General features: G+C 71.9%; 54 protein-coding genes, 1 pseudogene and 1 riboswitch (1 of these 56 cut by a window edge). Of the genes and pseudogenes, 43 read left to right on the top strand and 12 right to left on the bottom strand.

The window, feature by feature from the left end; all coding sequences use genetic code 11:
• Positions 1-493, top strand: the 3' portion of a protein-coding gene (locus H7A73_RS08145) for a LysR substrate-binding domain-containing protein (protein WP_017886578.1). Its footprint begins 365 nt before the window's first position; only the last 493 of its 858 coding nucleotides appear in the window; the start codon falls outside the window, past its left edge; its stop codon occupies positions 491-493.
• A 12-nt stretch (positions 494-505) separates the two neighbouring features.
• Here H7A73_RS08145 and H7A73_RS08140 read toward each other — a convergent pair whose 3' ends face one another.
• Positions 506-1,846, bottom strand: a complete 1,341-nt coding sequence (locus H7A73_RS08140) for a hypothetical protein (RefSeq protein ID WP_182065531.1) — start codon at positions 1,844-1,846, stop codon at positions 506-508.
• Between the two features lie 97 nt (positions 1,847-1,943).
• Between H7A73_RS08140 and H7A73_RS08135 the strand changes: the two genes are divergently transcribed.
• Positions 1,944-2,912, top strand: coding sequence for an aldo/keto reductase (locus tag H7A73_RS08135; RefSeq protein ID WP_182065529.1), 969 nt, complete (start codon positions 1,944-1,946; stop codon positions 2,910-2,912).
• A gap of 37 nt (positions 2,913-2,949) precedes the next feature.
• Here the strand turns inward: H7A73_RS08135 and H7A73_RS08130 are convergent, their stop codons facing one another.
• Entirely contained in the window at positions 2,950-3,585 is a 636-nt protein-coding gene (locus H7A73_RS08130) for an NADPH-dependent F420 reductase (RefSeq protein ID WP_182065527.1), read from the bottom strand.
• 75 nt (positions 3,586-3,660) lie between these two features.
• Between H7A73_RS08130 and H7A73_RS08125 the strand changes: the two genes are divergently transcribed.
• From H7A73_RS08125 to H7A73_RS08110, 4 genes are all read left to right on the top strand, one after another.
• A complete protein-coding gene (locus H7A73_RS08125) occupies positions 3,661-3,957 on the top strand; it encodes a GNAT family N-acetyltransferase (protein WP_182065525.1) in 297 nt (98 codons plus the stop codon).
• Between the two features lie 21 nt (positions 3,958-3,978).
• Positions 3,979-4,440, top strand: a complete 462-nt coding sequence (locus H7A73_RS08120; protein ID WP_071247264.1) for a VOC family protein — start codon at positions 3,979-3,981, stop codon at positions 4,438-4,440.
• A gap of 83 nt (positions 4,441-4,523) precedes the next feature.
• Entirely contained in the window at positions 4,524-4,994 is a 471-nt protein-coding gene (locus H7A73_RS08115) for a MarR family winged helix-turn-helix transcriptional regulator (protein WP_182065523.1), read from the top strand.
• Positions 4,991-5,500: a metallophosphoesterase family protein gene (locus tag H7A73_RS08110; RefSeq protein ID WP_182065521.1), complete on the top strand. Its 510-nt coding sequence runs from the start codon at positions 4,991-4,993 to the stop codon at positions 5,498-5,500. The genes H7A73_RS08115 and H7A73_RS08110 overlap by 4 nt, the downstream gene beginning before the upstream one ends.
• On the opposite strand, the gene thiD is transcribed toward H7A73_RS08110, so the two are convergent.
• The 3 genes from thiD to thiM form a co-directional block, all read right to left on the bottom strand.
• Complete coding sequence (gene thiD, locus H7A73_RS08105) at positions 5,497-6,996, bottom strand: bifunctional hydroxymethylpyrimidine kinase/phosphomethylpyrimidine kinase (RefSeq protein WP_182065519.1); 1,500 nt, start codon at positions 6,994-6,996, stop codon at positions 5,497-5,499. The two genes, H7A73_RS08110 and thiD, sit on opposite strands and share 4 nt — an antisense overlap.
• Complete coding sequence (thiE, locus tag H7A73_RS08100; protein WP_182065517.1) at positions 6,993-7,739, bottom strand: thiamine phosphate synthase; 747 nt, start codon at positions 7,737-7,739, stop codon at positions 6,993-6,995. The genes thiD and thiE overlap by 4 nt, the downstream gene beginning before the upstream one ends.
• Entirely contained in the window at positions 7,736-8,599 is an 864-nt protein-coding gene (thiM, locus tag H7A73_RS08095; RefSeq protein WP_182065515.1) for a hydroxyethylthiazole kinase, read from the bottom strand. The genes thiE and thiM overlap by 4 nt, the downstream gene beginning before the upstream one ends.
• A riboswitch (TPP riboswitch) is annotated at positions 8,588-8,683 on the bottom strand. Its footprint overlaps the gene before it by 12 nt.
• 68 nt (positions 8,684-8,751) lie before the next feature.
• Here thiM and H7A73_RS08090 point away from each other — a divergent pair.
• The 4 genes from H7A73_RS08090 to H7A73_RS08075 all read left to right on the top strand — a co-directional run bounded on the left by H7A73_RS08090 (position 8,752) and on the right by H7A73_RS08075 (position 12,738).
• Positions 8,752-9,684: an NUDIX domain-containing protein gene (locus tag H7A73_RS08090; RefSeq protein ID WP_182065513.1), complete on the top strand. Its 933-nt coding sequence runs from the start codon at positions 8,752-8,754 to the stop codon at positions 9,682-9,684.
• Between the two features lie 118 nt (positions 9,685-9,802).
• Positions 9,803-10,549, top strand: coding sequence for a phosphotransferase enzyme family protein (locus H7A73_RS08085; protein ID WP_182065511.1), 747 nt, complete (start codon positions 9,803-9,805; stop codon positions 10,547-10,549).
• Entirely contained in the window at positions 10,546-11,637 is a 1,092-nt protein-coding gene (locus H7A73_RS08080) for a winged helix DNA-binding domain-containing protein (protein WP_182065509.1), read from the top strand. The genes H7A73_RS08085 and H7A73_RS08080 overlap by 4 nt, the downstream gene beginning before the upstream one ends.
• 162 nt (positions 11,638-11,799) lie before the next feature.
• Positions 11,800-12,738 (top strand): J domain-containing protein, encoded by a 939-nt coding sequence (locus H7A73_RS08075; RefSeq protein WP_182065507.1) that lies wholly within the window; start codon positions 11,800-11,802, stop codon positions 12,736-12,738.
• Between the two features lie 9 nt (positions 12,739-12,747).
• On the opposite strand, the gene H7A73_RS08070 is transcribed toward H7A73_RS08075, so the two are convergent.
• The gene (locus H7A73_RS08070; RefSeq protein ID WP_110860116.1) at positions 12,748-13,110 is read right to left on the bottom strand and encodes an RNA-binding S4 domain-containing protein; all 363 of its coding nucleotides are present in this window, start codon (positions 13,108-13,110) and stop codon (positions 12,748-12,750) included.
• Positions 13,111-13,143: 33 nt separating this feature from the next.
• Between H7A73_RS08070 and H7A73_RS08065 the strand changes: the two genes are divergently transcribed.
• Both H7A73_RS08065 and H7A73_RS08060 read left to right on the top strand, forming a co-directional pair.
• Positions 13,144-13,392 (top strand): hypothetical protein, encoded by a 249-nt coding sequence (locus tag H7A73_RS08065; protein WP_259362776.1) that lies wholly within the window; start codon positions 13,144-13,146, stop codon positions 13,390-13,392.
• A 162-nt stretch (positions 13,393-13,554) separates the two neighbouring features.
• A complete protein-coding gene (locus tag H7A73_RS08060) occupies positions 13,555-14,712 on the top strand; it encodes a hypothetical protein (RefSeq protein ID WP_182065505.1) in 1,158 nt (385 codons plus the stop codon).
• 19 nt (positions 14,713-14,731) lie between these two features.
• On the opposite strand, the gene H7A73_RS08055 is transcribed toward H7A73_RS08060, so the two are convergent.
• Positions 14,732-16,228, bottom strand: coding sequence for a S1C family serine protease (locus H7A73_RS08055; RefSeq protein ID WP_259362775.1), 1,497 nt, complete (start codon positions 16,226-16,228; stop codon positions 14,732-14,734).
• Between the two features lie 159 nt (positions 16,229-16,387).
• Here H7A73_RS08055 and H7A73_RS08050 point away from each other — a divergent pair, with 159 nt between their 5' ends.
• The 5 genes from H7A73_RS08050 to H7A73_RS08030 all read left to right on the top strand — a co-directional run bounded on the left by H7A73_RS08050 (position 16,388) and on the right by H7A73_RS08030 (position 20,514).
• Positions 16,388-17,422, top strand: a complete 1,035-nt coding sequence (locus tag H7A73_RS08050; protein ID WP_182065503.1) for a FecCD family ABC transporter permease — start codon at positions 16,388-16,390, stop codon at positions 17,420-17,422.
• Positions 17,419-18,450 carry a FecCD family ABC transporter permease gene (locus H7A73_RS08045; RefSeq protein ID WP_259362774.1) on the top strand — a complete coding sequence of 344 codons (1,032 nt, stop codon included), beginning with the start codon at positions 17,419-17,421 and terminating at the stop codon, positions 18,448-18,450. Before H7A73_RS08050 ends, H7A73_RS08045 begins: the two co-directional genes overlap by 4 nt.
• Before the next feature lie 135 nt (positions 18,451-18,585).
• A complete protein-coding gene (locus H7A73_RS08040; RefSeq protein ID WP_051596676.1) occupies positions 18,586-19,065 on the top strand; it encodes an FHA domain-containing protein in 480 nt (159 codons plus the stop codon).
• On the top strand, positions 19,065-19,769 hold the full coding sequence (locus H7A73_RS08035) for a MerR family transcriptional regulator (protein ID WP_182065501.1): 705 nt from the start codon (positions 19,065-19,067) through the stop codon (positions 19,767-19,769). The genes H7A73_RS08040 and H7A73_RS08035 overlap by 1 nt, the downstream gene beginning before the upstream one ends.
• A gap of 184 nt (positions 19,770-19,953) precedes the next feature.
• Positions 19,954-20,514 carry a MerR family transcriptional regulator gene (locus tag H7A73_RS08030; RefSeq protein WP_027465231.1) on the top strand — a complete coding sequence of 187 codons (561 nt, stop codon included), beginning with the start codon at positions 19,954-19,956 and terminating at the stop codon, positions 20,512-20,514.
• Between the two features lie 506 nt (positions 20,515-21,020).
• Here the strand turns inward: H7A73_RS08030 and H7A73_RS08025 are convergent.
• Positions 21,021-21,833: a ParA family protein gene (locus H7A73_RS08025; protein WP_027465232.1), complete on the bottom strand. Its 813-nt coding sequence runs from the start codon at positions 21,831-21,833 to the stop codon at positions 21,021-21,023.
• Between the two features lie 60 nt (positions 21,834-21,893).
• Between H7A73_RS08025 and H7A73_RS08020 the strand changes: the two genes are divergently transcribed.
• The 3 genes from H7A73_RS08020 to H7A73_RS18070 all read left to right on the top strand — a co-directional run bounded on the left by H7A73_RS08020 (position 21,894) and on the right by H7A73_RS18070 (position 26,083).
• Complete coding sequence (locus H7A73_RS08020; protein WP_182065499.1) at positions 21,894-25,304, top strand: pyruvate carboxylase; 3,411 nt, start codon at positions 21,894-21,896, stop codon at positions 25,302-25,304.
• 1 nt (position 25,305) lies between these two features.
• Positions 25,306-25,809 carry a peptide deformylase gene (locus H7A73_RS08015; protein WP_182065497.1) on the top strand — a complete coding sequence of 168 codons (504 nt, stop codon included), beginning with the start codon at positions 25,306-25,308 and terminating at the stop codon, positions 25,807-25,809.
• Positions 25,810-25,951: 142 nt separating this feature from the next.
• On the top strand, positions 25,952-26,083 hold the full coding sequence (locus H7A73_RS18070) for a hypothetical protein (protein WP_259362772.1): 132 nt from the start codon (positions 25,952-25,954) through the stop codon (positions 26,081-26,083).
• Positions 26,084-26,379: 296 nt separating this feature from the next.
• Here H7A73_RS18070 and H7A73_RS08010 read toward each other — a convergent pair whose 3' ends face one another.
• The gene (locus tag H7A73_RS08010) at positions 26,380-28,317 is read right to left on the bottom strand and encodes an AMP-dependent synthetase/ligase (RefSeq protein ID WP_182065495.1); all 1,938 of its coding nucleotides are present in this window, start codon (positions 28,315-28,317) and stop codon (positions 26,380-26,382) included.
• A gap of 121 nt (positions 28,318-28,438) precedes the next feature.
• Here H7A73_RS08010 and H7A73_RS08005 point away from each other — a divergent pair, with 121 nt between their 5' ends.
• The 3 genes from H7A73_RS08005 (at position 28,439) to H7A73_RS07995 (ending at position 31,662) form a co-directional block, all read left to right on the top strand.
• Positions 28,439-29,392 carry an ROK family glucokinase gene (locus H7A73_RS08005; protein ID WP_017886608.1) on the top strand — a complete coding sequence of 318 codons (954 nt, stop codon included), beginning with the start codon at positions 28,439-28,441 and terminating at the stop codon, positions 29,390-29,392.
• Positions 29,393-29,446: 54 nt separating this feature from the next.
• Positions 29,447-30,172, top strand: a complete 726-nt coding sequence (locus H7A73_RS08000) for a lysophospholipid acyltransferase family protein (protein WP_071405408.1) — start codon at positions 29,447-29,449, stop codon at positions 30,170-30,172.
• 104 nt (positions 30,173-30,276) lie between these two features.
• Entirely contained in the window at positions 30,277-31,662 is a 1,386-nt protein-coding gene (locus H7A73_RS07995; RefSeq protein ID WP_182065493.1) for a class II 3-deoxy-7-phosphoheptulonate synthase, read from the top strand.
• Positions 31,663-31,916: 254 nt separating this feature from the next.
• Here H7A73_RS07995 and pknB read toward each other — a convergent pair whose 3' ends face one another.
• Positions 31,917-33,992 (bottom strand): Stk1 family PASTA domain-containing Ser/Thr kinase, encoded by a 2,076-nt coding sequence (pknB, locus tag H7A73_RS07990; protein ID WP_182065491.1) that lies wholly within the window; start codon positions 33,990-33,992, stop codon positions 31,917-31,919.
• A gap of 82 nt (positions 33,993-34,074) precedes the next feature.
• Positions 34,075-35,361, bottom strand: coding sequence for a LysM peptidoglycan-binding domain-containing protein (locus H7A73_RS07985; protein WP_259362771.1), 1,287 nt, complete (start codon positions 35,359-35,361; stop codon positions 34,075-34,077).
• A gap of 172 nt (positions 35,362-35,533) precedes the next feature.
• Between H7A73_RS07985 and H7A73_RS07980 the strand changes: the two genes are divergently transcribed.
• A complete protein-coding gene (locus H7A73_RS07980; RefSeq protein ID WP_182065489.1) occupies positions 35,534-35,890 on the top strand; it encodes an Rv2175c family DNA-binding protein in 357 nt (118 codons plus the stop codon).
• Positions 35,891-35,960: 70 nt separating this feature from the next.
• Here H7A73_RS07980 and H7A73_RS07975 read toward each other — a convergent pair whose 3' ends face one another.
• The gene (locus H7A73_RS07975; protein ID WP_071405410.1) at positions 35,961-37,079 is read right to left on the bottom strand and encodes a polyprenyl synthetase family protein; all 1,119 of its coding nucleotides are present in this window, start codon (positions 37,077-37,079) and stop codon (positions 35,961-35,963) included.
• A gap of 96 nt (positions 37,080-37,175) precedes the next feature.
• On the opposite strand from H7A73_RS07975, the gene H7A73_RS07970 reads away from it, so the two are divergent.
• From H7A73_RS07970 to H7A73_RS18065, 19 genes and pseudogenes are all read left to right on the top strand, one after another.
• The gene (locus H7A73_RS07970; RefSeq protein WP_111091079.1) at positions 37,176-37,571 is read left to right on the top strand and encodes a DUF3040 domain-containing protein; all 396 of its coding nucleotides are present in this window, start codon (positions 37,176-37,178) and stop codon (positions 37,569-37,571) included.
• A 697-nt stretch (positions 37,572-38,268) separates the two neighbouring features.
• Positions 38,269-38,700, top strand: a complete 432-nt coding sequence (mraZ, locus tag H7A73_RS07965) for a division/cell wall cluster transcriptional repressor MraZ (protein WP_182065487.1) — start codon at positions 38,269-38,271, stop codon at positions 38,698-38,700.
• A gap of 106 nt (positions 38,701-38,806) precedes the next feature.
• Positions 38,807-39,772 carry a 16S rRNA (cytosine(1402)-N(4))-methyltransferase RsmH gene (rsmH, locus tag H7A73_RS07960; RefSeq protein ID WP_182065485.1) on the top strand — a complete coding sequence of 322 codons (966 nt, stop codon included), beginning with the start codon at positions 38,807-38,809 and terminating at the stop codon, positions 39,770-39,772.
• Position 39,773: 1 nt separating this feature from the next.
• On the top strand, positions 39,774-40,499 hold the full coding sequence (locus tag H7A73_RS07955) for a hypothetical protein (RefSeq protein WP_182065483.1): 726 nt from the start codon (positions 39,774-39,776) through the stop codon (positions 40,497-40,499).
• 49 nt (positions 40,500-40,548) lie between these two features.
• The gene (locus H7A73_RS07950; protein WP_182065481.1) at positions 40,549-42,318 is read left to right on the top strand and encodes a peptidoglycan D,D-transpeptidase FtsI family protein; all 1,770 of its coding nucleotides are present in this window, start codon (positions 40,549-40,551) and stop codon (positions 42,316-42,318) included.
• A gap of 14 nt (positions 42,319-42,332) precedes the next feature.
• Positions 42,333-43,979: a Mur ligase family protein gene (locus H7A73_RS07945; RefSeq protein WP_182065479.1), complete on the top strand. Its 1,647-nt coding sequence runs from the start codon at positions 42,333-42,335 to the stop codon at positions 43,977-43,979.
• Positions 43,976-45,484 (top strand): UDP-N-acetylmuramoyl-tripeptide--D-alanyl-D-alanine ligase, encoded by a 1,509-nt coding sequence (locus tag H7A73_RS07940; protein ID WP_182065477.1) that lies wholly within the window; start codon positions 43,976-43,978, stop codon positions 45,482-45,484. The genes H7A73_RS07945 and H7A73_RS07940 overlap by 4 nt, the downstream gene beginning before the upstream one ends.
• Positions 45,481-46,584 carry a phospho-N-acetylmuramoyl-pentapeptide-transferase gene (gene mraY, locus H7A73_RS07935; protein ID WP_182065475.1) on the top strand — a complete coding sequence of 368 codons (1,104 nt, stop codon included), beginning with the start codon at positions 45,481-45,483 and terminating at the stop codon, positions 46,582-46,584. Before H7A73_RS07940 ends, mraY begins: the two co-directional genes overlap by 4 nt.
• On the top strand, positions 46,577-48,124 hold the full coding sequence (murD, locus tag H7A73_RS07930) for a UDP-N-acetylmuramoyl-L-alanine--D-glutamate ligase (RefSeq protein WP_259362770.1): 1,548 nt from the start codon (positions 46,577-46,579) through the stop codon (positions 48,122-48,124). The genes mraY and murD overlap by 8 nt, the downstream gene beginning before the upstream one ends.
• Entirely contained in the window at positions 48,087-49,352 is a 1,266-nt protein-coding gene (gene ftsW / locus H7A73_RS07925) for a putative lipid II flippase FtsW (protein WP_182065473.1), read from the top strand. The genes murD and ftsW overlap by 38 nt, the downstream gene beginning before the upstream one ends.
• Positions 49,349-50,446, top strand: a complete 1,098-nt coding sequence (gene murG / locus H7A73_RS07920; protein ID WP_071405419.1) for an undecaprenyldiphospho-muramoylpentapeptide beta-N-acetylglucosaminyltransferase — start codon at positions 49,349-49,351, stop codon at positions 50,444-50,446. Before ftsW ends, murG begins: the two co-directional genes overlap by 4 nt.
• Entirely contained in the window at positions 50,443-51,864 is a 1,422-nt protein-coding gene (gene murC, locus H7A73_RS07915) for a UDP-N-acetylmuramate--L-alanine ligase (RefSeq protein WP_182065471.1), read from the top strand. The genes murG and murC overlap by 4 nt, the downstream gene beginning before the upstream one ends.
• Positions 51,861-53,147 (top strand): FtsQ-type POTRA domain-containing protein, encoded by a 1,287-nt coding sequence (locus H7A73_RS07910; protein ID WP_182065469.1) that lies wholly within the window; start codon positions 51,861-51,863, stop codon positions 53,145-53,147. The genes murC and H7A73_RS07910 overlap by 4 nt, the downstream gene beginning before the upstream one ends.
• 146 nt (positions 53,148-53,293) lie before the next feature.
• Entirely contained in the window at positions 53,294-54,454 is a 1,161-nt protein-coding gene (gene ftsZ, locus H7A73_RS07905) for a cell division protein FtsZ (RefSeq protein WP_182065467.1), read from the top strand.
• A gap of 7 nt (positions 54,455-54,461) precedes the next feature.
• Positions 54,462-55,184, top strand: coding sequence for a YggS family pyridoxal phosphate-dependent enzyme (locus H7A73_RS07900; protein WP_182065465.1), 723 nt, complete (start codon positions 54,462-54,464; stop codon positions 55,182-55,184).
• Positions 55,185-55,225: 41 nt separating this feature from the next.
• On the top strand, positions 55,226-55,810 hold the full coding sequence (locus H7A73_RS07895; protein ID WP_071405422.1) for a cell division protein SepF: 585 nt from the start codon (positions 55,226-55,228) through the stop codon (positions 55,808-55,810).
• 68 nt (positions 55,811-55,878) lie between these two features.
• Positions 55,879-56,175 (top strand): YggT family protein, encoded by a 297-nt coding sequence (locus H7A73_RS07890; RefSeq protein ID WP_110892747.1) that lies wholly within the window; start codon positions 55,879-55,881, stop codon positions 56,173-56,175.
• A 185-nt stretch (positions 56,176-56,360) separates the two neighbouring features.
• Entirely contained in the window at positions 56,361-57,041 is a 681-nt protein-coding gene (locus tag H7A73_RS07885; protein WP_182065463.1) for a DivIVA domain-containing protein, read from the top strand.
• 2 nt (positions 57,042-57,043) lie between these two features.
• A pseudogene (locus H7A73_RS18065) lies at positions 57,044-57,223 on the top strand (signal peptidase II); the annotation flags it as partial.

Raw genomic sequence — 57,223 nt, 5'->3', positions numbered from 1 at the left:
GCTCACGGTGAACCAGTCGTCGCCGCTGCTCCGCCGGGTGCACGCCGGCCAACTCGACCTGGTGTTCATCAAGCAGACGGCGGGGGAATCTGCCGAGGGCACCCGGGTCGCCACCGACCAGATGGTGTGGATGGCGCAGGACGGCATCGCCCTGGAACCCGGCGAACCCGTCCCGCTCATCGCGTACCAGGCGCCGAGCATCAGCCGGCAGATGGCGATCGACGCCCTCGAGGCCGCCGGCCGCACCTGGCGGATCACCTGCAACACCCGCGACGTCAACGGGGTGCTCGCCGCGGTTCGCGCGGGCATCGGCGTCGCGGTGTTCCCGCACTCGCTGATCCCGGCAGACCTGGTGAAGGTGTCGCAGCGGCTCGGGCTGCCGGACCTGCCGGCGGTGGACTACGTCCTCATCGCGAACCCGACGGTGCAGCGGGAGCCGATCGACGCCCTGACGAACGCGATCCTGTCCCGCGGGGTCGTCCGCGCCGTCTGAGCGCTCGCCGCGCTACGGGGCGAGCGTCGGGGTCGTTCCGGTGCCGGTGACGTCCGGTAGCGTCACGCCCGCGAGCGGCAACAGCGCCGCCGCGACCGCCCACAGCAGCACGACCGTGCCGACGCCACCGAGCACGGTACCGAGCAGCGCGACCGGCCGCTGCCACGTGGCCGTCCGGTCGCGCAGCGTCACGATCGAGAGCACCAGCGCGAGCAGCCCGAGCACCACGCCGACACCGTGCACGGTCGCGGGAGCGGAGAACCACCAGGCCGCCAGACCGAGCGTCGCGATCCCGGTGACGGCACCGAGCACCGCTCCGGCGGTCGCGCCGAGCGGACGGCGCGGCTCCGGCACGGCGGCTGCGGGCACGGGCTGGTCGAGCAGTTCGGTCGGGAGGCCCGCCTCGCCCCCGCCGACACCCTGCGGCACCGGGGTGGGTGCGACCACGGCCGTGGTCGCGTCGGCGTTCCGGGTCGCGACGGTGGGCGCTCCGGGGGTGGCGGCCGGCGCAGCGTGCAGCACGGCGTCGAACGACCGTGTCGGTGCGGGTGCGGGTGCGGGTGCGGGTGCGGGTGCGGGTGCGGCGGACCGCGCGGCCTGCTGGTGGGCGAAGCGTCGGGGTGTCCGGTAGCCGATCGGGCCGACGGGTTCGGGTTCGGTGCCCTCGACGACCACGTGTTCGAGGCCGGGCACCGAGAACCGGGGTTGTCCGGCGACGGGCACCGCGGGTGCGGCGGTCGGCGGCGCCGGGGTGGCCTCCGGCGACGGGGTGGTGAGCGGTGCGACGAGCGGCGTCGCGTCCGCCGAGGCTGGTGCGGCGGCGACCGGGGAGACCGGCACCACGAGCCCGGACGCAGGGACGACCGACGACGGCGGCACCGCGGGGGTCTCGAACGGCACGGTGTGCACGTTCGGTGACGTCGGGGCCGGGGGCAGCAGTTCCTGCTGCGGCGGGAAGTCCGGCACGGGGGCGTCGGCCTCGACCAGTGCGGCGATCGACGCGGGTTCGGACGTCGCTGCGTGCGCGTCGGGCGCATGTGCTGCGGGTGCCGCCGCGGCGGGTGCCTGCGCTGCGGTGGCCTGCGCTGCGGTTGTCTGCTCAGCGGTTGCCTGCGCTGCGGTTGTCTGCTCGACCGCGGTGTTCCCGGCCGGGGTGACCGTGGTCGGTGGGACCGGCGCCGCGTGGGCGGCGCGTGACGAGCCGGGGGTGGGGCGGGCCTCCCGTCCGGAGGCGTTCACGTGACCGGCAGCGGCCACTCGCTCGGGCGCGACCTCGTCGACGGGCGGAGCGGTCACCCAGGCCGGGACGGGCCGACGGGGCCGGTCCGATTCGGGCATGCGATGCGCTGCCACTGCGGCGCTCCTTCCGTCGACTGATCCATGCTCAGTTGTAGCGGCAACCGCTGGGAGGATCGCAGCCCCAGTTCGGGGTCGCCGGTACGTTCGGGTGATGACCGGAATCGAACACCGTCCCCTCGGCCCCTCGGGGCTCATCGTCTCCACCGTCGGCCTCGGCTGCAACAACTTCGGGCGGCGGGGAACCGCGTCCGAGTCGCAGGAGGGCACCGACGCCGTCGTCGCCGCGGCACTCGACGCCGGGGTGACGCTCTTCGACACCGCCGACATCTACGGCGGCGTGCCGGGCATGTCCGAGGAGATGCTCGGACGGTCGATCCGCGGTCGCCGTGACGAGATCGTCCTCGCCACGAAATTCGGCATGGACATGCAGGGTGCGAACGGGCCGGACTGGGGCGTCCGAGGGTCCCGCCGGTACGTGCGGCTCGCGGTCGAGTCGTCGCTCCGCCGCCTCGGGACGGACTGGATCGACCTGTACCAGATGCACCGGCCCGACGACGTGACGCCGATCGAGGAGACCCTGTCGGTCCTCGACGACCTGGTGCGCGAGGGCAAGATCCGGTACGTCGGGCACTCGAACTTCGCCGGCTGGCAGATCGCCGAGGCCGAGCTCACGGCGTCGATCGCCGGCACCACCGCGTTCGTGTCCGCGCAGAACGAGTACAGCCCGCTCGCCCGGGCTGCCGAGGCCGAGGTCCTGCCGGCCGTTCGGGCGTACGCGCTCGGGTTCCTGCCGTTCTTCCCGCTGTACAACGGGCTGCTCACCGGCAAGTACACGAAGGCGGGCGGCCCGGCCGACGGGCGGCTGACGACCTCGAAGCCGCAGGTGCTCGAGGACGCCCCGTGGGACGTGCTCGACGACTACCAGCGGTTCTGCGACCTCCGGGGCGTCACGATGCTGCAGGCGACGTTCGCGTGGCTCCTGGCGCAGCCGGGGCTGTCGAGCGTCATCGCGGGGGCGACGAAGCCGGAGCAGATCACGCAGAACGTCGAGGCCGGCACGACGTGGACGCCGACCGAGGACGACATCGCCGACATGACGACGATCTTCGACCGGGCCTGAGCACGCGGGGCCGGTTCGCGCCGGCTGGAGCCGTGGACTAGCGGGTCGCGGCGGCCAGGGCGTCGCGCAGCTCCGCAGCGGTCATCCGCGGGCCGTAGCCGGGGGTGTCCCGCTGGATGCGCCAGCCCTCGGCGAGCGGACCGGCGTCGACGACGTCGAAGCCGAACGCGTCGATGAGCTCGGTGACGGTCTGCTTGGCGGAGTCGTCATCGCCGGCGATGACGAGGGCACGTCGGTCCGGGGTGCCGGCGGGCGTCGCGTGGCCGGTCAGGTCGTCGGCGCCGATGTGGTTGAACGCCTTCACGACACGGGCGCCGGGCAGGTGGTCCTGCAGCATCTCGGCGGTGGTCGTGGACTGGTCGTCGAGGGCGGCGATGTGGCCGTCGCGCTCCCAGTAGTAGTTGTTCGTGTCGATGACGACCTTGCCGACGAGGGGCTCGACGGGGATCGTCTCGATCGCGGCGAGCGGCACCGTCACGACGACGATCTCGCCCGCTGCTGCTGCCTCGTCGCGGGTCGCTGCGCGTGCGTCGTCGCCGAGTTCCGTGACCAGGTCGGTGAGGGTCTCCGGGCCGCGGGAGTTCGCGATGACGACCCGGTGGCCGTTCCGTACCGCGAGTCGTGCGAGCTGGGATCCGATGTTGCCGGCGCCGATGATTCCGATGGTTGTCATGGTGTCCCAGCAACGCTGCTCGACGTCGTGCATTCCCGGGGGCACGAACGCCTCGCCGGGAGCATGATGGCGGGCATGGACCACGAGTTCCGCGACGAGACCGACCAGGACCGCTACGCGATGTACGTCGACGGTGAGCTCGTGAGCGTGCTCGACTACCGCGTCAACGGTGACGCTGTTGCGTTCCCGCACACCTACACGGTCCCGAAGCACCGAGGCCACGGCTACGCGGCGGAACTCGTCGAGTACGCCGTCGCCGACGTCGAGTCGTCGACCACGAAGCGCATCGTCCCGATGTGCTGGTTCGTCGGCAAGTGGTTCGACGAACACCCCGAGAAAGCCGACCTGCTCAGCCGCGGCGCCGCGGACTGAGCACCGAACGAAGGGGCTCTCGTGCCCACCATCACCCCGTTCCTCTGGTACGACGACCAGGCCGAACAAGCGGCCGAGTACTACGTCGGACTGTTCCCCGACAGCCGCGTCGACAGCGTGAGCCGGATGCCCGACGGCCGTGCCCTGGTCGTCGAGTTCACGCTGCTCGGTGCGCCGTACCGCGCGATGAACGGCGGTCCCGGGCACCCGCACACCGACGCGGTCTCGTTCCAGATCGACGTGGACACGCAGGACGAGCTCGACCGTCTGTGGGACGCCCTGCTCGCCGACGGCGGGAGCCCGATGGCGTGCGGCTGGTTGACCGACCGCTGGGGTCTGGCGTGGCAGGTGACCCCGTCGATGCTGGGCGAGTTGATGAGCGGATCGGGTGATCCGGAGGCCAACGCACGCGTGTTCGAGGCGATGATGCAGATGGTCAAGCTGGACATCCCCGCACTGCAGGCCGCGGCGGCCGGTCGCTGACCCCGGACCACACGGAGCCGCCGGTAGTGTGACCGGACCAGGAGACCGCCGGCAGGCGCCGGCACAGACAGGCTGGAGCCACCATGGACCACCCGAGTTCGAGGGTCCGCAACAGCGACATCAGCCGGGCGTACACCGAGCTCGCCCGCATCACCCGTCGGGCGAGCATCCGCGCCCGTGGCTCGGACCAGGTGTTGAGCGTCGTCGACCAGTCCCTCGTCGACTTCGTCGTCCAGCACCCGGGCTGCATGGCCATCGACATCGCCCGCTACCTGCGGTTGAACCGTTCGACGATCTCGCGGCAGCTGTCCGGGCTCCTCGCGACCGGACTGGTGCGGACGACCGACGGCGGCAGCGGCAACGCGAAGCCGCTCGAGGCGACCGACGCCGGCCGAGCGGCCCTGGAGCGGTCGGTGCAGCTGCACCGCGACGCGCTCGAGGAACGGCTCGCCGACTGGTCGGACGACGACATCGCGCTGCTCGCCGGGCTGCTGGAGCGCCTCGGCGCGTCGGACGAGGCGGGGCTCCCGATGCCGGCACCCACCGAGCCGTGACGACGTCGTTCGTCCTGCTGTCCGACACGCACCTGCCGAAGCGCGCGAAGGACCTGCCGCCCGGGCTGTGGGCCGACGTCGACGCGGCCGACCTCGTGGTGCACGCGGGGGACTGGGTCGACCTGGCCACCCTCGACGCCGTGCAGGCGCGGTCCCGCCGGTTCGAGGGCGTGCGGGGCAACAACGACGGTCCGGAGTTCGACGATCGGCTGCCGCTCGTCGCCCGGTTCGGTGTCGAGGACCTGCGCTTCGCCCTGGTGCACGAGACCGGTGCCGCGACGGGTCGGGAGCGGCGGACGGACGCCGAGTACCCGGACACCGACGTGCTCGTCTTCGGCCACTCGCACATCCCGTGGGACACCGTGGCGCCGTCGGGGATGCGCTTGCTGAACCCCGGTTCGCCGACCGACCGACGTCGCCAGCCCGACCACACGTGGATGCGCGGCACGGTCAGCGGCGCCGAGCTGTCCGTCGAACTCGTGCGGCTGCCCCCGGTCGCGCGCTAGCCCCGGTCGCGTGCCTCCGTCGGCATCCGGAAGAACGCGAGCTCCCACTCCGCCGACCGCCGGAACGCCCGCGCCATCCGCCCGCGCTCGTCGGGCGTCGCGGCACGGGCCAGTTCCTCGACGAGCCGGGTCGCCTCGGCACTCGACGCCGCGAACCCCGGGTCCCCGTACGCCGTGATCCAGTCCGAGAAGGCGTGCCCGTCCGGAGCGACCCCGAGCTGCGACCCGACCCAGGCGTAGACCCGGAAGCAGGGCAGCACCGCGGCGGCGAGCACCGCACGGGAGCCGGAGTCGGCGGCCTCCTGCAGGTGTGCGAGGTACCCGGAGCACGTGGGGTGCACGGGATCGTCGGCGTGCGAGCCGGCCAGCCGACGATGGTGCAGGTCGCGCGCCTCGTCGGCACACCCCTGCGCTGCCGCCGCCCAGAACGCAGCTGCAGCATCGCCAGGAGCAGCAGCACCGGCACCGGGGCCACCGACCCCGAGCGCCGCCAGGTGCCGCTCGTACGCCCGCAGGTAGTGGACGTCCTGCGCCAGGTACCCCGCGAACACCTCCGGTTCGAGCGTCCCGTCGCGGAGCCCCACCAGGAACGCGCAGCCGATCGTCTCGTCCAGCACCGACGCCGCATCCGCCCACCACACGTCCGTGTAGGACAGCCCGGGCAGGGCCGCCCGTGCCTGCGCGCCGTGGTCGACCGGGCCGTTGCCGGTCCCGACCGACAGCGCATCCGCTCCGCGCAGCGCCGCCGTCAGCCACTCCTTCGCCACCCCGACCGCGAGGTCCCAGTCGCCGAGCCGCGCGGCGAGCGTCGCGATCGCACTGGAGAGCGAGCACCCGGTGCCGTGGGTGTTCGTCGTCGCGACCCGGGGGCCGGCGAACACCCGCACGGTGCCGTCCGGTGCCACGAGCACGTCGTCGGAGGTCGGCCCCTCGTCGTGGCCGCCCTTCGCCAGCACCAGGACGTCCCACCGCGCCGCCACGGCACGCGCGGCATCCAGCGACGAGGCCGACGTCGATGCAGACGAACCGGAACCAGCCGCGCCCGACCCGGCCAGCTCCGCCAGCACCACGAGCTCGGCCCGGTTCGGTGTCACCAGGTCGGCGAGCGCGAACAGCGCCCCCATGGCCGACGCAGCGTCCTCGTCGAGCAGCCGGTCCCCGCTCGTCGCCACCATCACCGGGTCGACGACGACCACCGGCGGCCGGTGCTCCCGCAGCCAGTCCGTCACGACCCGCACGACGCCGGCCGTCCCGAGCATCCCGATCTTCACCGCGTCGACCACGACGTCGTCCGACACCGCGTCGAGCTGCTCCCGCAGGAACCCGACGTCCGGCACGTGCACCGACCGTACCCCGTGCGTGTTCTGCGCGACGAGCGCCGTCACGACCCCCATCCCGTACCCGTCGTGCGCGGCGATCGCCTTGAGGTCCGCCTGCATCCCGGCCCCACCCGTCGGGTCGGTCCCGGCGATGCTCAGCACCCGTGGGACGCTCATGCGTCCGCCCCGTGGTACGTGGAGGCCGGGAGGACCGGATCACCTTCTGCGAGCCCCCTCACCTCCGTCCCGTGGTCGGGTCCAGGGCCCCACGCGGCCACGTACGCCGCCGCGGCGGATCCGGGGTCGGCTGCGGCACAGATGCCCGAGACGATCGCGACCCCCGCGGCACCGGCCGCCCGGAGCGGCGCGACGTCGTCGAGGGTCACCCCACCGATCGCCACGCACGGCACGTCGGTCGCGGCGGCCAGTCGAGCGAACCCGTCGTGGCCCAGAGCCGGCGGGTGGTCGGCCTTCGTCGCCGTGGGGTGCACGACCCCGACGCCGAGCAGGTCCACGGTGCCGCGGGGGAGCCGCTCGACGGCCGCCAGGTGCGCGATCGTGTTCGCCGTGAGGCCCACGTGTGCGTCCGCTCCGAGCAGGGCACGGGCGGCGGTGACGGGGACGTCGGACTGGCCGAGGTGCACGCCCGCGACCCGGTGTCCCGCCTGCCGTGCGGCGAGGACGACGTCGAGCCGATCGTCGACCACCACCCTCGCGCGGTCCCCGACGGCGTCGGCGACCGCGGCCGTCAGGGCGAGTAGGTCACGCGCGGAGGCGTCCTTGTCCCGCACCTGCACGATCCGCACCCCGGCATGGACGGCGGCGCGGACGACCCCGAGCACCCCGATGCCGTGCCGGTCGGCCAGGGCACCGTCGGTCACCAGGTAGACGCCGAACCCGACGGGCCGCAGCCCGCTCATGCCGACACCGCCCGGGCATCGACAGGAGCGGTCTCGACCGTGATCCGGGCCTCGCGGACGACGTCCTCCGGGGTCAGCGACGCCAGCCGGTCGAGGAACAGCGGCTGGAAGGTCCCCGGTCCGCCGGCGTCCCGTGCCGCCAGCTCGGCGGCGATCGTGTGCGCCGCGGTGGCGGCGACGGCAGCGGCACCCGCGTCCTCCGGCGCGACCGACGTGAACGCGGCGACGACCGCGCCGAGCGCGCACCCGCCACCGGTGATCCGCGTCAACAGGTCGGTGCCGTTCGCCACCCGGACCACACCGATGGCGGGCGCGACCAGCAGGTCGACCGCACCCGACACGGCCACCGCGGCCACGAGCCTCCCGTCCGAAGCAGCGACGGACGCGACCCGGGCGCCGTCCGTGCCCACCGTGCTGTCGACCCCGCGGCCACCGGCCGAGTCACCGAGCAGGGCGAGCACCTCGGACGCGTTGCCGCGCAGCACCGTCGGGTGCAGCGCGAGCAGGTCGCGCGCCAGCGCGGTCCGCACCGGCAGCGAGCCGACGGCCACCGGGTCGAGGACCCACGGGGTGCCCGCGTCACGGGCCGCGTGCACGGCCTCGAGCGCGGCGACCCGCGGTTCGGCGTGCGGGGTGCCGGTGTTCACCAGCAGGGCATCCGCGACGCGGGCGAACGGCCCCGCCTCGGTCGCCACGTCGACCATCGCGGGCGAGGCCCCGAGTGCGAGCAGCACGTTCGCCGTGACGTTCTGCACGACGGTGTTCGTGATGCACTGCACCAGCGGGGCCCGGGCACGCACGGCCTCGAGCAGTTCGGCGGTTCGGTGGGCCCAGGCAGGGGAGGGCGCAGCGTTCTCCATGGACGATCCCTTCGCGAGTACGAGCTCGAGCAGGTTCGACGGGTGTGATCTCAGCCGCTGGATGCGGCACCCCGTGTCTCGAGCGACACCGTACACGACGCCCGGTGACCACTTCGAGGCCCGCTCCGGGCACCGTGTGCCAGGGTTGGACCGTGCCAGATGCAACGCCCCCCGGGCCCCCGCCCGGCCCCCGCGACCCCGGCGACGCCTGGGCGGTCGGCCCCGACGGCACCAAGGCGTGGGGACGCTTCGGCGCCGCCGGCCTGCTCGTCGACGACGGCACCGGCCGCGTGCTCCTGCAGCACCGCGTCGAGTGGAGCCACCACGGCGGCACCTGGGGCATCCCCGGCGGCGCACGGCACCAGGGCGAAGCAGCGGTGACCGCCGCCCTCCGCGAATCCGCCGAAGAGGCCGGTGTGCCCGACGACGCGATCGCCCTGCGCCACACCGCCCTGCTCGACCTGGGGTTCTGGACCTACACGACCGTCGTGGGGCGCGCCTCCCGACCCTTCGAACCCGTCATCGCCGACCGCGAGAGCCTCGCCCTGTCGTGGATCCCGATCGACCAGGTCGACGACCTGCCCCTGCACCCCGGGTTCGGCAGGTCGTGGCCGGCGCTCCGCGCCACGGTCGCCACCACGCCGCACGTCGTCGTCGACGCGGCGAACGTCGTCGGCAGCGTGCCCGACGGCTGGTGGAAGGACCGAGCCGGCGCCGCATCGCGCCTGCTGGCGCAGGTGTCGGCGCTCGCCGCGGGCGGGGTGTCCGCGTCGTTGCTCGACCTGCCGTTCGCACGGTGGTGGCCGCGGTGGACCGTGGTGCTCGAGGGGGAGGCCCGGGCCGCTGCGGACGTGGGCGGTGCTGGTGGAGACGGCGGCGCGGACCGCGGTGCCGCCACCGGCGCCGTGGACATCGTCCGTGCTCCGGCCTCCGGCGACGACGCCGTTGTCGAGTCCGCGCGGGCCGCGGTGCAGGCCGGCGACGGGCCGGTCGTCGTCGTGACGGCCGACCGCGAGCTCCGCGACCGCGCCGAGGCCCTCGGTGCGGTCGTCCGCGGGCCGTCCTGGTTGCGCGACCAGCTCTGAGGCACGCTCGGCAGCGAGGACCCGCGCGCCGTGTTCCGGATGGTCGCCGAGCGGCCGTCGATCGCTGCCGGTACGCTGGCCCTCCGTCAACGGAGACGCAACACGCAGGAGGTTCCCCTTGGAGCGCATCACCAGGGCCGACGACCGAGTCCACCGCCCCGCCGGGCCGTGGACCCCCACGGTGCACCGGCTGCTCGCCCACCTGCACGAGCAGGGGTTCGTCGCAGCCCCCGAACCGATCGCCCTCGGCGACACCCTCGAGACGGTCTCGTTCGTCCCGGGCGTCGCTGGTGAGTACCCCTGGACCGAGGACATCGCCAGTGAGGCAGCCCTCGTGACCAGTGCACGCCTGCTCCGCCAGTTCCACGACGCCGCCGCGAGCTTTCCGCGCAGCGCCACCGACGACCTCTGGTCGCAGGCCGACCGTGCCCCGGTCGAGACGATCGTGCACGGCGACTTCGCCCCGTACAACTGCGTCTACGACGGCATCGCCGCCGTCGGCCTGATCGACTTCGACACCGCACACCCCGGGCCCCGCGTCTGGGACGTCGCGAGTGCCGTCTACCGGTTCGCGCCGTTCACCACCGGCGCTGTCGAGGGATCGACCGCTCGCGCCCTCGACGAGCGGCTGGCGCGGGCTGCCGAGTTCTGCCGTGCCTACGCGCTCGACGAGCGCTCCCGCAGTGTCCTGGCCGAGACGATGATCGCGTCACTCGTCGCGCTCGTCACGACGATCGAGCACGAGGCCGCCGCCGGCAACCCCAAGTTCATCAGCGACCTGCAGCACGGCCACGCCGACCTGTACCGCGCCGACGTCGCCTACCTCGAGCAGCACGCCGACGCCGTCACCGCCGCCGTCGCGTGACCACCAGCCCCGCGCGGCTCCGCACGGCGCGGTTCGCGGCGCAGGGCATCGCGGCGCCGGGGCTGCGCCCCGCCGAAGCAGTCGAGTGGATGCTGGCGGTGCAGGGGCAGGACCTCGGCCAGGTGCTCTGGGCCATCGGGGTCCGCGCTCCGGGATCGACGCGGGACGACGTCCGCGCCGCATTCGACCGCGGGGAGCTCGTCCGCTCGTGGCCGATGCGCGGCACCCTGCACGCCCTGCGCCCCGACGACCTCCGCCTGCTGCTCTCGCTCACCGCCGAACGGACGCTCCGCACGATCGCCCGACGCGCCGCCGAGCTCGGCATCGACGACGCCCTGCTCGGCCAGGCCCGTGACGCGACGATCGCGGCCCTGGTCGGTGGTCGAGCGCTGGTCCGTGACGACCTGTTCGCGGCGTACCGCGCTGCCGGCATCGACCCGTCCGGAGGTCGCGGCTACCACCTGGTCCTGCAGCTCGCGCAGGAGGGCCTCGTCGCGTGGGGCCCCACCGCCCGCGTCGGGCAGGGGCTCGTGCTGCTCGACGAGTGGGCACCCGCCGCCGGTGCGTTGCCGGACCGCGACGAAGCCCTCCGCCGGGTCCTGCTCGGGTACCTGCGTGGCCGTGGCCCAGCGACCGAGGTCGACGCCGCGAGCTGGACGAAACTGCCGCTCGGTGACCTCCGCCGGGCCCGGGCCGCGGCTGGGGACGCGGTCGAGGACCTCGGCGACGGACTCCTCGACCTCGCCGACCGGCCGGCATCCGCCCGCCCGGCAGCCGCGCGCGTCCCCACCGGGCACCTGCTCCCCGGCTTCGACGAGTACCTGCTCGGGTACGCCGACCGGTCGGCGCAGCTCGACCCCGCTCACGCCGACCGGGTCGTCCCCGGCGCCAACGGCATGTTCCTGCCGATGGCCGTCGTCCGGGGGCGCGTCGTCGGCACGTGGAAGCGCACCGAGCGTCGGGCCGGGCACCTCGTCACCGTCACACCCTTCGGTGCCGTCGACGCGTCGGCCGTCCGTGCGCTCGAGGCAGCGGCCGCGCGGTACGCGGGGTTCCTCGGCGCGCCCGTCGCGACCACGGTGGTCTGACACGACGACCTGCGGGCCGCGCGCGGACGCTGCCCGGCTGCACCGGCCCTCTCGCACCGGCACGGCCACCCCGCCGCTGGCGGAACCGGCGGCACGGGCCCAGACCGTACCCAGCAACCATGCGGCGGACTCCGACACTGCCTCCGGTAATGTCGCAGGGCCATGACGGACAGCCCGGCCGACGCCACTCCCTACGAAGTCCTCGGCGTCCCCGCGACGGCTGATGACGAAGCGCTCCGCCGCGCCTACCGGCGGGCCGCCCGCGAGACCCACCCCGACCTCGGCGGCGACGCCCAGCGCTTCCGGCAGGTCCAGCTCGCGTGGGAGCGCATCGGCACGCCGGCAGCCCGGCGCGCGTACGACGTCGGGTTCCGCGCGTCCGGCGTGTCCGGTCCGTCCGCGGCGGCCGCCGGCAGGGGTGACGCCGGTCGCGACGCCTACGCACCCCCGGCAGCGCGTCGCGACACCCGCCCCCGGGCCCGGTCCCACGGACACCCCGGCGGTCGGTCGCGCGAGGTCTTCCTGCAGGCCGAACGCGAGTGGGTCGGGCTCGGCGACCCCATCGAGGACCCCTACGACCCCACGCTGATCCGCTCCGCGCCGCGGCACATCCGGCGCCTGCTCGCCGAGGCCCTGGCCGAGGAGACCACAGCCTCGATCGTCTCCGACATGGGGATCGGCGTCACCGTGTGGCACGACCTCGACGCCGGGGCCGAGGGCAAGCTCGACCACGCCGTCCTGACCCCGAGCGGACTCTGGGCCGTCGAGTCCATCGACTGGGGCGCTCCGGTCCGCATCGAGCACGGCGAGATCGTCGGCGAGACGCTCGCGCCGGGGGAGCGACCCGTCAAGGAACTCGTCCGCGCCGCCCGTGCCGTGCAGAAGCAGACCCGGGTGCGGTTCTCCGGGCGGCTGCTCGTCGTGCCGGACGCCGCCGTCACCGAGGACGTGCAGCTCGTCGGCTCCCCGAAGAAGCCCACCGCGCTCGTCGTCCGCCGGAGCGCGCTCGCCCAGGTGCTGAACGGTGTCTGGTCGCCGGCCGGTTCCGTCGACGTGTTCGAGATCCGCGACCGCCTGCAGCAGACCGTCCGCTTCGTCTGACCCGCTGACTCAGTAGCCGCGGAGCTTCTCGAGGTCGCGGCGCTCCCGCTTGCTCGGCCGTCCGGCGCCGCGCTCGCGCATCGGCACGAACCCGGCCTCTTCCTTCGACAGCCGCGGCGGGGTCTTGTCCTCGAAGTGCTTCGCGGCCTCGGGGGCGCTCGTCCGCTTCAGGATGATGCCGGTCACCACGACGATGCGGTCGAAGCCGTTCTGCCGCACCCGCACCTCGTCACCGGGGCCGATCGGCTGCGCCGGCTTCGCGCGCTCCCCGTTCACCCGGACGTGACCGGCCTTGCACGCGGCGGTCGCGGCCGACCGGGTCTTGGTGATCCGGACGGCCCAGATCCAGCTGTCGACCCGGGCCTTCTCCATGCCGACACTCTAGGCGGCCCGTACCCTGGGCCGGTGCATGCGGACGAACAGGCGGTGATCGCGCGGGCCCGTGCGCTCGGGGTGCTGCACGGTGCCGCGATCGGTGACCGCCTGGTGGTCCGGGCGCACCACGGGGACGGCGCGCAGGACGCCCTCGGCGACCTGGTCGCCCGGACGCCCGACTCCGTGACGATCGCCACCCGCCGCGGCCCGGTCGAAGTCCGGCTCGCCGACGTCGTCGCCGCGAAGCCCGTCCCGCCGCCCCCGCCCGCGCGGCACTGACGCGCTCGGCTCGTCTGGTGCGAGGTGCCGTCCTCCGTGCGACCGCTCGTGGGTCGCACGGAGGACGGCACCTCGCACCACTCGCTCAGCGCCTCGCACGGTGCGAGCCCACCCCGGCGAGCCGCAGGCCCCCGCGCCCCGCTCCCGACATACGCTCATCCCATGGCAGTCCCCGTCCCGCTCGGCACCGAGGACCGCACCGCCCGCCTCACCCTCCGCCGCCCGGACTCCTGGCGCCGCGAGGACTCAGCCCAGGCGGACCTGCGCGTCACCGGCGACGACGTCGTCCTCACCGTCCGATCCCGTCCCAGCGACCGCGCGATCGGCGACGAGAACACCGGTCTGCTCGAACGGTTGCCCGGCTCGGTCGAGGGCCTGCTGCTCGTCGGCTGCGACCCGTGGACGACCGCCGGCGCCCCGGCCCGGTTGGTCGAGTACGTCCGGCCCGACGAGCACGGCGACGTCGCGGGCACCCACCTGCTCTTCGTCACCGGTCGGCACCGCGTCGACCTGACGATCGAACGCCCGCTCGCCCGGCTGCTCGAGACCGACGACCTCGTGCTCGCCGTCCTCGAGAGCGTCCGCGCCACCGAGACGGTCCCGGTCCGCCCCGAGCGCGACCTCGAGCCCCTGCCGGCCCCCGCCCCGACGACACCGCTCGAGGGTCCCCGGCTCAGCGCGGACGCGATCGGCACCCTGCAGAGCCTCGCCGGACGCCGGTGGAACCCCACGCTCCTCCGCACCGCGGCGGGCCGCGAACTCATCGAGGCGGGCCTCGTCGGCCGGCTCGGCACCCTGCCGGAGTCGACCCAGACCCTCCTCGAACCCTGGCAGGGCGATGCCCAGCCGGTCACGCTGGAACAGCACCTGCCCGACGGGGGCGAGTCGCGCCTCCAGGCCTGGTCGCAGACCGTCGTCGACGGGACCGACGCGGCGGGCGCCGTGGTCGCGTCCGTCACGCCGGACCGGGCCGTCGCGCTGCTGGCCGGGAGGCTCGGCATCGGTCCGACGTGGACCTTCCCGTTCCGCACGGGGTCGCTCCCAGGGCACCTGCTCGGCCGCAGGCTGGCCGGCGGTCCGGACGCACCGGACCTGCCGGAGGCCCTCGTCGAGGCGGACCCGCGCCTCGCGCGGTTCTGGGCCGCGCCGTGGACCGTCTCGTACCTGCGTCGACCCGGCAAGCCGAAGCCGATCACGATCGTGCGTGCCGAGGGGCACGGGTTCGCGCGGGTGGGCGCGACGAAGGCCGGGGAGACCGCCTTCCGGACGGACTCCCCGGCCAACGTCTACCGGTCGGTGGTGCGGGCGCTGCTGGGCTGAGCGCGCCCGGGTTCTCCCACTACGCGGCGGGGCCGGCGGTCAGGGTGATCGTGACCGTCTTCGCGGCGCCGGTGCTGTCGGTGTAGCGGACGCTCACCTTGTCGCCCACCGAGTGAGACTGCACGACCTTGGTGAGCTGGTCCGAGCTCGTGACCGCGGTGCCGTCGATGCTCGTGATCGTGTCCCCGGCGGTCAGGCCGGCGCTCGCGGCGCCGGAGCCCTCGACCGTGCCGGCGACGGCGACGCCGCCCGTGGTAGGGGAGGTGTTGCTGACCTCGACCCCGAGGAACGCGGGCAGCCCGATGGTGATCGTGCTCGAGGACTCCCCGGCGAGGATCTTCTCGGCGATCGTCTTCGCGGTGGTGATCGGGATGGCGTAGCCGGTGACGTCGGCGGTGCCGGAGGACGCTGCCGTGGCCATGCCGACGACCTCGCCCTCGCTGTCGAGCACCGGTCCGCCGGAGTCGCCGGAGACGATGTCCGCCGAGATCTCGATCAGGCCGGTCAGGGACTCGGTGCCGGTGCCGGACTCGCTCTGCACCTGGATGTCCTGGTCGGTCGCGGTGACGGTGCCCTCGGCGGCGACGAGGTTGCCGGTGCCCTCCGCGTTGCCGACGTCCTTCACGGTGTCACCGGTGCTCGGCTCGCCGTCGTCGTCGAGCGTGACCGTGGACAGCCCGGAGGCGTTCTCGAGCTTCAGGACGGCGACGTCGTTGGTGGCGTCGGCCCCGACCACGTCGGCTTTGTACTCCTTGCCGGTGGTCTCGTCGGTGACGGTGATGCTCGTCGCGCCCTGGATCACGTGGTTGTTCGTCAGGACCGTGCCGTCGGAGGTCAGGACCATGCCGGTGCCGGCCGCCTGTGATGACTCGTCGTAGTTCAGGACGGTGTTGATCGTCACGACGCCCTTCTTGTCGGCGGCCGTCGCTGCGGTGGCGGGGGACTGGGTCGTGCCGGTGCCGGTGCTGCCGTCGCCGCTGGTGCCGCTGCCGCTGCCGTCGCCGGGCACCGTGAAGCCGTTCGTCCCGTCGCTGCTGCCGGTGCCGCCGGTCCCGTCGGTGCCGGATCCGGTGTCGGGCAATGTGGTGGTGCCCTGCGACTGGCTCGACGTCGTGGTCGTCCCCTGCGAGGACAGGCCGAGGGCGGTGCCACCGGCCGCACCGACGATGGCGAGTGCAGCGATGCCGGAGCCGATCATCAGTCCCAGCCGACGCGGGCGCTTCGTCGTACCGGAGTGGTTCGCGGTCGCCGCCGAGTACGCCCAGGCGTGGTTCGCGCCGGCGAGGGCGGGGCTGCCGATCAGGTACGGGCCGCGGCCGTCCGGCGTGTAGGCGTAGGGGCCGGAGCCGTCCGGACCGTAGAGGTAGGGACCCGAGCCGTCGAACGCGTACGCCGGGCGCAGGGAGGCCGGGTCGGCGTGCGGCGCCTCCCAGTGCATCCCGGGAGCCTGCTGCTGCGCGGCGGGGGTGCCGTCCTCGTCGTGGTCGGCGGCTGCGGGGTTCGGGGTCTCGTTCATCGGTGCTCTCCGGTCGTCCCTCGACGGCCCGGTCGGGCGTCGATGGAGACCAGTACAGGGCGCTTTCCCATGACGAGCCTATGAACGAACCCTGCGCACGCTCCGGGCTTGCTCGGGGGACGCCGAGTGGGGCTCCGGCGTTAGGGTGGCCTTACTTCCATGCCTCCGTCGACGTCCACGCCTCCGGCTCCCAGCTCCGTCCCCCGACTCGTCGGTGCGACCGTGCTGGCGGTCGTCGTCCTCGCCGTGGCCTGCGCGCTGTCGATCGCGTACGGCTCGCGGCCGATCCCGCTCGGCACCGTCCTCGACACGGTGCTGCACCCCGGTCGGAGCGACGAGGTCGGGCTCATCGTGCTCGGCAACCGCGTGCCCCGCACCGTCGTCGGACTGCTCGCCGGAGCCGCGCTCGGAGTGGCCGGAGCGGTCATGCAGGGCGTGACGCGGAACCCGCTCGCCGACCCGAGCGTCCTCGGCATCAACTCCGGTGCGACCCTGGCCGTGGTGGCCGGGATCGCGGTCTTCGGGGTGAGCGGCACGGCCGCCTACCTGCCCTTCGCGTTCGTCGGGGCCGCCCTCGCCGCACTGCTCGTGTACGGGATCGCGACCGTGGCCCGGCGCGGCCTCTCACCCGTCGGACTCGCCCTCGCCGGAGCCGTGGTCGCCGCGGCGCTGTCGTCGGTCACCACCGCGGTGCTCGTGACCGACCAGAGCCTGCTCGACCAGTTGCGGTTCTGGCAGGTCGGTGCCCTCGCCGGCAAGGACCTCGGCACGGCGGGTATCATCACGGCGCCGGTGCTCGTCGGGCTGGTGATCGCGTTCGGTCTCGGTCGGTCGCTCAACACCCTCGCGCTCGGGGACGAACTCGCGGCGTCGCTCGGGCAGCGGGTCGTGCTCGTCCGCGCCGTGGGCGGCCTGGTCGCGGTGCTGCTGGCCGGGTCCGCGGTGGCCGCCGCCGGTCCGATCGCCTTCGTCGGGCTCGCCGTGCCGCACGCGGTCCGCCGCCTCTCCGGACCGGACCACCGCTGGACCATCCTGCTGTCGGCGATCGTCGCCCCCGCACTGCTGCTCGTCGCCGATGTGATCGGTCGCGTCGTGGCGTACCCGGGGGAGCTGCAGGTCGGCATCGTGACGGCGTTGATCGGGGCGCCGGTGTTCATCGCGCTCGTGCGGTCGAGGGCGGTGCGGGGACTGTGAGGCAGTCGTTCAGCTCCGGGCGTCCCCGGTCTGGCGGTCTGCGCCGCTCGGCCGGGCTCCGCCGTGAGGTCGCGGTGCTCGTCGCCGTGGTGGCGGTCATCGTGGTGCTCGTCCTGGTCGGGCTCGGCGCCGGGTCGATCCCGCTCACCCCGGGGCAGGTGCTCGCCGCCCTGTTCGGCCAGGGGGACCGGATCTCGGACTTCGTCATCGGGCAGCTCCGCGGGCCGCGGGTGCTCGGTGCCGTCCTCGTCGGCGCCAGCCTCGGCGTCGCCGGTGCCATCGTGCAGAGCGTCGTGCGGAACCCGATCGCGAGCCCCGACGTCATCGGCATCACCTCGGGGGCCAGCGCCGCCGGACTCACCGCCATCGTGCTGTTCGGTGCCAGCGGCGGCACCCTCTTCTCGGTCGTGCTCGTCGGCGCCGTGGCGGTCTCGATCGTCATCGCCGGGCTCGCCTGGCGACGGGGGATCACCGGTAACCGGGTGATCCTCGTCGGGATCGGCGTCGCGGCGATCTGCCTGAGCGTCACCGGCTGGATGCTCACGAGCGGCACCGTCACCCAGGCCGGCACCGCGCTGCTCTGGCTCTCCGGCAGCCTGAACGCCGTCGACCGCGACCTGGTCGGAGTCCTCGGCGTCGCGTTCGCCGTGCTCGGCGTGCTCGCGCTGCTGCAGTCCGCCCGCCTCCAGGTGCTGAGCCTCGGGGACGAGGTCGCCGCCGCGCTCGGACTCCGGCCGGACCGGGCGAAGGTGCTCCTGCTCCTCACTGCCGTGTGCCTGACCGCCGCGGCCGTGGCCACCGCGGGGCCCGTGTCGTTCGTGGCGCTGATGTCCGCACCGATCGCCCGACGCCTGGTCGGCGGCGGACGGGTGGCTCTCGCGCCGGTCGCCGCCGTCGGTGCCGCGATCACGCTCGGCAGCGACCTGCTGGCACAGTTCGCGATCCCCGGCAACGCACTGCCCGTGGGCGTCGTGACGGGCGTCGTGGGGGCGCCGTACCTGCTCTGGTTGCTCGCGCGGGGACGGTGACGTCGGGTCGCACGGGTCGCTGACAGCGCTCGGGCGTTCGCGGATCGCGGAAGTCCCTCCACAGTCCCAGATCGGGGCTGCCGCTCGGGCCTTCGTTTCCGATACGCTGGTGGGCCAAGAGGAGGAGGTCCACCGATGCCAGATCCAGTGGTCCCGCAGCCGGGCGGTCAGAAGACCCCGGAGCAGCGGCTGGTCGACACCACGCTGACCTTCAGCATGGACATGGGCGCGGCGCTCACCGCCGAGTCCGGTGTCTCGACCGAAGAACGTGAAGCCGTCAACGCCCTGCCCTCCGGGTCGGCGTTGCTCGTGGTCCGTCGTGGCCCCAACGTGGGTGCGCGGTTCCTCCTCGACTCCGACGTCACGACGGCCGGTCGGCACCCCGACGCCGACATCTTCCTCGACGACGTCACCGTGTCGCGCAAGCACGCGCAGTTCCTGCGCCACGGCACGAGCTTCAGTGTCAAGGACAACGGCTCGCTGAACGGCACGTACTTCGACGGTGTCCGTATCGACGAAGCGCTGCTCACCGACGGGGCCGAGGTCCAGGTCGGCAAGTTCCGCCTGACGTTCTACGCATCTCGGGTCGACCTGGCGCGCCTGGCGAACGCGTAGTGGCCGCACGGTCCGCTGCGGCCCGGGCGGGGTCCGCGGCGCCGGACCTGCTCACCATCGGGCAGGTCCTCGCTCGCCTCAAGCCCGAGTTCCCGGACCTGTCGAGCTCCAAGCTGAGGTTCCTCGAAGAGCGCGAGCTCGTCACGCCGATCCGCACGGCCAGCGGGTACCGCAAGTTCTCCGCTGCCGACCTCGAGCGGCTCCGGGTGATCCTCGGACTGCAGCGTGACCACTACCTGCCGCTCAAGGTCATCAAGGACTACCTGGCCGACCTCGATGCCGGGCGCGAACCCGTCCTGCCCGGCGGTGGAGACGCCCCGAAGCCGTCGATCCTCGGTCGCGAACGTCGGTACACCCGCGACGAAACGGTCCGGGCGGCCGGCGCCTCGCCGATGCTCCTCGCCGACGCGGTGTCGGCGTCGCTGCTCCCGGCCACCGACACCTACGGCGACGACGGCGTCTCCGTGCTGAAGGCCCTGGTCGAACTGCAGCGCACGGGTATCGAGCCGCGACACCTCCGCACGCTGCGCAGCACTGCCGAGCGCGAGGTCGGTCTCATCGAGTCTGCCCTCATGCCGGTGTCACGCCGGGGCGACGCGACCTCGCGGGCCAAGGCGACCGAGCTCGCGCGTGAGATCGCCGGGCACCTCGAGATCATCCGGTCGAACCTCATCCGCCAGGCCATCGGTCGTCTCGACGCATGACGCCGTCCGGTGCTCCGACAGGGCTTGTGTGTCAGTGGTCGAGGCGTATCCTCGACACGCCGGACGCGCCGGGTCGGATGTCCCGCGCGGGAGCGGTCGGAGTCGCTACCGTGGACCTCGGAACAACTCTCAACCCGTCGTTGAAGCTTCGGGTGGGAGCTCGATCGTCGTGGAAGGCAAGCTCATGAGTGGGAACGACACCCCTGGCACCGAGTCCGATGTGACCCGGTACGACCTCGGGCTGCTCTTCACCGATGGTCTGCCCGAGCACGACGAGCAGAACGGCTACCGCGGCACCGTCGCCGCACGGGCAGCCGGCATCTCGTACCGACAGCTCGACTACTGGGCCCGCACCGAGCTCGTGCAGCCGACGATCCGCGGGGCCGCCGGGTCCGGATCGCAGCGCCTGTACGGGTTCCGCGACATCCTCGTGCTCAAGCTCGTGAAGCGCCTGCTCGACACCGGCATCTCGCTGCAGCAGATCCGCACCGCGGTCAACCAGCTCCGGGAGTCCGGCGTCTCCGACCTGGCGCAGACCACACTGATGTCCGACGGCGCTTCGGTGTACCTGTGCACCTCCGACGACGAGGTCATCGACCTCGTGTCCCGCGGCCAGGGTGTCTTCGGCATCGCGGTCGGCAAGGTCCTGCGCGAGGTCGAGAGCTCCCTGGTCGAGCTCGATGCCACCGCCGCGGCCGACCCCTCCGACGAGCTCGCCGCTCGTCGCGCTTCCCGCGCTTCCTGACGAGGTTCTCGTTTCGCGGCTCGCCAGCGCGGTCACGAACCGTCGCCTGCGTGTCGCCGAGTGGCCACGAACTGTCGGCTGCGCGGCCGCTGGCCGACAGTTGGTGACCGCTCGGCGGACGTGAGCGGCATGTCGTGACCGGTGGGTGAGCTGGAGTCGGGCGTGTCTGGCGGTGCCTGGGTGGGCCTCCTGGCAGTCGCCGTGTGGTCACGAACCGCCGTGGGCGTGTCGCGGAGTGGCCACGAACTGTCGCCTGTGGGGCCGCTGGCCGACAGTTGGTGACCGCTCGACGGACGTGAGCGTCATGTCGTGACCGCTGGGCGAGCTGGAGTCGGGCGTGTCTGGCGGTGCCTGGGTGGGCCTCCTGGCAGTCGCCGTGTGGTCACGAACCGCCGTGGGCGTGTCGCGGAGTGGCCACGAACTGTCGGCTGCGCGGCTGCCGGCCGCCAGTTGGTGACCGCTCGGCGGACGTGAGCGGCATGTCGTGCCCGCTCGACCGCAACGACCTACGCTGCGCCGCCCTCGGCGTACGGACCGATCTTGCCGGTGCGCATGATGCGCTCGAGCAGCTGGTCGAAGTTCTTCGCCATCTCCTGCGCGGACTCACCGGGCCAGACGTGCAGCGGCTTCGCCGCACCCTGCGCCTGCTGCAGCGACGTGCGCTCCGGCAGCTGCGGGGAGAGCACGAGCGGGCCGAACATGTCCCGGAGCTCCTTGATGCGGAACTGGTGCTCGAGCGACTGCACCCGGGCACGGTTCACGATGATGCCGAGCGGCTGCAGGCGCGGGGAGAGTCCGCGGCGGATCTCCTCGATCGCGCGGAGCGCACGGTCGGCGGCGGCGACGGAGAACAGGCCGGGCTCGGTGACGACGGTGACGCGGTCGGACGCGGCCCACGCCGTGCGCGTCAGGGCGTTCAGCGACGGCGCGCAGTCGATGAGGACGAGCTCGTAGTCCTGCTCGACATTGGCCAGGGCCTCTTCGAGCTTCCAGATGTCGCGGATCGACGGGTGCGGCCCGTCGAAGTTGATGGCGGAGGGCGACCCGACCATGACGTCGATCTTGCCCTGCGACCCCTTCGTCCAGCCCGAGGGGGCGATCGCCTGACGGACGATCTTCTCCTTCGGGTTCTCGAGGACATCGGCGACGTTGAGGTGGCCGGCGAGGTTGATGTCGAGGCCCGTGGAGACGTCGGACTGCGGGTCCAGATCCACCACCAGCGTGCGCAGTCCCTTGGCGAACGCGGCCGAGGTCAGGCCGAGCGTCACCGTCGTCTTGCCGACACCACCCTTGAGGGAGCTCACGCTGAGTACATGCACGTTGAGCAACGTTACCGCCACTAGGGTTGTCTCACCTCAACCCGGGCTGAAAGGGACGTCGTGTTCACGAAGATCCTCGTTGCGAACCGTGGCGAGATCGCCATCCGCGCGTTCCGTGCCGCCTACGAGTTGGGGGCCCGTACGGTGGCCGTCTACCCGTACGAAGACCGGAACTCCCTGCACCGCCTCAAGGCCGACGAGGCCTACCTGATCGGGGAGCGAGGTCACCCGATCCGGGCGTACCTGGACGTCTCCGAGATCATCCGCGTCGCCCGCGAGTCGGGGGCCGACGCGATCTACCCGGGGTACGGGTTCCTGTCCGAGAACCCGGAACTCGCCGCGGCAGCGGCCGCGAACGGCATCACGTTCATCGGTCCGGGCGAGCACGTACTCGAGATGGCCGGCAACAAGGTCACCGCCAAGGAACACGCGATCGCGGCCGGCGTCCCGGTCCTCGCGAGCACCCCGGCGAGCCGCGACATCGACGAACTGATCGCCGGCGCCGACGCGATCGGGTTCCCGGTCTTCGCCAAGGCCGTCGCCGGTGGCGGCGGCCGTGGCATGCGCCGGGTGGAGACGAAGCCCGAGCTGCGCGACGCACTCGAAGCAGCGATGCGCGAGGCCGACAGTGCGTTCGGCGACCCCACGATGTTCCTCGAGCAGGCCGTCATCCGTCCGCGCCACATCGAGGTGCAGATCCTCGCGGACGCAACCGGCACCGACGCGGGCACGATCCACCTGTTCGAGCGGGACTGCTCGGTGCAGCGGCGCAACCAGAAGGTCGTCGAGATCGCGCCGGCACCGAACCTCGACCCCGCGATCGCGCAGGCACTGCACCGTGACGCCGTGGCCTTCGCCCGGTCGATCGGGTACGTGAACGCCGGCACCGTCGAGTTCCTGCTCGACACCGAGGGTGAGCGCCAGGGCCAGCACGTCTTCATCGAGATGAACCCGCGCATCCAGGTCGAGCACACGGTCACCGAGGAGGTCACCGACGTCGACCTGGTGCAGTCGCAGATGCGCATCGCGGCGGGGGAGACCCTCGCCGACCTGGGCCTGGCACAGGGAACCGTCGCCGTGCACGGCGCGGCGCTGCAGACCCGCATCACGACCGAGGACCCGACGCAGGGCTTCCGTCCGGACACCGGCCGGATCAGCACCTACCGCAGCCCCGGCGGCGCCGGCGTCCGGCTCGACGGCGGCACGGTCGCCACCGGCGCGCAGATCAGCCCGCACTTCGACTCGATGCTCGCGAAGATGACGTGCCGCGGCCGGGACTTCCCGGCGGCGGTGTCCCGGGCCAAGCGCGCACTCGCCGAGTTCCGCATCCGCGGCGTCAGCACGAACATCCCGTTCCTGCAGGCCGTGCTCGAGGACCCGGACTTCGCCCGCGGTGACGTCTCGACGAAGTTCATCGAGGAACGCCCGCAGCTCTTCGGCGGTCACGTCTCGAAGGACCGTGGCACGAAGGTGCTCACCTGGCTCGCCGACGTCACGGTGAACAAGCCGAACGGTGAGCGGTCGCCGCTGGTCACCGACCCGGCCGACAAGCTCCCTTCCACCGACCTGACGGCCCCGGTCCCCGCGGGGCAGCGCGACCGCCTGCTGGCGATGGGTCCGGCCGAGTGGTCGAAGGCCCTGCGTGCCCAGACGGCCCTCGCGGTGACCGAGACGACGATGCGTGACGCCCACCAGTCGCTCCTCGCCACCCGGGTCCGCACGAAGGACCTCGTCGCCGTCGCACCGCACGTCGCGCGGCTCACCCCGCAGCTGCTCAGCGTCGAGGCCTGGGGTGGTGCCACGTACGACGTGGCACTCCGGTTCCTCGGGGAAGACCCCTGGGAGCGCCTGGCCTCGCTGCGCGAAGCGATGCCGAACATCCCGATCCAGATGCTGCTGCGCGGCCGCAACACCGTCGGGTACACGCCCTACCCGACCGAGGTCACCGACGCCTTCGTCGACGAGGCGGCTCGGTCCGGCGTCGACGTCTTCCGCGTGTTCGACGCGCTGAACGACGTCAGCCAGCTGCGTCCAGCCCTGGAGGCCGTGCTCGCGACCGGCACGGCCGTCGCCGAGGCGGCGCTCTGCTACACCGCCGACCTCCTCGACCCCGCCGAGGACCTCTACACGCTCGACTACTACCTCCGGCTGGCGGAGCAGATGGTCGAGGCCGGCGCGCACGTCATCGGCATCAAGGACATGGCGGGGCTCCTCCGTGCCGGTGCGGCCGAGAAGCTCGTCACCGCCCTGCGCGAGCGCTTCGACCAGCCCGTGCACGTGCACACCCACGACACCGCCGGCGGCCAGCTCGCGACCCTGCTCGCCGCCTCGCGCGCCGGGGCCGACGCCGTGGACGTCGCCGCAGCACCGATGGCCGGCACGACCAGTCAGCCGAGCATGTCCGCCCTGGTCGCCGCCCTGGCCCACACCGAGCGCGACACCGGTCTGTCCCTCGACGCCGTCGGTGACCTCGAGCCCTACTGGGAGTCGGTCCGTCGCGTGTACGCACCGTTCGAGTCCGGGCTCGCCGGGCCGACCGGGCGTGTCTACAAGCACGAGATCCCCGGCGGTCAGCTGTCGAACCTCCGGCAGCAGGCGATCGCCCTGGGGCTCGGCGACCGGTTCGAGCAGGTCGAGGACTGGTACGCCGAGGCGAACCGGATCCTCGGGCGCCCGACGAAGGTCACGCCGTCGTCGAAGGTCGTCGGCGACCTCGCGCTGCAGCTCGCAGCGGTAGGTGCCGACCCGGTCGACTTCGAGCAGAACCCCGACAAGTACGACATCCCGGACTCCGTCGTCGGGTTCATGGCCGGCGAGCTGGGCGACCTGCCCGGTGGCTGGCCCGAGCCGTTCCGCTCGAAGGTCCTGGCCGGTCGCGACGTCCGACTCGAGATCACCCCGGTGCCCGCCGACGAGCGCGCGCACCTCGAGACCCCCGGGCCCGGGCGTCAGCAGGCCCTCAACCGCCTGCTCTTCCCGCAGCCCACGCAGCAGTTCCAGCGCGTGCGGGAGCAGTACGGCGACCTGTCCGTCGTCCCGACCGTCGACTACCTGTACGGGCTGCGCCCCGGACAGGAGCACAGCGTCCCGCTCGGCAAGGGCGTCGACGTGTTCGTCGGGCTCGAGGCGATCGGCGAGGTGGACGCCAAGGGCATCCGTACGGTCATGGCGACGATGAACGGGCAGCTCCGCCCGGTCGCCGTCCGCGACCGTTCGGTCGAGGTCGAGACGAAGGCGGCCGAGAAGGCCGACGCGTCCGACCCGAAGCACGTGGCCGCGCCGTTCTCCGGCGTGGTGACGCTCAAGGTCGCCGTCGGTGACGTCGTCGAGGCCGGTACGCCGGTGGCGAGCATCGAGGCGATGAAGATGGAAGCGGCCATCACGGCGCCCGTGTCGGGCACCGTCGGCCGACTCGCGATCCCGGTGACCCAGCAGGTGGACGCCGGCGACCTCCTGGTGGTGCTGCAGTAAATTGACCGTTCGTCCCATCCGCCTGTTCGGCGACCCCGTCCTCCGTTCGCCGGCCGACCCGATCCGACCCGAACTGCTCGGGAGCGCCGGGGTCCGTGACCTCGTGCAGGACCTCATCGACACCGTCAAGGAGCCGGGGCGTGCCGGGGTGGCCGCGCCCCAGATCGGCGTCGGGCTCCGTGCGTTCTCGTACAACGTGGACGGTGCGGTCGGCTACGTCCTCAACCCCGAGCTCGTCGAGGTCTCCGGGGAGCCCGAGCTCATGGAAGAAGGGTGCCTCTCCGTCCCGGGGCTCGGGTACCCGACGCGTCGCTTCCCGTACGCGAAGGTGCGGGGTGTCGACGTCGACGGCGCGGAGGTCGTCCTCGAGGGCACGGGCCTGATGGCCGAGGCGCTCCAGCACGAGTGCGACCACCTCGACGGCACCGTCTACGTGATGACGCTCGACCCCGAGGTCCGCCGCCAGGCACTGCGAGACATCCGCGCGCAGGACTGGTTCCACTGAGCGCTCCCACAGTCCCGCGTTCGCGAGCTGTGAACAGGGGTGTGACACCCCCACGGGGGATTGTCGCTTTGTCCTGACGAGGGGGTACCGTGCTGCTGTCGGCCTCCCACCGACGACCATCCCATCCCCCCAGGACTCCCGCATGACCAGTCAGAACGACGAGCTCAGCTCGCACCGCACCCGCACCAACCGTCGACCGGCCGAGACCACCGTCACGACCGGTTCGACCGCCGTCCTCGACGCCCCCGCGACGGAGCAGTCGCCGGAGGCCTGAGCCCGCAGGCGCCCCCGGCGCCCACTGCACGGCCTGGAGGCCCGGATCACGTCCGACGGACGTGACCCGGGCCTCTCTCCATCGGCAGGGCCGACCCGCCGCTGGCGCGGCGCGTCGGAACCGGCGACGTTGGCCCAGGCCGTTGCGTCCACACTCGCGCGCACCCGGCGGGATCGGGCGTACCTGGTCGAAAGGAACGACCCGGTACGCCCGGATCGACCCGGTACGCCCGGATCGACCCGGTACGCCCGGATCGACCCGGTACGCCCGGATCGACCCGGTACGCCCGGCGAGTGCTACGAGCGACTGCGGCGCCGACCCTCGATCACCGGAGTTGCCGTCGTCTGCACCTTCGACCCGGAGTAGATGTGGTCGATGTCCGCGGCGAAGTCCTGCAGGATCACCGACCGCTTGATCGTGAGCTTCGGTGTGAGGTGCCCGGAAGCCTCGGTCAGGTCCGTGTCGAGGATCGTGAACGACCGGACCGACTCGGCGCGGGAGACCCGGCCGTTGGCGGCGTCGATGGCCTCCTGGACGGCGGAGAGCACGCGCTCGTCGTACGCGGCCTCGTGCCCGCTCAGCGTCGGGGTGATGCCGCGGGACTCGCACCAGCCGGGGAGCATCTCGCGGTCGAGCGTCACGAGTGCTGCGACGAACGGCTTGCCCTCGCCGACCACCACGACCTGGCCGATGAGCGGGTGCTCGCGGATGCCGTCCTCGAGCGGTGCCGGCGCGACGTTCTTGCCGCTCGCGGTGACGATGAGCTCCTTGGCGCGGCCGGTGACGGTGAGGACCCCGTCGGCGTCGAGCCGGCCGAGGTCGCCGGTGCGGAACCAGCCGTCGGCGAAGGCGTGCTCCGTCGCCTCGTCGTTCCGCCAGTACCGGTCGAAGACGTCGACGCCGCGGATCAGGATCTCGCCGTCGTCGGCGATCCGGACCTCGATGCCGGGCAGCGCGCGGCCGACCGTCCCGATGCGGAGTTCCCGGGCGCGGTTGACCGTGGCGGGAGCGGTGGTCTCGGTCAGGCCGTACCCCTCGAGGATGAGCACGCCGATGGAACGGAAGAAGTGCGAGAGCCGGGGGGAGAGCGGTGCCGAACCGCTGACGGCGTACTCGACCCGTCCGCCGAGGGCGTCGCGGAGCTTGGCGTACACGAGCCGGTCGAACAGCTTGAACTTGAGCCCGAGCAGGAACGGCACCCTGCCGGCTGCGAGGGCCTCGGAGTGGGCGACCGCGGTGTCGGCCGCCGCCCGGAAGATCCTGCCCTTGCCACCGAGGTCGGCCTTCTGCTCGGCGGAGTTGTAGATCTTCTCGAACACCCGCGGGACAGCGAGCAGGAACGTCGGCTTGAAGGTCGACACCGCTCGCATCAGGTCCTTGGTGTCCGGCTCGTGGCCGACGAGGACGCCGGCGGACACCGACATCGCGGCGATGAACCGGGCGAAGACGTGGGCGAGCGGGATGAACAGCAGGGTCGAGGCGCCGTCGGCGACGACCTCGGGCATCGCCTCGCTCGCGCCCTCCACCGTGGCGGTGAAGTTGTCGTGCCGCAGGACGCAGCCCTTCGGTCGGCCGGTGCTGCCCGAGGTGTAGATGATCGTGGCGTCGTCGTGCCCGTGCACGTTCGCCGTCCGGGCGTCGAGTTCGTCGTCGGTGACGTCCTCGCCGAGCCGGGTCAGGTCGTCGAGGCCGCCACCGTCGATCGTCCAGTGCTGGCCCAGGGACGGCAGGTCGGGCGCGATGGAGGCGACGCGGCGCGCGTGCTCCTCCTGCTCGACGACGATCGCGACCGACTCGGAGTCGGACAGGATCCAGCGCACCTGGTCGGGGGAGCTCGTCTCGTAGACGGGCACGGACACCAGGCCGGCTGTCCACACGGCGAAGTCGACCAGGGTCCACTCGAGCCGCGTGCGGGACAGGATCGCGACGTGCGCGCCCGGTTCGAGCCCGGCGGCGACGAAGCCCTTCGCGATGCCACGCACCCGGGCGAGCGTCTCCGCCGCGGTGAAGGTGGTCCAGGCGTCGCCGTGGCGCTGGGCCAGGATCGGACGGTCGGGCGTCAGGCGGGCGCGGTCGCCGAGGAGCCGCGCTGCCGAGCCGTGGTCGGGGGCGACGGGACCCGCGCTGGGGGGTGTGGCGTGCCTCCCGGCCGACGGCGTGGTCCCGGTGGCGGCACTGCCAGCGCTGGACGTGTCGGTGGAGGCGCTGGTGCGTGCAGGACGCTGATCGTTCACGGTGACTCCCTTGTCTGCCGGTTCGACTCGAGTGCGCCTCAACACCGAGGCGACACCGCCAGCATAGGACGCGTCACCGGGCGTTCCGTGACTTCGCGGCGAACCGGTAGGCTCGTTGCTCGTGCACGCCATCGGAATCGACATCGGGGGCACCAAGATCGCGGGTGCGGTCGTGACGGAACTGGGCGAGATCGTCGCCGAGGACCGCGTGGCCACCAACGCTGCGGACCCGAACGCCATGCTCGACGACGTCGTCTCGATGGTCGAGCGACTCAGCTCGCTCCACCAGGTCGGCGCCGTGGGGGTCGCCGCCCCCGGGTTCATCGACGCCTCGCAGTCGATCGTCTACTACACGCCGAACATCCGCTGGCGGAACGAACCGCTCCGGCAGAAGCTGCAGCAGCGCCTCGGCGACCTGCACATCACGGTCGACAACGACGCGAACGCCGCCGGCTGGGCCGAGTTCCGGTTCGGCGCCGGTCGGCTCGTGTCCGACATGACCATGCTCACCATCGGCACGGGCGTCGGCGGGGCCATCGTGACCGAGGACCGCCTGTTCCGCGGGGGCTTCGGCACCGGCGGCGAGATCGGCCACCTGCGCATCGTCCCGAACGGGCTGCCCTGCGGCTGTGGCGCCCGAGGCTGCATCGAGCAGTACGGCTCGGGCCGTGCCCTGCAGCGCATGGCGAACGACGTCGCCGACGCCGGCGGCATCGGTTCGGCCCTGGCCGACGCCCGCGCGGACAACGGCGGCCAGCTCGACGGCAAGATCGTCGGCGACCTGATCCTGGCCGACGACCCGGGTGCCCTCGCGGCCCTCCGCCGGCTCGGTCGGCACCTCGGCGAGGCGTGCGCGTCGCTGTCCGCGGTGCTCGACCCGCAGCTCTTCGTGTTCGGTGGCGGCGTCGCCAGCGCGGGGGACAGGCTGCTCGACCCGATCAAGCAGGCGTACCTCAACAACCTGCCGGCCCGCGGGTACCACCCGGAGCCGGACTTCGTGATCGCCGAGCTCGTCAACGACGCCGGCGTCGTCGGTGCCGCCGACCTCGCCCGCATCCACGCCCGCACGGCGTAGGGTCGGGCCTCCCCACCACCCGGGCCACCCCCTTCTCACCACCTGGAGTCGTCGATGACCTACTGGCTGCTGAAGAACTTCGTGCTCGGCCCGCTCATCCTCACCCTGTTCCGGCCGTGGGTGGTCGGGCGTGAGCACGTCCCGACCTCGGGCCCGGTCATCTTCGCGTCGAACCACATCTCGTTCATCGACTCGGTGATCCTGCCCGCGGTGCTCGACCGCCGACTGTCGTTCCTGGCGAAGAGTGACTACTTCACCGGCCGCGGGCTGAAGGGCTGGGCGACGAAGACGTTCTTCAACGCCATCGGCCAGCTGCCGATCGACCGCTCCGGCGGCAAGGCCTCCGAGGCGTCGCTCCGCACCGGCCTGCAGGTCCTGGCGCGCGGTGAGCAGCTCGGGATCTACCCCGAGGGCACCCGCAGCCCCGACGGCAAGCTCTACCGCGGCCGCACGGGCATCGCCCGGATGATCCTCGAGGGGCGCGTGCTCGTCGTCCCCGTTGCCATGGTCGGCACGCGCGAGGTGCAGCAGATCGGGCAGCGCTTCCCGAAGATCAAGCGCGTCGGGGTCGTGTTCGGCAAGCCACTCGACTTCTCGCGGTTCCAGGGGTTCGAGACCGATCGCTTCATCCTGCGCAGCGTCACGGACGAGGTCATGCACGAGCTCGCAGGCCTGAGCCGTCAGGAGTACGTGGACGTCTACGCCACCAGCGTGAAGGAGCGGGCGAGCTCCGCGCGCGAGGCCGTCATGCGGGAACGGAAGTCGACGCCTGCACGTTAGGCTCTGATGGTCCCGGCACCCCGCCGGGACGCCCATCGACGACGCGTGGCCCGGTGCCGCTCAGCGTCGTCGGGCCGCCCGCACAGAACACCGAGGTAACGCCCTTGCCCGAGTCGACCGACTTCGTCGCCCTGCAGGATCCGGACGTCATCGAGGGGCTCGACTATTGGCGGACGCTCCCGATCAAGCAGCAGCCGACCTGGCCGGACGCCGCCGCTGCCGAGGCCGCCTCGGCCGAGATCGCCACGCTCCCGCCGCTCGTGTTCGCGGGCGAGGTCGACAAGCTCCGCGAGCGGCTCGCCGCGGCCGCGCAGGGCAAGGCATTCCTGCTGCAGGGCGGTGACTGCGCGGAGACCTTCGCCGGTGCCACCGCCGACTCCATCCGCGACCGGGTCAAGACGATCCTGCAGATGGCCGTCGTGCTGACCTACGGCGCCTCGATGCCCGTCATCAAGATGGGGCGCATGGCCGGGCAGTTCGCCAAGCCCCGCTCGAGCGACTTCGAGACACGTGGCGACGTCACGCTGCCCGCCTACCGCGGCGACATCGTGAACGGCTACGACTTCACGCCGGAGAGCCGGACGGCCGACCCGCGCCGCCTGGTGCAGGGGTACCACACCGCCGCTTCGACACTGAACCTGGTCCGTGCCTTCACGCAGGGGGGCTTCGCCGACCTGCGCCAGGTGCACTCGTGGAACAAGGGCTTCGCATCGAACCCCGCGAACGCCCGCTACGAGCACCTCGCCAAGGAGATCGACCGCGCGATCCGCTTCATGGACGCCTGCGGTGCCGACTTCGAGGCGCTCAAGCACGTCGAGTTCTACGCCTCGCACGAGGGGCTGCTGATGGACTACGAGCGCCCGATGACCCGCATCGACTCGCGTTCCGGCCTGGCGTACGACACGTCCGGTCACTTCATCTGGATCGGTGAGCGCACGCGGGACATCGACGGCGCCCACGTGGACTTCCTGTCGCGGGTGCGCAACCCGATCGGAGTGAAGCTCGGCCCGACGACGAGCGTCGACGACATGAAGGCGCTCGTCGACAAGCTCGACCCGAACCGTGAGCCGGGTCGCCTGACCTTCATCACGCGGATGGGCGCGGGCAAGATCCGCGACGAGCTGCCCAAGCTGCTCGAGGCGATCAAGGGCATGGACGCCAACCCGCTGTGGGTCACCGACCCGATGCACGGCAACGGCCTGACCACGCCGACGGGCTACAAGACCCGCCGCTTCGACGACGTCGTGGACGAGGTCCTCGGCTTCTTCGAAGCCCACCGCCAGGTCGGCACGTACCCGGGCGGCATGCACGTCGAGCTCACCGGTGACGACGTCACCGAGTGCCTCGGCGGCTCGGAGCACATCGACGAGGCCACCCTCGCCACCCGCTACGAGTCGCTGTGCGACCCGCGCCTCAACCACATGCAGTCCCTCGAGCTCGCCTTCCTGGTGGCCGAGGAACTCGGCGCGCACCAGCCCGACCGCGCGTAACGCAGGAACCGTCTCGTCGAAGCGACAGAACCCCGCGGCGTGTTCGCGGGGTTCTGTCGCTCTCGTGTGTCGGACGGGAGGCCCGTGGCGGCGTCGCCACGGGCCTCCCGTCCGTCCCGGGGGCGCGGCCGAGGCCGGGGTGCGGAGCGTCGTCATCTCCTGCTCGCGAGAGCGACAGTGTGCCGCCGAACGGTGGGAGCACACTGTCGCTTCCGCGACCGTGTCGGCGCGACCCACGCGGCGCCTTGCCGGCGCTACTGGTCGTAGGACAGGGTGATCGTGTCGCCGCGGTGGACGGTGGCGCCGGCGCCCGGGTCGGTGCCGGTGACCGGCAGCTTCGACTTCCAGTCGTAGAAGCCGCAGAGGATGTTCGTGCAGTCGGGCACGGAGACCTCGAGACCGAGGTCCTCGAGGGTCTTCGTCGCCTCGTTGATCGTGGGCCGTTCCGCTCCGAGGTCCGGCAGGGTGATCGGCGTCGGCCCCTTCGACACGACGACGTCCACCGCCGACCCGCGCACGGCGGGGGAGTCCTGCACGGCGGCGGAGACGATCTGGCCCGCGGGCACGGTGTCGCTGTACTCCTCGGTGCGGGCACCGAGGATCAGTCCGACCTCGTCGAGTGCGGCGGAGGCCTCGTCGACCGTCTTGCCGACCACGTCGGGCACCGGGCCGAGCGACACGGTCAGGGTGACCGGCCCGGTCTCGCCGTAGGCCTGCACCGTCGTGAGGTCGAGCGCCTTGCCGCCGGGCGCCCGACCGGTCGCCGCGACCACGGTGTCCTTCGGGGCGTCGGCGGAGAACTCGTACCGGTCGTCCTGCAGCTCGAAGTCGTCGTCGAGCGCCGCCGTCACGGTGGAGAGCGGCTGACCGACGATCGCCGGCAGCGGGATCATCCGGGGGCCGTTCGACACGACGATCTGCACCGCCGTGCCCTTCTGCACCACGCGCTCCGCGGCCGGCTTCGTCGTGGAGACCTGCCCCTTCGCGACGACGGCGTCGAACCGTGTCCCGGTCTTCGACGCCGCCTGCAGGCCCTGTGCTTCGAGCAGCTGCCGGGCCTGCGAGACCGACTTGCCCGTGACTTCCGGGATGCGCACGTTGCCACCCGGCCCGGGGCCGAAGTACCAGCCGAAGCCGGCTCCGATCAACGCGAGCACGACGACCACGGACAGCAGGATCCAGCCGCGCTTCCGACGCTTCGCCGACTGGTCGGCGAGCCGCTGTCCGGCGGGGGAGAGCACGCCGGGCTGTGCCCCGGTACGTCGGGGGCCCGGAGCGTTGCCGCGGGCACGGGCGGGCGCTCGACCGCGGTCGCCGGTGTCCCGGTCGCCGGACCGGTCGATGATGGCGGTCTCGTCCGCTCCTGCTGCTCCTGCGGCCCCGACCGAGGCCGCGGCGGCTGCGGCGCCGAGCGTGCCGGCGCCACCGGAGGGCAGGATCGCGGTCCCGTTCTCGGGGCGGAGCACGGCCGTGCGGTACTGGCCGGTCGCACGCTGCTGGTTCCCCGACACGTGGTCGAGCATCTCGCGGGCGTCGCGAGGGCGGTCCTCGGGGTCGCGTGCGGTCGACCAGGCGACCAGCTCGTCGAGCTCCGGCGGCACCCCGGACACCGCGGCACTCGGCGCCGGCACGGAGTCGTTGGCGTGCTGGTAGGCGATCTGCATCGGCTGCTCGCCCTTGTAGGGCTGCTCGCCGGTGAGCATCTCGTAGAGCATGATGCCGAGCGCGTAGATGTCGCTGCGCGAGTCGGCGGCACCGCGCGTCACGAGCTCGGGGGACAGGTAGGCGATCGTCCCGAGCAGGGCCGCGCCGGTCGCCGTGTTCGCGGTCGTGGCCCGGGCCAGGCCGAAGTCGCCGAGCTTGATGCGGCCGTCGTCGGCGAGCAGGACGTTCTCGGGCTTCAGGTCGCGGTGGACGATCCCGGCGCGGTGGGCCGAAGCGAGGCCGGCCAGCACGGCGCGCAGGATGTCCGTCGCCTGCTCGGGCGTCAGGGCGTGGTGTTCCTGCAGCAGGTCCCGCAACGTGATGCCGGGGATGTACTCCATGACGATGTAGGCGATCTCGCCCTCGGCGCCCTGGTCGTAGACGCCCACCAGGTTCGGGTGCGACAGCCGTGCGGCCGAACGGGCCTCCTGGATGAAGCGCTCACGGAACGCCTGGTCGTCGGCCAGGTGCCCGTGCATGATCTTGATCGCGACGCGTCGCTCGAGGCGCACGTCGGTCGCGAGGTAGACGGTCGCCATGCCCCCGCGCGCGATGCGGGAGCGGACGCGGTACCGCTGATCGATCATGCGACCGATCATCGGGTCCGTGGCGGCGTTGGTGGTCATCGGCGGCATTCTACGAATCGAGACCGCACTCGGACGCACCGGCGCACCGGCCGTGACCCAATCTCGATCTTCCGGATGAGGCTCAGAGGGTCGCCAGCCAGCCCTCGGCGGCGCTCGCCCAGGTGGCGTAGGCCTTCGGGTAGGCGGAGAGCTGCACGGCCTGGGCCGCGTCGGTGATGCTCATCGACGACCAGCCGGGCACGTCGAGCAGCCCGCGGGTCGTGCCGGCGTTCGGGTTGTTCCGCCCGCCGAAGAACAGCGCGGTGGCGTGCGCCGGGTCCTGCAGTGCCGCCGCGCTGCCCCAGCCCTGGCTCGGACGCTGCTGGAACAGACCGACCGAGTCGCGGTCGCCGTGCGCCAGGTTCCGGAGGCTCGACTCCTGCATCGCTGCGGCGAGGGCCACGACGATGCCGCGGTCCGGGACGCCGAGCGATCGACCGACGGAGACGATGGTCGCGGCGTTCTGGCGCTGCTCGGCGCTCAGGCCGACGGCGCCGCTCACCGCAGCGCTGGCAGCGACCGCGGGGGCGGCGGTGGCGTTCGACGACGGGATGACGAGCGTCTTGCCGGCGTAGATCGTGCTCGTGTACGACAAGCCGTTCGCCGACAGGAGCGACTTGACCGAGACGTGGTGCGCGGCGGCGATCGAGGCCACGGTGTCGCCGGCGCTGATCTTCACGCTCGACGTGGTCGACGGGGCCGCGGCGGTCGACACCGACGGCGTCGACGACGAGCCGTGCGGCACCCGCAGCGTCTGGCCGGGGTAGATGACGCTGCGCTGCGACAGCTTGTTCGCGCTGAGGAGCGCCGTGGTCGACACGCCGACGCGGGACGCGATGCCGGAGACGGTGTCGCCGTGCTTCACGTGGTAGCTCGAGGTGTCGGCCCCGGAGCCGCCGGTCGACCCGGAGGTCCGCACCGCGGCCGTGGTGACGGCGGGCGTCGATGCCAGGTGGAGCGTCTGCCCGGGGTGGATGATCGTGTTCCAGCCGAGGCCGTTGCGCACGAGGATCTCCTGCGCGGACAGGCCGAAGCGGGCGGCGATGCCCGAGACCGTGTCGCCGTGGTGGACGGTGTAGCTCGTGGGCACAGCGGCGGTGGGGGCCTTCGTGGTGGCGGCGACCGTGCGCACGACGGTCTGCGACGGACGGGCGACGGCGGTGCCGAACACCGGGCGGTCGGTCACGGCGCGGTCCTGGTCGACGTGGCGCTTGTGGTTCGCGTCGGCGTCGTCGTGCCGCGGCTCTGCGTGCGCGACCGGGCCGGTCAGACCGGCGGTCACGGCGATCGTGCCCGCGAGCACGATGGGCATGGTGGCGAACCGGGCGGATCGTGCGCGCCGGGCGACTTCGTCTGCAGCGTGGTCCACGGGTTTCTCCTGATCTCGACTGAGCCGTGCGCACGCGTGCGCGCACTCACAGGTGCCACAACGCTGGCATGGCCTGATTCCCAAGTCAACCAGAGAGTCAGATGGGGTGGATGTGACGAATGTGACGAACGAGGCGGATTCACTCCGGCGGTCACTCTGGCACCATGGGCGTGTGAGTGCCGCACCCGCCGACGACCTGTCCCTCTCCGAACGCTGGCTGACCGTCCCCGAGCTGGTGGACATGTTCAGTACGAGCCCCGGACGGATCCACCGACTCTTCGAGCAGAAGACCCTGCTGGCAGCCCGCGTCGGCGGTGTGCTGCGCGTGCCGGTCGAGTTCCTCGAGGACGGCGAGCCCATGCCCGAACTCCGCGGCACGCTGATCGTGCTCGGCGACAACGGCTTCACCGACGACGAAGCGGTGCGCTGGATGCTCACCGTCGACGACGCGATGGGCACCACGCCGATCGCGGCGCTGCGCGCCGGCCGCAAGGCCGAGGTGCGTCGCATCGCCCAGTCGCTGCTCTAGACGCGTTCCGGACGGACGGGAGGCCCGGTGCCAGCTGGCACCGGGCCTCCCTTTCGACGTGTGGCCGTGTCTAGGACGACCGGCGGCTGACCGTGTCGGCCAGCGACGCGAGCTGCTCGCGCGCCGACGGCGTCAACGGCGAGGCGTCGAGCGCCGCCTTGGCGCGCTGGACGTGCCGCTCGATCGACCGCTCCACGGCGGCCACGGCACCGGACTCGGTGAGGGTCGCGCGGAGCATCTGCACCTGCTCCTCGTCGAGGTCGGGGTCACCGAGGAGCTCGTCCAGGAGCTGCCGCGGACCGCTCGCCAGCGTCTTGCGCGCCGAGGCGATGAGGACGGTGCGCTTGCCCTCGCGCAGGTCGTCGCCGGCCGGCTTGCCGGTGACCTCGGGGTCGCCGAAGACCCCGAGCATGTCGTCGCGGAGCTGGTACGCCACGCCGAGGGGGAGTCCGAAGGCGCGGAGGCCCTCGAGCTGGGAGTCGCTCGCGCCGGCGACCAGGGCGCCGATGACCAGCGGGGCCTCGATCGAGTACTTCGCCGACTTGAAGACGATGACGCGCTGGGCGCGGAGCAGGTGCTCGGACTCGTCGATGACGGGCCAGGCGGTCTCCTCGTGCACGTCGAGGTACTGCCCCGCCGTGACGTCAAGGCGCATCGCGTGGAACTCCTGGCGGACGATGCGGGCCCGCACCGGGTCGAGGAGCGCGAGGCCCTCGTCGAACACTGAGTCGCTCAGCGAGAGCAGCAGGTCGCCGAGGAGCAGCGCGGAGTTCGTGCCGTACTGCCCGCGGTCGCCGACGAAGCCGGACTCCTCGTGCAGGGACTCGAAGCGGCGGTGCGCTGCCGGACGCCCACGACGGGTGTCCGAGCGGTCCATGATGTCGTCGTGCACCAGGGCTGCGGCGTGGAAGACCTCGAGCGCTGCGGCGACCGTGACGACCGCCTCGGCGGTGGTCTGCCGCGAGCCCTCGGCGAGAGGGTCGAACGAGCCGGAGCGCCCCGCGACCGACTGCCATCCCCAGTAGCAGAACAGGGCCCGGAAGCGCTTGCCGCCGGACAACAGGTCTCGGGCGTACCGGTCGAACGGCGCGAGGTCGGGGCTGATCGCGAGGAGCCGTTCACGCTGCTCGTCGAGTGCCCGGTCGATACGCGCCGATACGAGGTCCACTAATCGCGTACTCTCAGCCACGATCCCTACCCTAGTGGAGTGGTCGGGGCATAGAATCGGCCCACTCAACCCGTGTTTTCCAACCCCGCGTCGATCCCAGGAACAGAGGGAACCAAGATGCCGCTCTCGGAACAGGAGCAGCGCCTTCTCGAAGAGATGGAGCGCAGCCTCTACCAGAACGATTCCGATTTCGTGGCTCGTGTCACACGTCGACAGGGTCGTCCGACGTACACAGCCATCACGCTCGGGGTGCTCGGCGCACTCGCCGGGGTCGCCATCGTCATCGTCGGCCTCGTCATCAAGGCGCCGCTGCTGGGCATCCTCGGCTTCGTCGTGATGCTCGCCGGTGTCCTGTTCGCGCTGCGCCCGGGCATGCGTGCCCCGAAGGCGAAGCCCGCTCGGCCGGGCAAGCCCGCGTCCGGTGGGTCGGCGCGCCCGTCAACCGGTGGTGGCGGGTCCTTCATGGACCGGATGAACGAGCGCTGGGACAAGCGTAACGACCAGAGTCAGTAGCTGCCGGGGGTCAGCAGGACTCCCTCCACACTCCTCCACGGGGTCGGCCTTCGGGTCGGCCCCGTTTCGTGTTCCCGGGGCCGGCGGGGTCCTTCGGCGGTGTCCGGCCGGGGTCGTGTCCGCGCGAGTGGTCACGACATGCCGCGTGCTGGCCGCCGGGGGTGCAGGAACCGTCGGCTGGGGTCCGCGCGAGCGACAGTTCGTGACCACTCGGCGTCGCGGCGGCAGCACGTCGTGACCATGCGCTGACCGGCGGCTGGGCGGGGTGGAGCCGACCGCGCGCCCGCGGGAGCACCGCGGTGGTGGTGGGGCGGGCCTCCCGGCCGGGGGTGGACCGCCGCCGGTGTCTGCGCGAGTGGTCACCACATGCCGTGCGCTGGCCGCCGGGGGTGCTGGATCTGTCGACTGGGGCCCGCGCGAGCGACAGTTCGTGACCACTCGGCGTCGTGCGCCCGCGGCGCGCCCCGGAGTGCTCCACCGGCTGCGAAAGTCCTCCACTTTCCTCCACGCCTGTTCCGGTGCCCGTGAACCGCATGAATCCGGGCATCTGCGGCCGTCCCCGCGGGTTGCGTGCCGCTCTCCGTGCCCCCAGTAGGGGTGTCTCGGGCGGAAAAGGGAGCGGATTCCTGGGCGTGGGGAGGGGAGTGGAGTAAAGTGGGGCTCGCAACGGTCCGGTGGAGCGGAGGGGAGGCCCGACGTGCTGCTCGGTACTCATGCCCCGAAGCTCGACGAGAAGGGTCGCGTGATCCTCCCCGCCAAGTTCCGGGAAGAACTGTCCGGCGGGCTCGTGATGACCCGCGGCCAGGAACGCTGCGTCGTGGTCTTCAGCGCCCGGACGTTCGAGGAACTCCACGAACGCATCCGGACCGCCCCGATGACGTCGAAGCGCACCAGGGACTACATGCGTCTGTTCCTCTCGGGAGCCAGCGCCGAACAGCCCGACAAGCAGAACCGCGTGACGATCCCGCAGAACCTCCGCGAGTACGCGGGGCTCGAACGGGACCTCACGGTCATCGGCAGCGGTGACCGTGCCGAGATCTGGTCCACCCCCGCGTGGGAGGCCTACTACGCCGAAGCCGAAGAGGCATTCGCCGACAACGACGAGGAGGTGATCCCGGGGATCTTCTGATCCGCGGATCGGGACTCCCAGCCGTGAAGCCCTGACGCCACTTCCCCGGTGTCAGGTCGCATGGATGGGGATCCGGACCCACGGCCCAGGAGACGAGGGGCTGCACATGGCCGAGAACGACAACGAGACGCCACGCTTCCCGCACACGCCGGTGATGCTCCAGCGCATCGTCGACCTCTTCACGCCGACGCTCGAGGGCCCGGGCAAGGTCGTCGTCGACGCCACGCTCGGCATGGGCGGCCACTCCGAAGGCCTGCTCGAGCGGTTCCCGGAGCTCACGCTCATCGGGCTCGACCGCGACACCGACGCACTCGGCATCGCGGGGGAGCGCCTGGCCCGCTTCGGCGACCGCGTCCGGCTCGTGCACACCGTGTACGACGGCATCGTCGACGCGATCGAGGGCGAGGGCTTCACGAAGGTCGACGGCGTGCTCTTCGACCTCGGGGTGAGCTCGCTGCAGCTGGACCGTGCCGACCGCGGGTTCGCGTACAGCCAGGACGCCCCGCTCGACATGCGGATGGACCGGACCGAGGGGCAGACCGCCGCCGACGTCCTGGCCACCTACGACGAGGGCGAACTCCGCCGCATCTTCCAGCGCTACGGCGAGGAGAAGCTCGCCGGCCGCTACGCCCGAGCGATCGTCGAGCGGCGGGCGACGAAGCCGTTCGAGATGTCCGGCGACCTGGTCCAGGTGCTGCACGACGCGACCCCGGTCGCCATCCAGCGCCAGGGGCACCCGGCCAAGCGTGTCTTCCAGGCGCTCCGCATCGAGGTCAACGCCGAACTCAGCGTGCTCGAGCGGGCGATCCCGGCGGCGCTCGACGCCATCGCGGTCGGCGGCCGGATCGTCGTCGAGTCGTACCAGTCCCTCGAGGACCGCATCGTCAAGCGGGCACTGGTGGAGCGCACGAAGTCGAGCGCCCCCGCCGGGCTGCCGGTGGAGCTGCCCGAGCACGCCCCCACCTTCTCCCTGATCGTCAAGGGCGCCGAGCTGGCCGACGAGGCCGAACGCGCCGCCAACCCCCGAGCAACCCCCGTGCGCCTGCGCGCGGCCGAGCGGATCCGGAACTGACATGAGCACGAACCTCGCACTCGTCGACCCTGCGGTCGTCCCGTCGCGGGCCCCGCGCCCCGACCGTCAGCACCGTCCCGAGCTGGTCGAGGTCACCCCGACCGCGGCCCAGCGCCGGGCACGCCCCCGCATCGGGTACGCCGTGGTGGCCGTCGCCGCGCTCGGGATCCTGCTGCTCGCGCAGCTCGGCATCAGCATGGTGCTCAGCCAGGGCGCGTACACGCTCAACTCGCTGACGGCCGAGCAGACGAACCTGTCCCGCACGCAGCAGTCGCTGTCCGAGCAGCTCCGGGTCCTCGACTCGCCGCAGAACCTGGCCCGCAACGCGCAGTCGCTCGGCATGATCGCGAACTCGACGCCCGTGTACCTCGACCCGAAGACCGGTCGGGTCTACGGCACGCCGACGCCGGCCAAGCCCGACGAGGCCACGGCGTCCACCGAGAACCAGGTGCCGAACTCGCTGCTGAACGACGTCCCGCTGGCCACGAAGCCGGGCGACACGTCGACGAGCAAGGAGACGGGCACGACGAGCACGTCGAGCACGACGAGCACGTCGAGCGCGTCGAGCACGTCGAGCAGCACGTCGGGCACCACGAACGCCACGGGATCCACCGACAGCACCGCCACGTCTGAGAAGACGAGCGGTGCCAGCGCGTCGGACCAGGGGACGGCGAAGTCGTCCGTAGAGTCCGACGCGAACCCGCTCCAGGCGCCCTCCACCCGGTGACCGGCGGGTCCGCCGCACCCTCAGCACCACCCGGGAAGGACCGCACCGCGTGACGAAGACGATCCGCAACCGACGCCTGCGCTACAGCATCGTGATGCTCGCCGTGATCGCCCTCGTCGGGGTGTTCGTGGTGCGGCTCGTCGACATCCAGGTCGTCCAGGCGTCCGAGCTGAACAAGGCGTCGGCGCAGAAGCGCAGCATCCCCGTGACGATCTACGGCACCCGCGGGTCGATCGTGGACCGCAACGGCACCGAACTCGCCGACAGCGTCACCCGGTACAACATCACGACCTCGCCACGCCTGGTGAAGGGCTTCGAGGGCAAGCTCGGCGGCACCCGCATCAAGCACGTCAGCGTCGGCACCGCCCTCAGCGCGCTGGCGAAGGCCTCCGGCGGTGACGTCGCGACGATGCGGAAGAACATCGCCGCGAACCCGAAGTCCGACTTCGCGTACCTGGTCAAGGGCCTCGACGTGCAGCACTACGAGGCCGTGCGTGCACTCGGCATCCCCTGGCTGTACCCGGAGCCGCAGGCAGCGCGGGTGTACCCGACGGGTGCGACCACGGGCAACCTCACCGGCTTCATGGGCACCGACGGCGCCCAGGCCGGTCTGGAGTACTCCTACAACCAGTGCCTGGCGGGCACGAACGGCTCCGAGACGTACGAGCGCGGCGAGGACGGTGTGCAGCTCCCGGGCAGCACCGTGACCACGAAGAAGGCCAGGGACGGCGGCACGCTCGAGACCACCATCGACAGCGACCTGCAGTACATGGCGCAGCAGACCATCGCGTCCGCCGCCAAGACCCTGCAGGCGGAGTCCGCGACGGCGACGGTGACGAGCGTCAAGACGGGCGAGCTGCTCGCGGTCGCCGACTACCCGACCGTGGACCCGAACGACGTCGACGCCACGACCGACAAGGGCGCCTTCGGGTCCCGCGCGCTGACGGCGTCGTACGAGCCGGGCTCCACGATCAAGGCCGCCATCGCCGCCGCGCTGATCGACCAGGGCAAGTCGAACCCCACCGACCAGGCCGTCGTGCCGTACTCGCGCACGTTCCCCTGGGGCGGCACGATCCACGACTCGGAGTTCCACGCCACCGAGAACCTCACGCTGACCGGCATCTTGCAGAACTCGTCGAACGTCGGCATCACCGAGCTCGGCGCACGACTGACGGCACAGCAGCGCTTCGACTACATGAAGAAGTTCGGACTGTTCGAGCCGGAGACCGCGATCGACTACCCGGGCCAGCCGTCGATGGACTACGGCACGAGCCCGGACTGGGACCAGCAGACGAACATCAACTCGATGTTCGGCCAGGGCATCTCGACGACCGCGGTCCAGGTCGCGAGCGTGTTCCAGACGATCGCGAACGACGGTGTCCGGATCCCGCTGCACTTCGTCAAGGGCTGCACCACGGCCGACGGCAAGACGATCGACGCGCCCGACGTGCAGAAGCAGCGGGTCGTCTCCGCAGCAGCCGCCACGCAGGTCACCGACATGCTGCAGAGCGTCGTCACGGGTGGCACGCTGGTGGGCATGAAGCCGATCTCCGGCTACAACATCGCCGCGAAGACGGGGACCGCCGAGGTGGCCGAGGGGTCGCAGGGCTACGGCGGTCAGCGCATCACGTCGGTGGCCGGAATGGCACCCGCCGAAGACCCCCAGTATGTTGTCACGGTGACGTTCACGAAGCCGCAGACCAACAAGTGGTCCAGCGGAGCGGCTCCGGCGTTCCGCACACTCATGTCCCAGGTGCTCGAGAAGTACCGAGTAGCCCCCTCCGCGTCCGAGGCGAAGCTCTACCCGTCCACGTGGTGAGGAAGAAGGAACACTTGTCCGCACGGATCCCCCCGGTCCTCCGACCCGAACACCCGACCCCGAGGGCCGTCTCCGAACTCGCCAACGCGTTCGGTCTGCGAGTCGTCGGCTCGGTCGACAGCATCGAGACCACCGGGGTCACCCTGAGCGCCACCGAGGTGCAGCCGGGTGACCTGTTCGTCGGCGTGCACGGTGCGAACCGGCACGGCGCACAGTTCGCGACGGAGGCCGCCGAGCGCGGCGCCGTCGCCGTCCTGACCGACCAGGACGGCGTCGCACTGGTCGAGCCGTCCGGGCTGCCGGTGCTCGTCGTCGACGACCCCCGCGCCGCCCTCGGCGACGTCGCGGCGTGGGTCTACCGCACGCACCCCGACGAGGCCACCGACCTGCCGCAGCTGTTCGCCGTCACCGGCACGAACGGCAAGACGAGCACGTCCTACATCCTCGAGGGCATCCTCAAGCAGCTCGGCCTGGTCACCGGCCTGAGCTCGACCGCCGAGCGCCACATCGGTTCGCTCAGCGTGACGAGCCGCCTGACCACGCCCGAGGCCAGCGAGATGCACGCGCTCCTCGCCCGCATGCGCGAGAGCGAGGTCCGCGCGGTCGCCGTCGAGGTCAGTGCCCAGGCCCTCAGCCGGCACCGCGTCGACGGCATCGTCTTCGACGTCGCGGCCTTCACGAACCTGTCGCACGACCACCTCGACGACTACGCCGACATGGAGGAGTACTACCAGGCGAAACTCCCGCTGTTCCAGCCCGAGCACGCCCGTCGCGGCGTCGTCTCGCTGGACACCGACTGGGGCCACCGCGTGGTGCAGGACTCCCGCATCCCGGTCACCACGATCACCGTGCACCCCGACGTCGAGGCCGAGTGGCACGTCGACATCGTCGAGGCGCACGCTGCCTACACCGAGTTCCGTCTGACCGGCCCCGAGGGCCGCGAACTGACCACCCGTGTGCCGCTCATCGGCTGGCACATGGCGGCGAACGCGGCACTCGCGATCGTCATGCTCGTCGAGGGCGGGTTCGAGCTGGGTGCCATCGCGCACGCGCTGGAGAGCAACCACCGCCGCTACCCCGACGAGGACGACGCGAGCGAGCGCGACGGCGGGACGCACCGCGTCTCCGCCATCGAGTGCTACCTGCCCGGCCGCACCGAGCGCGTCTCCGGCGAGCACGGCCCGAGCGTCTACGTCGACTTCGGCCACAGCGCCGACGCCTTCGAGAACACCCTCGCCGCGGTCCGGCAGTTCACCTCCGGCAAGGTCCTCATGCTGTTCGGCGCCGACGGCGACCGCGACACCACGAAGCGCGGTGACATGGCCCGCGTGGCGGCGGCCGGCAGCGACATCCTCGTCGTCACCGACCACCACCCGCGCTTCGAGGACGCCGCGTCGATCCGGAAGACCCTGGTCGACGCCGCACGTGCGGCGTACCCCGACCACGAGATCCACGAGGTCAGCCCGCCCGAGGCGGCGATCCGCACGGCTGTGAGCCTGGTCGGCGAGGGGGACTCGATCCTCTGGGCCGGCCCGGGGCACCAGGACTACCGCGACATCCAGGGCGTCCGCACGCCGTACTCCGCCCGCGACGAGGCCCGCGCGGCCCTGCGCGAGGCCGGCTGGGAGCCGAACTCCGGTCCGGCGGAGGACGTCCGATGATCGCCATGACCCTCGCCGAGATCGCCACCGCGGTCGGCGGCGAGCTGATCGGCGGCGCGCAGGCGACCGACGTCGCCGAGCCCGGCGACCTGGTCGTCGAGGGCTCGGTCGAGACCGACTCGCGCCTGGTCCGCCCCGGCAGCGTCTTCTTCGCCCTGCCCGGCGAGGTCACCGACGGCCGTCGCTTCGTGCCCGCAGCGGTCGACGCCGGTGCCGCCCTGGTCGTCACGCCCGACCGCGTGGACACCAGCGCGCCGCAGATCGTCGTCGCGGACGGGTACGAGGCCCTCGCTGCGCTCGCCCACGAGGTCGTCACGCGCGTCCGGATGAGCACCGCGGACCGCGTCGACGCCGACGGTCGCCCGGCGCCCCTGCGGGTCGTCGGCATCACCGGCTCGAACGGCAAGACGAGCACGAAGAACATGCTCCGCACGATCCTCGAACAGCACGGCGCGACCGTCGCGCCCGAGGGGTCGTTCAACAACCACGTCGGCGCGCCGATCTCGATGCTCCGCATCACGGACGACACCCGGTACCTGGTGGTCGAGATGGGCGCGAGCGGCGTCGGCCACATCGCCAAGCTCGTGTCGATCGCCGAGCCCGACGTCGGCGTCGTCCTCAAGGTGGGCCTCGCGCACGCCGGCGAGTTCGGCGGCATCGAGGCGACGCAGCGTGCGAAGTCCGAGATGGTGACCGACCTGCCCGAGACCGCCACGGCCCTGCTCAACGTCGACGACGACCGCGTGGCGTCGATGCGTGACCTGACGGCCGCGCGGGTGGTGGGCTTCGGCACGTCGGCCGAAGCCGACTACCGCGTCTCCGGCATCGAGACGGACCGCAGCGGCACCCGCTTCACCCTCACCGCGCCTCCCCGCCGCCCCGAAGGCGACCGCCCGACGGACGCGACCCTGACTGGAGGCCCGGATCACGTCGACGTGCGCCTCGCGATCCTGGGTGAGCACCACGCGATGAACGCGTCCGCCGCGCTCATCGTCGCCCACCTGTGGGGCGTCCCGCTCGCCGACGGCGCCGCGGCGCTCGCGTCGATGACGCGGGCCGAGCGCTGGCGCATGGAGCTGCTCCAGGGCGGCCCCGAGGGCGTCACCGTCATCAACGACGCCTACAACGCGTCGCCCGACTCCACCGCGGCGGCGCTGCGGACCCTGGCGCAGATCGTGCGCCCGGGGGAGCGGACCGTCGCCGTGCTCGGTGAGATGGCCGAGCTCGGTGAGTACTCCGTCGAGGAGCACGATCGCATCGGTCGGCTCGTCGTCCGCCTCGGCATCGGACAGCTCGTGGTCGTCGGCCGCGGCGCGATGCCCATCCACCAGGCCGCCACCCTCGAGGGATCGTGGGACGGCGAGTCCGTGTACATCGAGGACGTCGACGACGCCGTCCGTGCCATGCAGGAGATGCTCCGCCCCGGCGACGTCGTCCTCGTCAAGTCCTCGAAGTCTGCCGAACTGCGATTCCTCGGCGACCGCCTCGGAGGTGTCACCGAATGATCGCGCTCCTCGTCGCCGGCGCCACGTCGCTGGTGTTCACGTTGCTGCTCACCCCGTTCTTCATCAAGCTCTTCCACCGTCTCGGGTGGGGGCAGTTCATCCGTGACGACGGTCCACAGTCCCACCACACCAAGCGCGGCACCGCCACCATGGGCGGCATCGTCCTGATCATCGGTGCGGTGATCGGGTACTTCGTCGGTCACCTGGTGGGACCCGACTCGATCACGCTGTCCGGCCTGCTCGTGCTGTTCCTGATGGTCGGGCTCGGGTTCGTCGGCTTCATCGATGACTTCCTCAAGGTCCGGCGTCAGCGGAGCCTCGGGCTCGGCGGCTGGGCGAAGATCCTCGGCCAGGTCATCGTCGGCGTCATCTTCGCCACGATCGCCCTGGTCGTGCCGACGTCGAACGGCAAGCCCCCGGCGTCCACGATGATCTCGGCCGTCCGCGACGTGCCGTGGCTCGACTTCATGGCGCTCGGCACGGTCATCGGCACCGTGCTGTTCCTCGCCTGGATCGTCCTGCTGACGGTGTCCACGTCGAACGGCGTGAACGTGGCGGACGGGCTCGACGGCCTGGCCACCGGGTCGAGCATCCTCGCGATCGGCTCGTACGTCATCATCGGCTTCTGGCAGTCGAACCAGATGTGCGGTGGGACCCGTCTCGACGCGAGCACCGAGCACGCCTGCTACACGGTGTCGAACCCGCTCGACCTCGCCGTGGTGGCGGCCGCGGTGTGCGGTGGGCTGATCGGGTTCCTCTGGTACAACACGTCGCCCGCCCAGATCTTCCTCGGGGACACCGGCTCGCTCGGGCTCGGCGGCGCCCTGGCCGGTCTCGCGATCCTCAGCCGGACCGAGCTGCTGCTCATCCTCATCGGTGGCCTGTTCTTCATCGTCACCGGCTCCGTCATCCTCCAGCGGGCCTACTTCAAGATCACCCACGGCAAGCGCATCTTCCTGATGAGTCCGCTGCACCACCACTTCGAACTGAAGGGGTGGGCCGAGGTGACCGTCGTCGTCCGCTTCTGGATCATCGCCGGGCTCTTCGTCGCGGCGGGGGTCGGACTCTTCTACCTCGAATGGATCGCACGCGTTGGTTGACCCAGTGTCCTCGCCGTCCCGCCTCCACTCCCTCGACAGCTGGTACTCCGAGGGGTGGAAGGGGCTCAACGTCGCCGTCCTCGGTCTCGGTGCCACCGGGTTCTCGGTCGCCGACACGCTGGTGGAACTCGGCAGCGAGGTGACGGTCTACTCGTCCGACGCCCCTGCCGACAGCGTCGAGCTGCTCGACGTGATCGGTGCCCGGTTCCTGCAGACGCCGCTCGACACCGTGCCGGACGCCCTCGTGCAGCAGGCACCCGACGTCGTCATCGTGTCGCCGGGGTTGCCCCCGCACAACGCCACCGTGCAGTGGTCGGTGACGAACAGCACCGTCTGGGGCGACATCGAGCTCGCCTGGCGCGTGCGCGACAAGGTCGTCCGTGGCCCGGTCGCGGCCCCCTGGATCACGATCACGGGCACGAACGGCAAGACGACGACGACACAGCTCACGACCGCGATGTACGAGGCCGGCGGCCTGCGTGCCGTCGCGTGCGGGAACATCGGCGTGCCGGTGCTCGACGTCGTCCGCGACCCGGTCGGCTACGACGTGCTCGTCGTCGAGCTCTCGAGCCACCAGCTGCACTACGCGGCGACCTCCGGCGACGGCGCCGTGGTGCCGCTCGCCAGTGCCTGCCTGAACATCGCGGACGACCACCTGGAGTGGCACGGCTCCGCCGAGGCGTACCGCGCGGCGAAGGCAAAGGTCTACGAGCGCACCGTGATGGCGTGCGTCTACAACACCTCGGACGAGGCCACCCGGCAGATGGTGCAGGAGGCCGACGTGGTGGAGGGCTGCCGTGCGGTCGGCTTCACCCCCGGCGTCCCCGCTCCCGGCGACGTCGGCATCGTCGAGGACGTGCTGTGCGACCGGGCGTTCACCGAGGACCGCCGCAACAGCGCGCTCGAGCTGTCGACGATCGCCGACCTCGAGGCCGCCGGGCTCGCCAGCCCGCACATGACCATGAACGTCCTGGCCGCCGCTGCCCTGGCCCGTGCCGGCACCGTCCAGCCGAGCGCCATCCAGTCGGCCGTCCGGGCGTTCCGCGCCGACCACCACCGCACCGAGCTCGTGGCCCAGGCGGACGGCATCGCGTGGGTCGACGACTCGAAGGCCACCAACCCGCACGCCGCCACCGCGTCGCTGGCGTCGTTCGACACCGTCGTGTGGATCGTCGGCGGCCTGTTCAAGGGCGTCGACATCGACGGCTTGGTCGAGCGCTTCGGCCCCGGCGTGCGCGCCGTCGTGGTGATCGGCACCGACCGGACCCCGGTCCTCGAGGCATTCGCGCGACACGCGTCCACGGTCCCGGTGCTCCAGGTGGAGACGACGGACACTGATCAAGTCATGCGCGAGGCGGTCCGGCATGCCGCATCGGTCGCGAGGCCGGGCGACACCGTCCTCCTCGCCCCGGCGGCGGCGTCGTTCGACCAGTTCGGCTCCTACGCCGACCGGGGGCAGCGTTTCGCGGCCGCGGTCAACGAGCACCTGGGAGGAGAAGTCGATGGCGACGACACCGACGGATCTTCCGAACAGCCGTAACGGCCGGACCGCGTCGACCCCACGACGGACCAACGGCGCGATCGTCGCCGTCAAGAACGTCTTCGTCGCGGAGTCCAGCACCTTCTACACGATCCTCGGCGTCACGCTGTTCCTCGTCGTCTTCGGCGTCGTGATGGTGCTGTCCTCGTCGAGCGTCGAGGAGTACGCGGCGACCCACGACTTCTTCGGGGCGGCCTCCCGTCAGGGCCTGTACGCCGTGCTCGGCGTGCCGCTCATGCTCATCGCCAGTCGGGTCCCGACCCGGATCTGGCGGAAGTGGGCGATGCGGCTGCTCGGTGCTGCGCTCGTGCTGCAGCTGCTCGTGTTCACCCCGCTCGGCATCGACATCCAGGGCAACCGGAACTGGATCGGGCTCGGGTCGTTCACCGCGCAGCCGTCCGAGGTCGTGAAGCTCGGCCTGGTGCTCGGCATCGGCGCCATCATCTACGTCAAACGGGACAAGCTCGACGACTGGAAAGAGGTGTTCATCCCGATCGGGATCGCCTCGATGCTCTCGCTCGGCCTCGTCGTCCTCGGCGGTGACCAGGGCACCGCGATGGTCATGCTCATCCTCGTGTTCGGCGCGCTGTACATCGGTGGAGTCCGCGCCCGGCACCTGCTCGTCGGCCTCGGTGCGTTCGCCGTGATGCTGCCCTTCGTGACGATGGCGTCGGCCTCGCGTTCGACCCGCATCAGCGCCTGGTTGTCCGGGTGCACCGACACCAGCCAGTACCAGGACATCTGCTGGCAGCCGGTGCACGGCATGTGGGCGCTGGCGTCCGGTGGCGTGTTCGGCGTCGGCCTCGGCAACTCGAAGGCGAAGTGGTCGTGGCTGCCCGAGGCGGACAACGACTACATCTTCGCGATCATCGGCGAGGAGCTCGGCCTGATCGGCGCCGTCGTGGTGCTCAGCCTGTTCGTGGTGCTCGCCGTCGGCATGATCAAGATCATCCGGCAGTCCCGCGACCCCTTCGTGAAGACGGTCACCGGTGGCATCCTCGCGTGGATCATCGGCCAGGCGCTCATCAACATCGCCGTCGTGCTCGGCCTGCTGCCCGTGCTCGGCGTGCCCCTGCCACTCATCTCGGCCGGTGGATCGGCGCTCATCATGACCCTGGTGGCGATCGGCGTCGTGCTCTCCTTCGCCCGTGACCTGCCCGGCAAGAACGACCCCGGCCTGACGAACGCCCCACTCGGCCGGACCTCCACGAACGGATCACTGCGGTGAGCAAGTACCTCTTCGCCGGCGGCGGCACCGCCGGCCACGTCAACCCCCTGCTCGCGGTCGCCGACCGGCTGACCGAGCGGGAGCCCGGCGCCGAGGTGCTCGTGCTGGGCACCGCCGAGGGCCTGGAGTCCCGCCTCGTCCCGATGCGCGGCTACGAGCTGCTGACGATCCCGCGCCTGCCGTTCCCGCGGAAGCTCAACGGCGCGGCGCTGCGCTTCCCGCAACGCTTCGCGGCGGCGGTCAAGCGGACCGAGCAGATCATCCGCGACCACGAGATCGAGGTGGTCCTCGGGGTCGGTGGCTACGCGGCCGCTCCGGCGTACATCGCCGCCCGCCGCACCGGCACCCCGATCGTCGTGCACGAGCAGAACGCGAAGCCCGGGCTGGCGAACCGCCTCGCCGCGTTCCTCACCGAGCACGTCGGACTGACCTTCTCGAACACGCGCCTGCGCCACGGCCGCGTCGTCGGCATGCCGCTCCGTCGCGAGATCGAGTCGCTCGACCGCCGGGCCGTACGGGCCGAGGGGCTCGCCGAGTTCGGACTCGACCCGGACCGACCCGTGCTGCTCGTGACCGGTGGCTCCTCGGGCGCGCGGAGCATCAACCGGACGATCAACAAGTCCGCCGCCGCCATCGTCGGAGCCGGCTGGCAGGTCCTGCACGTCGTGGGCGCCGCGTCGGACATCGGCCCGAGCGACCTCGACGGGTACCACGTGCTGCCCTACTGCGACCGGATGGACCTGGCGTACGCGGCGAGTGACTTCGTCGTGTCGCGCTCCGGCGCCGGCATGGTGTGCGAGCTGACCGCCGTCGGGCTGCCGAGTGTGCTCGTGCCGTACCCGGTGGGGAACGGTGAGCAGCGCCACAACGCGAAGGACGTCGTCGACGCCGGGGGAGCCGTCCTGGTGGCCGACGGAGAATTCGACCAGGACTGGGTGACGTTCCAGCTGCTGAGCATCCTGCAGGACCGCTCCCGCATCGCGGACATGACCGTGCGGGCGGGCAGCGTCGGCCACCGCGACGGCGCCGACCGGATGACCGACCTGGTCCTCGACGCCGCGAAGCAGGCCCCCAGCACCACGGAGGAACGATGACCATCAAGCCGGACCTGACCCAGCCGATCCCGGACGACCTGGGCACGGTGCACTTCGTCGGCATCGGCGGCGCGGGCATGAGCGGGATCGCCCGGATGTTCCTCGCCGCCGGGCACCGCGTGACGGGCAGCGACTCCCGCGAGACCGAGACGACCGGCACGATGCGCGACCTCGGCGCGACCGTGCACATCGGTCACGACGCCGTGAACGTCGGCGAGGCCGACACCATCGTCGTCACGAGCGCCCTCTGGCCCGACAACCCCGAGCTCCTCGAGGCGCAGCGCCGCGGTCTTCCGGTGCTCCACCGTTCGCAGGCCCTCGCCGCCCTGATCGCCGAGCACCGTCTGGTCGCGGTCGCCGGTGCGCACGGCAAGACCACCTCGACCGGCATGATCGTCACCGCGATGGTCGAGCTCGGTCTCGACCCGAGCTTCGTCAACGGCGGCGTCATCCAGTCCCTCGGCACCAGCTCGGCCCCGGGGTCGAGCGACCTGTTCGTGGTCGAGGCCGACGAGTCCGACGGCTCGTTCCTGCTCTACGACGTCGCCGTGGCCCTGATCACCAACGTCGACGCCGACCACCTGGACCACTACGGCAGCGAGGAGGCCTTCACCGAGGCCTTCGTCGAGTTCGCCGCGAAGGCGAGCGAGCGCGTCGTCATCTCGAGCGACGACGCCGGTGCGAAGACGGTCACGGCCGGCATCCGCCAGCGCGCCGACGCCCCCGAGGTCGTCACGTTCGGCGAGGCCGTCGACGCGGACGTCCGCATCGAGGGCATCACCGAGTCCGCCGGCGTCGAGGTCGACTTCCGCGCCGGGGGTGAGGCGTACCACCTGACCCTCCGCGTGCCCGGCCGGCACAACGCGATCAACGCCGTCGGCGCCTTCGCGGTGCTGACCGGCCTCGGCGTCGCCCCGGCCGACGCGGTTCGCGGGCTCGAGGCGTTCGGCGGCACCCAGCGCCGCTTCGAGCTGCACGGTGTCGAGCGCGGCGTCTCGGTCTACGACGACTACGCCCACCACCCGACCGAGGTCGCCGCGGCGCTCAAGGCCGCCCGCAACGTCGTCGGCGACGGCCGCATCATCGCGATCCACCAGCCGCACCTGTACTCGCGCACCCGTCTGATGGCCGGCGACTTCGCCAAGGTGTACGAGGAGCTCGCCGACCACACGGTCGTGCTCGACGTCTACGGCGCCCGCGAGGACCCGGAGCCCGGCGTGACCGGCGCCCTGGTGCAGGAGCGCTTCGCCGACCAGTCGCGCGTCGAGTTCCTGCCCGACTGGGACGAGGCGGCGGCCCGCGCGGCCGCGGTCGCCCGGGACGGCGACATCATCATGACGCTCAGCTGCGGCGACGTGTACCGGATCATCCCGCAGGTGCTCGGCGCCCTGGGCACCGACGGAGCGTCGTCCCGGTGAAGCGCCCCGAGGGGTTCGACGAGGGGGACGCCCGCAGGGACGCCCCGGCCGAGGGTGCCGACGCGCCCGGGCAGCGTCGTGGTCCCTCGAAGCCGCGGCTCCCGTTCCGCGGACGCGTCGCCGACGACCGGGAGGCCCGTCCCGCGTCCGCCCCGGAAGCGCCGGTCGACGAGACGGTCGACGAGACCGCCGGGTCGACCCCCGCGGATCGGCCCGCCGCCGGCACGTCGGGTCCGCACCGGGACCGCGTCGGCGCGTTCGCCGGAGCGGCCGGACGCCGGTTCGGCGCCGGCCTCTCCACCGTCGCCGACCGCCTGCGCGAGTACACCCCGAACGAGGACCACCGGGACCCGGAGGCCGACCGCCGCGACGCGGGACGCCGAGCGGCCACGAGCGGTGGAGCCGACCACGACGCGACCGTGACCGACGTGCTCGACGCGACCGGGGCCTCCCGGACCGATCAGCACGCCGAGGCGCCCATCGGGGCACGGGTGCGCGCTGCCGAGACCGCCCGCGAGGCGCGCATCGCGAAGCGGCGCCGCCGACTGCTCGAGCGTGCCGAGGTCCGCCGGTTCACCCGCCGCAGCCGGCACCGTCGCGCCGCGTGGATCACGGCGGCCAGCGTCGTCCTGGTGCTCGGGGTCTCGATCCTCGTCGCGGTGTTCTCCCCGCTGATGGCCCTCCGCACGATCGAGGTCAAGGGCACGAACCGCGTCGACGAGTCCGCGCTGCGCCAGGCCCTGTCCGACCAGATCGGCACGCCCCTGGCCCGGCTCGACTTCGACGCGATCAAGCGGGACGTCGCCGGGTTCCCGCTCATCGAGAGCTACGTGACCGAAGAGGCCCCGCCGCACACGCTCGTCGTCACGGTGACCGAGCGCACGCCGGTCGTCGCGGTGCGCTCCGGCAGCACCTTCGACCTCGTCGACCCCGCGGGCATCGTCGTGCAGTCGTCGCCGAAGCGCCCGGCGTCCATGCCGCTCGCCGACATCGCCCGTGCGCGCCTGGGGTCTTCGAGCTTCCGCACGATGACCGAGGTCGTGCTGGCGCTGCCCTCGACGGTCCGGTCCCAGGTGACGCGCGTCGCCGGGTCGACCGCCGACGACGTGACCCTGACCCTGAAGGACGGCTCGACCGTCGTGTGGGGGAGCCCGGACGACTCGGACGCCAAGGCCGAACTGCTCGCCGCGCTGGTCAAGGACCACGCGGCGCGCAACCCGGGCGTCGTCGTCGAGTACGACGTGTCGGCACCGGACAACGGCGTGATCCGCGCCGAGGACTGAATTGCCGGACCTGATCGGCGACACGCGGCGTGGCGGGGCGACACTGCGCCGAACGCACCCGTAGCGTCGAAGCCAGCACCACATCTACCAGCATTGCCCCTGAACTTCAAGTAGAGGTTGAGGGTTCGACCGGAGGCCTGACTGACGTGACCACGAACCACAACTACCTCGCCGTCATCAAGGTCGTCGGTGTCGGCGGCGGCGGCGTCAACGCCGTCAACCGCATGATCGAGCTCGGTCTCCGTGGCGTCGAGTTCATCGCGATCAACACCGACGCCCAGGCCCTGCTGCTCAGCGACGCGGACGTCAAGCTCGACGTCGGCCGCGAGATCACCCGCGGCCTCGGTGCCGGCGCGGACCCCGAGGTCGGCCGTCGTGCCGCCGAGGACCACGCCGAGGAGATCGAAGAGGCCCTCGCCGGCGCCGACATGGTGTTCGTCACCGCGGGCGAGGGTGGCGGTACCGGCACCGGTGGCGCACCGGTCGTCGCGCGCATCGCGAAGTCCATCGGGGCGCTGACCATCGGTGTCGTCACGAAGCCCTTCAGCTTCGAGGGCAAGCGTCGCCAGTCCCAGGCCGAGAACGGCGTCGCGGGCCTCAAGGACGAGGTCGACACGCTCATCGTCGTCCCGAACGACCGCCTGCTCGAGATCAGCGACCGCGGCATCTCCATGGTCGAGGCGTTCGCCACGGCCGACCAGGTGCTCCTCGCCGGCGTGCAGGGCATCACCGACCTCATCACGACCCCGGGGCTGATCAACCTCGACTTCGCCGACGTCAAGAGCGTCATGCAGGGTGCGGGTTCCGCGCTCATGGGCATCGGCTCGTCGCGCGGTGCCGACCGTGCGATCAAGGCGGCCGAGCTCGCCGTCGCGTCGCCGCTGCTCGAGGCTTCCATCGACGGTGCGCACGGCGTGCTGCTGTCGATCCAGGGTGGCTCGAACCTCGGCATCTTCGAGATCAACGACGCCGCGCGTCTGGTGCAGGAAGCCGTGCACCCCGAGGCGAACATCATCTTCGGTGCGGTCATCGACGACACCCTGGGCGACGAGGTCCGCGTGACGGTCATCGCCGCTGGCTTCGACGGTGGCGAGCCGGCCCAGCAGCAGAAGGAACGTCGCTCGAGCTACGTCGACCCGGAGTCGAGCGCCGCGGCGCCCGTCGCTGCCTCGACCGGCGCGATCGAGGACTCCACCGCGTCGAGCCCGTCCTGGGCATCGCAGGAGCACCAGCCGCCGGTGCAGCGCGCCGCCGACCCGGCGTTCGACGACGACGACGAGCTCGACGTCCCCGACTTCCTGAAGTGACCCACCCTTGGTAGCCGACACGCGCCTCCAGGCCTCGTCTCACGACGACGGGCTGGAGGCGCGTGTTGCGTCCGTCAGGAGCGGCATCGCCGACGCGGCGCGAGCCGCAGGGCGCTCGCCCGACGAGCTGACGCTCGTCGTCGTCACGAAGTACCACCCGGCGTCGCTCGTCCGCGAGCTCGCCGCGCTCGGCGTGACGGACGTGGGCGAGAACCGCCACCAGGAGGCGCAGGCGAAGGCCGCCGAGCTGGCGGACCTCGGCCTGACCTGGCACTTCGTCGGGCAGCTGCAGTCGAAGAAGGCCCGCCAGGCCCGGCGGTACGCCCACGTCGTGCAGTCGCTCGACCGAGGCTCCGTCGTCGACGCGTTCGCGCCGACCGAGGCCGAGCCGGAACCGCCGGTCATCGACGGCTTCGTGCAGGTGAACCTCACCGACGACCCCGGCCGAGGCGGGGTGCAGCCGGAGGACGTCGAACCGATGGTGACGCGTGTGCTGGCCGCTGGGACCATCCGGCTGCGGGGTGTCATGGCGGTCGCGCCCCTCGACGAGGAGCCCCGAGCCGCCTTCGCCCGACTCCGCTCGATCTCCGAACAGGTCGTGTCGCTCGAGCCCGGCGCCACCGACATCTCCGCCGGCATGAGCGGGGACTACGCCGAGGCGATCCTCGAGGGCGCGACACACCTGCGGATCGGCACCGCAATCACGGGAAACCGGCCGCCCGCACCCTAGCCTCGTTGCAGGGCACCACGAGCACGAACCCCGGAGGAACCATGGCCAACCCGCTGAAGAAGACGATGGTCTACCTCGGCCTCGCCGATGAGGAACTCGACTACGAGGACGAGCAGCAGGCCGAGCCCGCGCGCCAGCAGGCAGCCCCTGCTCGCCAGGCCGCCGCGGCCGCCCCGGCGCCCGCCGAACCGCAGGAGGCCCCCGCCGCGGCAGCAGCCCCGGCGGCCGCTCCCGCAGCGGCTCCGGCTCCCACCAAGACGCACACCCACCAGCGCGGCGCCCAGGTCACTCCGCTCCGCCGCTCGCACACGACCGCACAGAAGGCGACCCCGGTCCAGGAAATGAACGAGATCCTCACCGTCCACCCGCGCGAGTACAAGGACGCCCAGTCCATCGCCGAGAGCTTCCGTGACGGCATCCCCGTCATCATCAACCTCTCGCAGATGACCGAGGGCGACGCCCGACGCATGATCGACTTCGCCTCGGGGCTGTCGCTCGGCCTGTTCGGCAAGATCGAGCGTGTCACGAACAAGGTCTTCCTCCTCTCCCCGGCGCACGTCGCAGTGAGCGGTGAGCCCGCTGAGGTAGAGTCCGACATCGAGGCGAACTTCTTCGCCCAGTCCTGAGCCGTACCCGGCACACCCGCCCCTGAGCGTCGTCTGACGACGCTCGCCCGAGACGAGCGAGCCCCATCGTGTCCGTGATCCTAGGGATCATCTCCCTCGCGTTGCTCCTGTACTTCTTCGTGATGTGGGGGCGCTTCGCGCTCGACCTCGTGCAGAGCTTCAACCGTTCCTGGCGGCCGCGCGGGGGCATGCTGGTGGTGTCCGAGTTCGTCTACACGATCACGGACCCGCCCATCCGAGCGGTGCGACGGGTCCTCCCGCCGCTCCGCCTGGGGCCGGTCGCGCTCGACTTCGGCTGGACGATCGTGATGCTCGTCGTCATCATCGCCCGGTTCGTGGTCGCTGCTCTGGCACGCAGTATCTGAGCGGACTCCCGTCCGCGACACGCGCCACGCCAGGCGCGGGTCACGGTTCCGCCCCGTCGTCGGTGTACGGTGGTCGGGATCGATGCCCGCTCCGGTGGCGCATCCGCACCGCACGGCGCGACTGGTACATTCGGTCGCACCGCACGCGGTTCCACACGTTCAGCAGTTCTATTGAGGTGACGGCAATGGCTTTGACGCCGGAAGACGTAGTCAACAAGCGGTTCCAGCCGACGAAGTTCCGCGAGGGCTACGACCAGGACGAGGTCGACGACTTCCTCGACGAGGTCGTGGTCGAGCTCCGTCGCCTGACCGCGGAGAACGACGAGCTCCGCCAGCGCCTGCAGGCGGCCGAGTCGGCCCCGCAGTCGACGCAGGCCGAGCAGCCCGCTCCCGCCGCCGAGCCGGAGCCCACCCCGGCCCCGGTCGAGGCAGCACCGGAGCCCGCTCCGGTCGCCGCAGCGGCACCGACCACGACGGTCCCCGCCGACGAGGACACCGAGGGCACCACGAACCTCCTGACCCTGGCGCGTCGTCTCCACGAGGAGCACGTCCGCGAGGGCATCGAGAAGCGCGACGCGCTCATCGCCGAGGGCACGGCCCAGGCCGCTCGCCTGGTCTCCGAGGCCGAGGCGAAGCAACGACAGATCATCGCCGACACCGAGAACACGAACCGTCAGCGTGTCGCGGTGCTCGAGCAGGAGCAGCGCCAGCTCGAGGGCAAGATCGACGAGCTCCGGACCTTCGAGCGCGACTACCGTGCGCAGCTCAAGAGCTACATCCAGGGGCAGCTCTCCGAGCTCGACTCCTCGGGCGAGCAGTCCGGTCTCACCCCGGCGCCGGCTTCGGCGCAGGGCTTCGGCAACTGACGTTGTCGCGACCAGCATCACGAGCGAAGGTCAGTGTCCGCGCGATCGCGGCACTGGCCTTCGCCGCTGTCGTGGTGGTGGCGTTCGACCAGGTCGCCAAGACGCTGGTCGTCGCGAACCTGCCGTACGGCACCCCCGTCCCGGTCCTCGGCGGGGCGTTGCAGTTCCTGTACGTCCGGAAC

The organism is Curtobacterium sp. ME12, from assembly GCF_903970855.1.
In the GTDB taxonomy this organism is placed as follows: Bacteria; Actinomycetota; Actinomycetes; order Actinomycetales; family Microbacteriaceae; genus Curtobacterium; species Curtobacterium poinsettiae_A.
This window is presented reverse-complemented; position numbering and strand designations above follow the sequence as displayed.

Bases quoted from the DNA above. Each gene is read 5' to 3' on its own strand.
- H7A73_RS08060 (WP_182065505.1), top strand. From the start codon at position 13,555: ATGGCAGTCCCCGTCCCGCTCGGCACCGAGGACCGCACCGCCCGCCTC.
- H7A73_RS08075 (WP_182065507.1), top strand. From the start codon at position 11,800: ATGACGGACAGCCCGGCCGACGCCACTCCCTACGAAGTCCTCGGCGTC.
- H7A73_RS07940 (WP_182065477.1), top strand. From the start codon at position 43,976: ATGATCGCCATGACCCTCGCCGAGATCGCCACCGCGGTCGGCGGCGAG.
- thiD (WP_182065519.1), bottom strand. From the start codon at position 6,996: ATGAGCGTCCCACGGGTGCTGAGCATCGCCGGGACCGACCCGACGGGT.
- H7A73_RS08125 (WP_182065525.1), top strand. From the start codon at position 3,661: ATGGACCACGAGTTCCGCGACGAGACCGACCAGGACCGCTACGCGATG.
- H7A73_RS08115 (WP_182065523.1), top strand. From the start codon at position 4,524: ATGGACCACCCGAGTTCGAGGGTCCGCAACAGCGACATCAGCCGGGCG.
- pknB (WP_182065491.1), bottom strand. From the start codon at position 33,992: ATGACCACCAACGCCGCCACGGACCCGATGATCGGTCGCATGATCGAT.
- H7A73_RS08070 (WP_110860116.1), bottom strand. From the start codon at position 13,110: ATGGAGAAGGCCCGGGTCGACAGCTGGATCTGGGCCGTCCGGATCACC.
- H7A73_RS07895 (WP_071405422.1), top strand. From the start codon at position 55,226: ATGGCCAACCCGCTGAAGAAGACGATGGTCTACCTCGGCCTCGCCGAT.
- mraY (WP_182065475.1), top strand. From the start codon at position 45,481: ATGATCGCGCTCCTCGTCGCCGGCGCCACGTCGCTGGTGTTCACGTTG.
- H7A73_RS08135 (WP_182065529.1), top strand. From the start codon at position 1,944: ATGACCGGAATCGAACACCGTCCCCTCGGCCCCTCGGGGCTCATCGTC.
- H7A73_RS18070 (WP_259362772.1), top strand. From the start codon at position 25,952: ATGACCAGTCAGAACGACGAGCTCAGCTCGCACCGCACCCGCACCAAC.
- H7A73_RS08055 (WP_259362775.1), bottom strand. From the start codon at position 16,228: ATGAACGAGACCCCGAACCCCGCAGCCGCCGACCACGACGAGGACGGC.
- thiE (WP_182065517.1), bottom strand. From the start codon at position 7,739: ATGAGCGGGCTGCGGCCCGTCGGGTTCGGCGTCTACCTGGTGACCGAC.
- rsmH (WP_182065485.1), top strand. From the start codon at position 38,807: ATGGCCGAGAACGACAACGAGACGCCACGCTTCCCGCACACGCCGGTG.
- ftsW (WP_182065473.1), top strand. From the start codon at position 48,087: ATGGCGACGACACCGACGGATCTTCCGAACAGCCGTAACGGCCGGACC.
- H7A73_RS08130 (WP_182065527.1), bottom strand. From the start codon at position 3,585: ATGACAACCATCGGAATCATCGGCGCCGGCAACATCGGATCCCAGCTC.
- H7A73_RS08030 (WP_027465231.1), top strand. From the start codon at position 19,954: ATGAGTGGGAACGACACCCCTGGCACCGAGTCCGATGTGACCCGGTAC.
- H7A73_RS08040 (WP_051596676.1), top strand. From the start codon at position 18,586: ATGCCAGATCCAGTGGTCCCGCAGCCGGGCGGTCAGAAGACCCCGGAG.
- H7A73_RS08000 (WP_071405408.1), top strand. From the start codon at position 29,447: ATGACCTACTGGCTGCTGAAGAACTTCGTGCTCGGCCCGCTCATCCTC.
- thiM (WP_182065515.1), bottom strand. From the start codon at position 8,599: ATGGAGAACGCTGCGCCCTCCCCTGCCTGGGCCCACCGAACCGCCGAA.
- murC (WP_182065471.1), top strand. From the start codon at position 50,443: ATGACCATCAAGCCGGACCTGACCCAGCCGATCCCGGACGACCTGGGC.
- H7A73_RS07970 (WP_111091079.1), top strand. From the start codon at position 37,176: ATGCCGCTCTCGGAACAGGAGCAGCGCCTTCTCGAAGAGATGGAGCGC.
- H7A73_RS07955 (WP_182065483.1), top strand. From the start codon at position 39,774: ATGAGCACGAACCTCGCACTCGTCGACCCTGCGGTCGTCCCGTCGCGG.
- H7A73_RS07885 (WP_182065463.1), top strand. From the start codon at position 56,361: ATGGCTTTGACGCCGGAAGACGTAGTCAACAAGCGGTTCCAGCCGACG.
- H7A73_RS08050 (WP_182065503.1), top strand. From the start codon at position 16,388: ATGCCTCCGTCGACGTCCACGCCTCCGGCTCCCAGCTCCGTCCCCCGA.